This is a genomic window from Pseudomonas sp. Larv2_ips (assembly GCF_963879675.1).
Classification (GTDB): domain Bacteria; phylum Pseudomonadota; class Gammaproteobacteria; order Pseudomonadales; family Pseudomonadaceae; genus Aquipseudomonas.
The window spans coordinates 693,175-750,053 of sequence record NZ_CAWOAW010000014.1 but is presented as its reverse complement, the minus strand read 5'-3'; the positions used below and the strand labels follow the sequence as shown (position 1 = coordinate 750,053).

The 56,879-nt window shown below is 59.5% G+C and carries 53 protein-coding genes (2 of these 53 only partly in view); 20 read left to right on the top strand and 33 right to left on the bottom strand.

Features of this window, described 5'->3' with window-relative positions; genetic code table 11:
* From AACV02_RS09935 to mtnA, 14 genes are all read right to left on the bottom strand, one after another.
* Positions 1-321, bottom strand: partial view of a hypothetical protein gene (locus AACV02_RS09935; protein ID WP_119739287.1) — the start only. The gene continues 1,128 nt to the left of window position 1, outside the view; 321 of the gene's 1,449 nt are visible here — the first part of the coding sequence; it begins with the start codon at positions 319-321; its stop codon lies off the left edge, out of view.
* A 13-nt stretch (positions 322-334) separates the two neighbouring features.
* Positions 335-1,594 carry an O-antigen translocase gene (locus AACV02_RS09930; RefSeq protein ID WP_119739285.1) on the bottom strand — a complete coding sequence of 420 codons (1,260 nt, stop codon included), beginning with the start codon at positions 1,592-1,594 and terminating at the stop codon, positions 335-337.
* A gap of 2 nt (positions 1,595-1,596) precedes the next feature.
* On the bottom strand, positions 1,597-2,727 hold the full coding sequence (locus AACV02_RS09925; RefSeq protein ID WP_119739283.1) for a DegT/DnrJ/EryC1/StrS family aminotransferase: 1,131 nt from the start codon (positions 2,725-2,727) through the stop codon (positions 1,597-1,599).
* Between the two features lie 1,016 nt (positions 2,728-3,743).
* On the bottom strand, positions 3,744-3,989 hold the full coding sequence (locus tag AACV02_RS09920) for a lipopolysaccharide assembly protein LapA domain-containing protein (protein ID WP_119739281.1): 246 nt from the start codon (positions 3,987-3,989) through the stop codon (positions 3,744-3,746).
* A gap of 24 nt (positions 3,990-4,013) precedes the next feature.
* Entirely contained in the window at positions 4,014-4,310 is a 297-nt protein-coding gene (ihfB, locus tag AACV02_RS09915; protein ID WP_003218804.1) for an integration host factor subunit beta, read from the bottom strand.
* A 132-nt stretch (positions 4,311-4,442) separates the two neighbouring features.
* Positions 4,443-4,727 carry a hypothetical protein gene (locus tag AACV02_RS09910; RefSeq protein WP_106576869.1) on the bottom strand — a complete coding sequence of 95 codons (285 nt, stop codon included), beginning with the start codon at positions 4,725-4,727 and terminating at the stop codon, positions 4,443-4,445.
* 163 nt (positions 4,728-4,890) lie between these two features.
* A complete protein-coding gene (gene rpsA / locus AACV02_RS09905) occupies positions 4,891-6,585 on the bottom strand; it encodes a 30S ribosomal protein S1 (RefSeq protein ID WP_119739279.1) in 1,695 nt (564 codons plus the stop codon).
* 119 nt (positions 6,586-6,704) lie between these two features.
* Entirely contained in the window at positions 6,705-7,394 is a 690-nt protein-coding gene (cmk, locus tag AACV02_RS09900) for a (d)CMP kinase (RefSeq protein WP_016971485.1), read from the bottom strand.
* On the bottom strand, positions 7,391-9,601 hold the full coding sequence (locus tag AACV02_RS09895) for a bifunctional prephenate dehydrogenase/3-phosphoshikimate 1-carboxyvinyltransferase (RefSeq protein WP_234452488.1): 2,211 nt from the start codon (positions 9,599-9,601) through the stop codon (positions 7,391-7,393). Before AACV02_RS09895 ends, cmk begins: the two co-directional genes overlap by 4 nt.
* Before the next feature lie 28 nt (positions 9,602-9,629).
* On the bottom strand, positions 9,630-10,742 hold the full coding sequence (hisC, locus tag AACV02_RS09890) for a histidinol-phosphate transaminase (RefSeq protein ID WP_119739277.1): 1,113 nt from the start codon (positions 10,740-10,742) through the stop codon (positions 9,630-9,632).
* Positions 10,743-10,751: 9 nt separating this feature from the next.
* A complete protein-coding gene (gene pheA / locus AACV02_RS09885) occupies positions 10,752-11,846 on the bottom strand; it encodes a prephenate dehydratase (RefSeq protein WP_003172650.1) in 1,095 nt (364 codons plus the stop codon).
* Complete coding sequence (serC, locus tag AACV02_RS09880; RefSeq protein WP_106576872.1) at positions 11,846-12,931, bottom strand: 3-phosphoserine/phosphohydroxythreonine transaminase; 1,086 nt, start codon at positions 12,929-12,931, stop codon at positions 11,846-11,848. Before serC ends, pheA begins: the two co-directional genes overlap by 1 nt.
* Positions 12,932-13,162: 231 nt before the next feature.
* Entirely contained in the window at positions 13,163-15,820 is a 2,658-nt protein-coding gene (gyrA, locus tag AACV02_RS09875; RefSeq protein WP_106576873.1) for a DNA gyrase subunit A, read from the bottom strand.
* Between the two features lie 423 nt (positions 15,821-16,243).
* The gene (gene mtnA / locus AACV02_RS09870) at positions 16,244-17,314 is read right to left on the bottom strand and encodes an S-methyl-5-thioribose-1-phosphate isomerase (protein ID WP_119739274.1); all 1,071 of its coding nucleotides are present in this window, start codon (positions 17,312-17,314) and stop codon (positions 16,244-16,246) included.
* Between the two features lie 109 nt (positions 17,315-17,423).
* Between mtnA and AACV02_RS09865 the strand changes: the two genes are divergently transcribed.
* The 4 genes from AACV02_RS09865 (at position 17,424) to AACV02_RS09850 (ending at position 21,111) form a co-directional block, all read left to right on the top strand.
* Positions 17,424-18,755 (top strand): TRZ/ATZ family hydrolase, encoded by a 1,332-nt coding sequence (locus AACV02_RS09865; RefSeq protein WP_119739272.1) that lies wholly within the window; start codon positions 17,424-17,426, stop codon positions 18,753-18,755.
* Positions 18,756-18,818: 63 nt separating this feature from the next.
* Entirely contained in the window at positions 18,819-19,517 is a 699-nt protein-coding gene (ubiG, locus tag AACV02_RS09860; protein WP_003189760.1) for a bifunctional 2-polyprenyl-6-hydroxyphenol methylase/3-demethylubiquinol 3-O-methyltransferase UbiG, read from the top strand.
* A 4-nt stretch (positions 19,518-19,521) separates the two neighbouring features.
* On the top strand, positions 19,522-20,193 hold the full coding sequence (gene mupP, locus AACV02_RS09855; RefSeq protein WP_106576876.1) for an N-acetylmuramic acid 6-phosphate phosphatase MupP: 672 nt from the start codon (positions 19,522-19,524) through the stop codon (positions 20,191-20,193).
* Between the two features lie 177 nt (positions 20,194-20,370).
* Complete coding sequence (locus AACV02_RS09850; protein ID WP_119739270.1) at positions 20,371-21,111, top strand: YciK family oxidoreductase; 741 nt, start codon at positions 20,371-20,373, stop codon at positions 21,109-21,111.
* Between the two features lie 152 nt (positions 21,112-21,263).
* Here the strand turns inward: AACV02_RS09850 and AACV02_RS09845 are convergent, their stop codons facing one another.
* From AACV02_RS09845 to AACV02_RS09820, 6 genes are read right to left on the bottom strand one after another with little or no spacing between them, the layout of a single operon-like run.
* Positions 21,264-22,778 (bottom strand): ABC transporter substrate-binding protein, encoded by a 1,515-nt coding sequence (locus tag AACV02_RS09845; RefSeq protein ID WP_119739268.1) that lies wholly within the window; start codon positions 22,776-22,778, stop codon positions 21,264-21,266.
* On the bottom strand, positions 22,760-23,779 hold the full coding sequence (locus AACV02_RS09840) for an ABC transporter ATP-binding protein (protein ID WP_119739266.1): 1,020 nt from the start codon (positions 23,777-23,779) through the stop codon (positions 22,760-22,762). Before AACV02_RS09840 ends, AACV02_RS09845 begins: the two co-directional genes overlap by 19 nt.
* Complete coding sequence (locus AACV02_RS09835; RefSeq protein WP_119739264.1) at positions 23,776-24,732, bottom strand: ABC transporter ATP-binding protein; 957 nt, start codon at positions 24,730-24,732, stop codon at positions 23,776-23,778. The genes AACV02_RS09840 and AACV02_RS09835 overlap by 4 nt, the downstream gene beginning before the upstream one ends.
* On the bottom strand, positions 24,729-25,586 hold the full coding sequence (locus AACV02_RS09830) for an ABC transporter permease (RefSeq protein ID WP_119739262.1): 858 nt from the start codon (positions 25,584-25,586) through the stop codon (positions 24,729-24,731). Before AACV02_RS09830 ends, AACV02_RS09835 begins: the two co-directional genes overlap by 4 nt.
* Entirely contained in the window at positions 25,583-26,530 is a 948-nt protein-coding gene (locus tag AACV02_RS09825; RefSeq protein ID WP_119739260.1) for an ABC transporter permease, read from the bottom strand. Before AACV02_RS09825 ends, AACV02_RS09830 begins: the two co-directional genes overlap by 4 nt.
* 3 nt (positions 26,531-26,533) lie before the next feature.
* Complete coding sequence (locus AACV02_RS09820) at positions 26,534-27,421, bottom strand: proline iminopeptidase-family hydrolase (RefSeq protein WP_119739258.1); 888 nt, start codon at positions 27,419-27,421, stop codon at positions 26,534-26,536.
* Between the two features lie 183 nt (positions 27,422-27,604).
* On the opposite strand from AACV02_RS09820, the gene AACV02_RS09815 reads away from it, so the two are divergent.
* Together AACV02_RS09815 and AACV02_RS09810 are read left to right on the top strand one after the other, a co-directional pair.
* A complete protein-coding gene (locus AACV02_RS09815) occupies positions 27,605-28,369 on the top strand; it encodes a LuxR family transcriptional regulator (RefSeq protein WP_119739256.1) in 765 nt (254 codons plus the stop codon).
* 93 nt (positions 28,370-28,462) lie between these two features.
* Positions 28,463-29,395, top strand: a complete 933-nt coding sequence (locus AACV02_RS09810; RefSeq protein ID WP_106576885.1) for a proline iminopeptidase-family hydrolase — start codon at positions 28,463-28,465, stop codon at positions 29,393-29,395.
* Between the two features lie 100 nt (positions 29,396-29,495).
* On the opposite strand, the gene AACV02_RS09805 is transcribed toward AACV02_RS09810, so the two are convergent.
* Positions 29,496-30,998 (bottom strand): nucleobase:cation symporter-2 family protein, encoded by a 1,503-nt coding sequence (locus AACV02_RS09805; RefSeq protein WP_119739254.1) that lies wholly within the window; start codon positions 30,996-30,998, stop codon positions 29,496-29,498.
* Positions 30,999-31,156: 158 nt separating this feature from the next.
* Here AACV02_RS09805 and AACV02_RS09800 point away from each other — a divergent pair, with 158 nt between their 5' ends.
* Positions 31,157-31,990, top strand: coding sequence for a nucleoside-binding protein (locus AACV02_RS09800; RefSeq protein ID WP_119739252.1), 834 nt, complete (start codon positions 31,157-31,159; stop codon positions 31,988-31,990).
* A gap of 129 nt (positions 31,991-32,119) precedes the next feature.
* On the opposite strand, the gene punC is transcribed toward AACV02_RS09800, so the two are convergent.
* Positions 32,120-33,304, bottom strand: a complete 1,185-nt coding sequence (gene punC, locus AACV02_RS09795; protein ID WP_106576888.1) for a purine nucleoside transporter PunC — start codon at positions 33,302-33,304, stop codon at positions 32,120-32,122.
* A 122-nt stretch (positions 33,305-33,426) separates the two neighbouring features.
* Between punC and punR the strand changes: the two genes are divergently transcribed.
* Entirely contained in the window at positions 33,427-34,341 is a 915-nt protein-coding gene (punR, locus tag AACV02_RS09790) for a DNA-binding transcriptional activator PunR (RefSeq protein ID WP_119739250.1), read from the top strand.
* Positions 34,342-34,484: 143 nt separating this feature from the next.
* Here the strand turns inward: punR and AACV02_RS09785 are convergent, their stop codons facing one another.
* Positions 34,485-35,654: an aspartate aminotransferase family protein gene (locus AACV02_RS09785; RefSeq protein WP_119739248.1), complete on the bottom strand. Its 1,170-nt coding sequence runs from the start codon at positions 35,652-35,654 to the stop codon at positions 34,485-34,487.
* Positions 35,655-35,757: 103 nt separating this feature from the next.
* Between AACV02_RS09785 and AACV02_RS09780 the strand changes: the two genes are divergently transcribed.
* Positions 35,758-36,663, top strand: a complete 906-nt coding sequence (locus AACV02_RS09780) for a LysR family transcriptional regulator (protein WP_119739246.1) — start codon at positions 35,758-35,760, stop codon at positions 36,661-36,663.
* Here the strand turns inward: AACV02_RS09780 and AACV02_RS09775 are convergent.
* Together AACV02_RS09775 and fabV are read right to left on the bottom strand one after the other, a co-directional pair.
* Positions 36,660-37,283, bottom strand: a complete 624-nt coding sequence (locus AACV02_RS09775; RefSeq protein WP_106576893.1) for an HAD family hydrolase — start codon at positions 37,281-37,283, stop codon at positions 36,660-36,662. The genes AACV02_RS09780 and AACV02_RS09775 overlap by 4 nt on opposite strands.
* Before the next feature lie 209 nt (positions 37,284-37,492).
* Positions 37,493-38,686, bottom strand: a complete 1,194-nt coding sequence (fabV, locus tag AACV02_RS09770; protein WP_106576894.1) for an enoyl-ACP reductase FabV — start codon at positions 38,684-38,686, stop codon at positions 37,493-37,495.
* A 273-nt stretch (positions 38,687-38,959) separates the two neighbouring features.
* Between fabV and AACV02_RS09765 the strand changes: the two genes are divergently transcribed.
* Positions 38,960-39,784 (top strand): aspartyl/asparaginyl beta-hydroxylase domain-containing protein, encoded by an 825-nt coding sequence (locus AACV02_RS09765; RefSeq protein ID WP_106576895.1) that lies wholly within the window; start codon positions 38,960-38,962, stop codon positions 39,782-39,784.
* A 149-nt stretch (positions 39,785-39,933) separates the two neighbouring features.
* Positions 39,934-41,307, top strand: coding sequence for a nucleotide 5'-monophosphate nucleosidase PpnN (gene ppnN, locus AACV02_RS09760; protein WP_106576896.1), 1,374 nt, complete (start codon positions 39,934-39,936; stop codon positions 41,305-41,307).
* A 1-nt stretch (position 41,308) separates the two neighbouring features.
* Here ppnN and AACV02_RS09755 read toward each other — a convergent pair whose 3' ends face one another.
* A complete protein-coding gene (locus tag AACV02_RS09755; RefSeq protein ID WP_106576897.1) occupies positions 41,309-41,701 on the bottom strand; it encodes a RidA family protein in 393 nt (130 codons plus the stop codon).
* Between the two features lie 155 nt (positions 41,702-41,856).
* Here AACV02_RS09755 and AACV02_RS09750 point away from each other — a divergent pair, with 155 nt between their 5' ends.
* The 3 genes from AACV02_RS09750 to AACV02_RS09740 all read left to right on the top strand — a co-directional run bounded on the left by AACV02_RS09750 (position 41,857) and on the right by AACV02_RS09740 (position 42,949).
* Entirely contained in the window at positions 41,857-42,114 is a 258-nt protein-coding gene (locus AACV02_RS09750; RefSeq protein WP_119739244.1) for an AbrB/MazE/SpoVT family DNA-binding domain-containing protein, read from the top strand.
* Positions 42,111-42,506: a PIN domain-containing protein gene (locus tag AACV02_RS09745; RefSeq protein ID WP_119739242.1), complete on the top strand. Its 396-nt coding sequence runs from the start codon at positions 42,111-42,113 to the stop codon at positions 42,504-42,506. Before AACV02_RS09750 ends, AACV02_RS09745 begins: the two co-directional genes overlap by 4 nt.
* Positions 42,507-42,574: 68 nt before the next feature.
* On the top strand, positions 42,575-42,949 hold the full coding sequence (locus AACV02_RS09740) for a hypothetical protein (protein WP_106576900.1): 375 nt from the start codon (positions 42,575-42,577) through the stop codon (positions 42,947-42,949).
* A 43-nt stretch (positions 42,950-42,992) separates the two neighbouring features.
* Here the strand turns inward: AACV02_RS09740 and AACV02_RS09735 are convergent, their stop codons facing one another.
* Together AACV02_RS09735 and AACV02_RS09730 are read right to left on the bottom strand one after the other, a co-directional pair.
* Positions 42,993-43,322: a YXWGXW repeat-containing protein gene (locus AACV02_RS09735; protein ID WP_106576901.1), complete on the bottom strand. Its 330-nt coding sequence runs from the start codon at positions 43,320-43,322 to the stop codon at positions 42,993-42,995.
* Positions 43,323-43,453: 131 nt separating this feature from the next.
* A complete protein-coding gene (locus AACV02_RS09730; RefSeq protein ID WP_119739239.1) occupies positions 43,454-44,353 on the bottom strand; it encodes a DMT family transporter in 900 nt (299 codons plus the stop codon).
* Between the two features lie 98 nt (positions 44,354-44,451).
* Between AACV02_RS09730 and AACV02_RS09725 the strand changes: the two genes are divergently transcribed.
* On the top strand, positions 44,452-45,300 hold the full coding sequence (locus AACV02_RS09725; protein WP_119739237.1) for a LysR substrate-binding domain-containing protein: 849 nt from the start codon (positions 44,452-44,454) through the stop codon (positions 45,298-45,300).
* 4 nt (positions 45,301-45,304) lie between these two features.
* Here AACV02_RS09725 and AACV02_RS09720 read toward each other — a convergent pair whose 3' ends face one another.
* On the bottom strand, positions 45,305-46,201 hold the full coding sequence (locus AACV02_RS09720; protein ID WP_119739235.1) for a LysR family transcriptional regulator: 897 nt from the start codon (positions 46,199-46,201) through the stop codon (positions 45,305-45,307).
* Between the two features lie 99 nt (positions 46,202-46,300).
* On the opposite strand from AACV02_RS09720, the gene AACV02_RS09715 reads away from it, so the two are divergent.
* Entirely contained in the window at positions 46,301-46,966 is a 666-nt protein-coding gene (locus AACV02_RS09715; RefSeq protein ID WP_119739232.1) for an NADPH-dependent F420 reductase, read from the top strand.
* Between the two features lie 72 nt (positions 46,967-47,038).
* Here the strand turns inward: AACV02_RS09715 and mqo are convergent, their stop codons facing one another.
* The gene (gene mqo, locus AACV02_RS09710; RefSeq protein ID WP_119739230.1) at positions 47,039-48,694 is read right to left on the bottom strand and encodes a malate dehydrogenase (quinone); all 1,656 of its coding nucleotides are present in this window, start codon (positions 48,692-48,694) and stop codon (positions 47,039-47,041) included.
* 494 nt (positions 48,695-49,188) lie between these two features.
* Between mqo and AACV02_RS09705 the strand changes: the two genes are divergently transcribed.
* The gene (locus AACV02_RS09705) at positions 49,189-50,376 is read left to right on the top strand and encodes an MFS transporter (protein WP_119739228.1); all 1,188 of its coding nucleotides are present in this window, start codon (positions 49,189-49,191) and stop codon (positions 50,374-50,376) included.
* Positions 50,377-50,490: 114 nt separating this feature from the next.
* Here the strand turns inward: AACV02_RS09705 and AACV02_RS09700 are convergent, their stop codons facing one another.
* Positions 50,491-50,712, bottom strand: coding sequence for a hypothetical protein (locus tag AACV02_RS09700; protein WP_119739226.1), 222 nt, complete (start codon positions 50,710-50,712; stop codon positions 50,491-50,493).
* Between the two features lie 146 nt (positions 50,713-50,858).
* Positions 50,859-51,215: a DUF6124 family protein gene (locus AACV02_RS09695; protein ID WP_119739225.1), complete on the bottom strand. Its 357-nt coding sequence runs from the start codon at positions 51,213-51,215 to the stop codon at positions 50,859-50,861.
* Between the two features lie 345 nt (positions 51,216-51,560).
* Between AACV02_RS09695 and AACV02_RS09690 the strand changes: the two genes are divergently transcribed.
* The 3 genes from AACV02_RS09690 to tal all read left to right on the top strand — a co-directional run bounded on the left by AACV02_RS09690 (position 51,561) and on the right by tal (position 56,633).
* A complete protein-coding gene (locus AACV02_RS09690) occupies positions 51,561-54,176 on the top strand; it encodes an AAA family ATPase (protein WP_119739223.1) in 2,616 nt (871 codons plus the stop codon).
* Positions 54,177-54,386: 210 nt separating this feature from the next.
* Positions 54,387-55,373, top strand: a complete 987-nt coding sequence (gene dusA, locus AACV02_RS09685; RefSeq protein ID WP_119739221.1) for a tRNA dihydrouridine(20/20a) synthase DusA — start codon at positions 54,387-54,389, stop codon at positions 55,371-55,373.
* Positions 55,374-55,706: 333 nt separating this feature from the next.
* Positions 55,707-56,633: a transaldolase gene (tal, locus tag AACV02_RS09680; protein WP_106576911.1), complete on the top strand. Its 927-nt coding sequence runs from the start codon at positions 55,707-55,709 to the stop codon at positions 56,631-56,633.
* 201 nt (positions 56,634-56,834) lie between these two features.
* Here tal and rssC read toward each other — a convergent pair whose 3' ends face one another.
* Positions 56,835-56,879: the 3' portion of an anti-sigma factor antagonist RssC gene (gene rssC / locus AACV02_RS09675; RefSeq protein ID WP_003172602.1), read on the bottom strand. The gene runs 438 nt beyond the window's last position; the window shows 45 of its 483 coding nt (coding positions 439-483); the start codon falls outside the window, past its right edge — the gene reads right to left on this strand; it ends in the stop codon at positions 56,835-56,837.

Genomic DNA, 56,879 nt, shown 5'->3' with positions numbered 1-56,879 from the left:
CTGGGCACTTTTACGCGTTATCAGCAGAGCAGGCTTTTCCGCATGCATTATCGAAAGTTGCTCCATAAGCCGCGTGTGCCCGCCAATCAGATAGGGCTCCGAGATCAGATGAATACAATCCTTCAACGGCGAGTGAATTTCGTCCACTGACAGCCTACTCATGCATCGAGCAGTTAATATTTCTTCCAGTTCGGGGTCGTCATAAATACCTTTATCGGCCGCCCACAGTATCGCCCCATACACTTCCGCCAAATCGACGCTCTTGTCGACGTCTGTTTGCATTAGAATCAAATCGCGGATTGAAGATAGCAAGCGACTCATGGGCAACACATCCTTATCCTGCGTTATTTTTATTCAGCTTTCTATAAATAAGAAAGTACATGACTATCAAGTACATACCGTAATTAGCTGCGTGAGCCCAGGTCACACCCACCGGACCGCCCACCTTGGTCAGCAACACCGTAAGCACGTAAAAACTGAGTGCAAAAAATACCTCTGTAAGAATATACATTTTAACCATTGCCTTACCCAGCATCAGGTAAGCAAGAATCCAGCTGGCAATTTTAAGCGTGTCTCCCAGCATCTGCCATGCGAAAAAATCCCGCATCGGACTGAACGCCTGGGTAAACAGTAAGCCGATAATAAAATCCCTCAAACTGTAGATCACTACCCCGCACACCATCGCCACAGGAAGAATCAGTTTGTAACCTTGAAGAATCTCTCTCTTGATATCCAGCGGGTTGATCAGTTCTGACAACTTGGGTAAAAAATACAAGCCCAGCGTTGTTGTCACTAATAGAAGATAAGCGGTACTCAGACGCCACATGGCTTCCCAATACCCAGCGGTTTCCCAGCCAAACTCCGCGCCTAGATAATTACGCACCAGAATATGGCTAACGGGCACGCACGCAGCAGTCGTGAGCGCCATGGCGGTAAACTTTGTCAGGTTTATCGCAATTTGCCTGTCTAACTTTCCGAGCAGATTGGAAAATCGAAACCATTCGGTTCTGTAACACAGCAGGCATGTCACGAGGAAGGCGATAGACTGATACAGCACCAATGAAATCAACGCACCATATAGACCAAACTGTCTCACCATAATGATAATGACTAGTAAAGAAAGGAGGCTTCCACCGATATTGGCCAGTATGTATCGATTAATTTCCTTTTTACCATTAAGGATCGCAAGCAATAATGTATTAAATGAAAAGAATATGACGGTGGCCGCACACCAGATAAATACGCTGTACAAGGCCTCATCATTAAAACACCACACAGCCAACGGCTTGCTGAATATAACGATAAGCACTGATGTCAATACAGATCCCATACAGGCAATCGTACCCGCCGTGCGCCAAACCCGGCGCTGGGCATCTTCATCGTTTTGATATTCAGCCGTGTATTTCGTGACGCCAGTACTGATGGCCCCTGTCGAGAACGTCGTTACCATTTGCACGGCGTTCTGAAACTGCCCCAGGGCAGCGTAGCCCGACGGGCCCACATAGATGGCCAACATTTTATTGATGCCCAGCAAGGTGAGCATCTTGATAACGACCGCGATACCGTTGAGGAAGCTTGTTTTGAGCAGCGTCATATTCAGGCGTCTACAGAGAAAGCGTTGCAGGCCTCAACGACACTTTGGACTTCTGAATCGGTCATGATCGGGCTCATCGGCAAGCTCAATACTTCGCGATGAATGCGCTCTGTGGTAGGAAGCGATTTATTATAAAACTCGGCGCTTGCATAGGCCTGCTGCTGATGAGGCGGAATCGGATAGTGAATTAATGTTTGAATACCCGACGCGTTGAGATGATGTACCAGTTTTTCCCGCACCTCGGAGCGCACCACGAACAGGTGCCAGACGTGAGAAAAATGCTTCATTACATCGACGTCGCTGCCCAAGGGCAGTTTAATCAAGGGATTTTTAATGCCATTCATATAAAGGCTTGCCACACGCCGACGAGCCTCGGTCTGTGCCTGCAGGTACTTGAGCTTGACGCTCAACATTGCGGCTTGAATCTCATCCAGGCGGCTATTTACGCCTTGCACCAAATTCTTATATTTTTCGTGTGAACCGTAATTTCGCAGAGCCTGAATCATGCTGACTAACTCAGCATCGTTAGACGTGATGGCGCCTGCGTCACCCAACGCCCCCAGGTTTTTACCTGGGTAGAAACTGAAACCGGACGCGTCACCCCAGTTACCAGCACTTCTGCCGTCGATCTGCGCACCATGCGCCTGGGCACAGTCCTCGAGTACCAGTAGATTCTCACGCTCGGCAATCCTATTGATCGCGCGCATATCGGCCAGTTGCCCATAGAGATGGACCGGCAGGATCAATCGAGTTTTCGCCGTCAGCGCACGCTCGACCTTCTCAGGACAAAGATTGTATGTATTTTCGTCAGGCTCGACCAATACCGGTTTCAGGTTGTTTTCCGTCACGGCCAGCAGCGTTGCGATGTAGGTGTTGGCCGGAACGATGACTTCATCGCCGTCCTTGAGCTTGCCCAGCTCTTTCCAGGCACGAATGGTCAGTGTCAAAGCATCAAGGCCGTTGGCAACGCCGACGGTATGGCTGGCACCGGTATAAATGGAAAACTCTTCCTCGAAGCGCTTGAGAAACTCACCTTGAATGTACCAGCCCGAGTCGATGACACGCGTAGCCGCCTCAACGAGCTCTTCACGGAGAGCGTTGTTCAATGACTTTAGATCGAGAAATTGAATCATCAAAAATACCTGACGTAGGTGCTTCATTATTAGGTGCGTGAGGGCACAGAAGGCTTCTGCGCCACCGCAAATTCATGCCCTCTTTGATCCGACTAGGATCGGAAATCCGGGCTGCGACGCCTGATCGCTCCAAGCGTCACGCTTGATTGATCGGCTCCGCGAAACTTTCCATCTTTAACTGTGCGCGTATGTGTTATCGACGCTGGGGCGTTGATGATACAGCGCCTATTCTCTAATTCAACAAAACTGAATGATGAAAAAGCGACTAACGTTGAAAGGGCTGCCCAAAATGATGCTAATCTGCCACGCCCCATTAGTGCGCAACTATTAAATAGCTCGCTAACTTATTAGGTGTATAAGACCTTCAACAGCTTTCGCATAATGAGCCTACAGAAAATACGCACGCCAAACGGCGTCCTTACTGAGTCGTCGCACTAGCGTTTGCTGATTTGTTCGCTGCTCGATTCAAAGCGGAGGGTTAATCGTTCCAGAGCAATAATCCCTACTTGCGTTGTATTGGAGGGTAATCACAAGGAATACGGGCGACCGCGGACGCTGCCATCCGAGACACTAATGACAGAAATTTGCTTTGAGGTAAAACGAGTTGAAGCTGCGCAGAGGGCAGTTTTGCAAGATGGGTATACAGAAATTTTCAATTTTACACGTTGTTAATCTATCTACGAACCTCGCGCTGCAACCAAATAGGCGCATTACGCGCTATCTTTCAGCAGCATTTTCCCGCTTAGCCTGAATCTAAAATCTGACACCTAACACCTAACACGTCAGACATACGTATAGTACATATCCGAGCACTCAGAGTGCGGCACCTGAAGACTCAAACAAGAAACATTGGAACGGCTAACCTCTGGATATCCAACTGCGGCGCTAACAACGCTGGCCAACCCTATTACATCCATACGCCGCCATCAGACACCTTACAGTCGAAGCCCTACACGCTAGAGCTTTAGCTGTTAAACAACGTCCTCACCGCACGTCTTGGGTATCAGGATAGACTGTTAACCACGCGCTGCCGAGATCGACCTGTGGCGCCGGCTACGCGCCAACCCAACGCCTAGCAGTGGACCGATCAACATCCCGATGATTAACGCGACTACTACAAATATCGACACTGGCATCTGTACAGTCGTCCAGCCCAGGAATGAAAGGGCCACGCTCTGCTGGTTTTCCAGCACAAAGCCTAAAATCACTAGCGCAACAATCAACGCTACCAGCACAAAAACAACGCGCTTTGCTCCACGCATAAATTTCTCCTACCCCAAAAAGACTCAGACGCCTTCTTCTTCGTCTTCGTTCACCCGGTCCCGCAATTCCTTTCCTGGCTTGAAGTGAGGCACAAACTTGCCATCAAGGCTTACTGACTGCCCGGTTTTTGGGTTACGGCCGACGCGCGGTGCGCGGTAATGCAAGGAGAAGCTGCCAAAACCACGGATCTCAATCCGATCCCCAGTAGCCAAACATTGGGACATTTGCTCAAGCATAGTCTTGATAGCCAGCTCTACATCCTTGGATGAAAGCAGCCCTTGATGGGTGACAATTCGTTCGATCAACTCCGACTTCGTCATATTTTTCCCTTCTTTTTCAAGCAGCTAGGAAAAGCGCTTCAAAGGTTTTAGCATGACTTGATGAATTTGAACAGCCCACTCGACAACTTATCTGCTGCATAGGCAGACACCCGCAACATGCGCCTTTGAGCCTCAATTACAGATCACCAGCATAGTGCGAGTTACAGCGCCGGCGGGATTCCAGCCGAACAGGTAGTCGCCCTCTTCGTCCTTGGCATCGCTGGATCGGGTGATGACCTTATAGCCTTGCATCTTGCACTCGCGGGCAGCGCGCTTCTCGCACTTGCTCCAATTGCCACCAAGGCCCGAACAGTCGACCTCGATACCGCTGACACCACGCTTGACATGAGTTTTGGCGCTGGTGGTAGAGCAGCCGGCAAGCATGACTACGGCGAAGATTAAAATAAACTTGTTCATCCAAATCCTTATTGAAACAACATCACTGACAACCGTGCTTTTAATAAAACTATAGCCAGTTCTGACACTATGCAGCGCACCTTGGTTCTCAGTATTGATTCAACGAATTTCAGGCACAAAAAAGGGCGACCGAAGTCGCCCTTTTTCTATGGTCTGACAGAACTTAGTTCTGTTTTTCCATCTGTGCACGCAGCAGGTCGCCCAGAGTGGTAGGACCAGCAGAAGGCTCAGAAGAGGCTGGCTTGTCGCGCAGGCTCTGAATGGCTTCTTTCTCTTCGATCTCGTCTTTCGACTTGATGGAGAGCTGGATTACGCGGCTCTTGCGGTCAACGCTGATGATCTTGGCTTCTACTTCCTGGCCTTCTTTCAGAACGTTACGTGCGTCTTCAACGCGGTCACGGCTGATTTCGGAGGCTTTCAGAGTCGCTTCGATATCGTCGGCCAGAGTGATGATGGCGCCTTTAGCGTCAACTTCTTTCACAGCGCCTTTAACGATTGCGCCTTTGTCGTTCTCTTGAACGTACTCGGAGAACGGATCGCTTTCCAGTTGCTTGATACCCAGGGAGATGCGCTCGCGCTCTGGGTCAACCGACAGGATAACGGTGTCCAGCTCGTCGCCCTTCTTGAAACGACGAACAGCTTCTTCGCCAACTTCGTTCCAGGAGATGTCGGACAGGTGAACCAGGCCGTCGATGCCGCCGTCCAGACCAATGAAGATACCGAAATCGGTGATCGACTTGATGGTGCCGGAGATTTTATCGCCCTTGTTGAACTGGCCAGAGAAATCTTCCCATGGGTTAGATTTGCACTGCTTGATGCCCAGGGAGATACGACGACGCTCTTCGTCGATGTCCAGAACCATAACTTCCACTTCGTCGCCGACTTGTACGACTTTCGAAGGGTGGATGTTTTTGTTGGTCCAGTCCATTTCGGAAACGTGTACCAGGCCTTCCACGCCTTCTTCCAGCTCTGCGAAGCAGCCGTAGTCGGTCAGGTTGGTAACACGCGCGGTTACGCGGGTGCTTTCTGGGTAACGAGCTTTGATAGCAACCCATGGATCTTCGCCCAGCTGCTTCAAGCCCAGGGAAACGCGGTTACGCTCACGATCGTACTTCAGAACCTTGACATCGATCTCGTCGCCAACGTTGACGATTTCGGAAGGATGCTTGATACGCTTCCAAGCCATGTCGGTAATGTGCAGCAGGCCATCGACGCCACCCAGATCGACGAATGCGCCGTAATCGGTGAGGTTCTTGACGATACCTTTGACTTGTTGGCCTTCCTGCAGGGATTCCAGCAGAGCTTCACGCTCGGCGGAGTTCTCTGCTTCCAGGACGCTGCGACGGGAAACGACAACGTTGTTGCGCTTCTGGTCGAGTTTGATGACCTTGAATTCGAGTTCTTTGCCTTCCAGGTGCGTGGTGTCGCGCACTGGACGAACGTCGACCAAAGAACCTGGCAGGAACGCACGGATGCCGTTAACGTCGACAGTGAAGCCGCCTTTAACCTTACCGTTGATAACGCCCTTGACCACTTCTTCAGCTGCGAAGGCTGCTTCGAGAACAATCCAGCATTCAGCGCGCTTGGCTTTTTCACGGGACAGCTTGGTTTCACCGAAACCGTCTTCAACCGAGTCCAGAGCAACGTGAACTTCGTCACCGACATTGATAGTCAGGTCACCAGCATCGTTGTAGAACTGTTCCAGCGGGATCAGAGCTTCAGACTTCAGACCAGCGTGAACGGTTACCCAGCGAGCTTGGTAATCGATATCAACGATAACACCGGTGATGATGGAGCCTGCCTGAAGGTTCAGGGTTTTTAGGCTTTCTTCAAAGAGTTCCGCAAAGCTTTCGCTCATTTTAATTCCTGTTGATAAGGGCGAAGAATACGCCCATCTCCACACCCCAGACGGTGTGGGTCAGTTTCAATTAAAAGAAGCACCGCAGGACTATGACTGGTCCCCTGCAGCCTTCTTGGTCACCCGGCGATATCGCGAATGGCGATTTCACTCAAGATGCGTTCCAGCACCTGCTCGATGGATAACTCCGTGGAATCCAGCTGTATGGCGTCAGCCGCCGGCTTGAGCGGGGCTACCGCACGCTGGGTATCACGCTCATCGCGTGCACGGATCTCATCTAGCAGACTCGACAGACTAACACCATCGACTTTGCCCTTCAACTGCAAGTAACGGCGGCGCGCCCGCTCTTCGGCGCTGGCGGTCAGGAAAATCTTCAACGGCGCATCTGGAAACACCACGGTGCCCATGTCGCGACCATCCGCGACCAGGCCCGGCGGCTCCTGAAACGCCCGCTGGCGCTGCAGCAGCGCGTCCCGCACGGCCGGCAGCGCGGCAACCTGTGAGGCCCAGGAGCCAACTTGTTCGTTACGCAAATCATCGGTCACATCATCGCCTTCGAGGATGATGCGTTGCGGATGACCTTCCGTCGCGCCGACGAACTGCACATCAAGATGCGCCGCCAGCAGCTTCAGGGATTCTTCGTTGGTCAGGTCGACGCCATGGTTACGCGCGGCAAAGGCCAGCAAACGGTACAGCGCGCCGGAGTCCAGCAGGCACCAGCCCAGGCGCTTGGCCAGAATGCCGGCAATCGTGCCTTTGCCCGAGCCGCTTGGCCCGTCGATGGTAATCACCGGTGCTTTGATATTCACAATTGAGCCTCTTGGGCAACACGAATGCCGACATGGGCACACAGTGTAAGAAAGTTCGGAAAAGATGTAGCCACATTGGCACAGTCACGGATACGAATCGGCGCTGTCGCCCGCAGCGACGCCACACTGAAGGCCATGGCAATCCGGTGATCGCCATGGGAATGCACCTCGCCGCCGCCTATCAGGCCACCGTCAATGATAATCCCATCAGGTGTCGGTTCACACTTCACGCCCAATGCCAGCAGACCGTCGGCCATTACCTGGATACGGTCGGATTCCTTCACGCGCAATTCTGCAGCGCCGCGCAACACGGTACGGCCCTGAGCACAGGCCGCCGCGATGAACAACACCGGAAACTCATCAATCGCCAGCGGCACCAACGCCTCAGGAATCTCGATTCCGTTCAGCGCAGCAGCACGCACGCGCAGATCGGCGACCGGCTCACCGCCGACCTCACGCAGGTTTTCCAGCGTGATGTCCGCGCCCATCAGCCGCAGGATATCGATCACGCCGGTCCGTGTCGGATTGATCCCCACATGCTCCAGCAACAGCTCGGAGCCTTCGGCAATCGACGCCGCGACCAGAAAGAATGCAGAAGAAGAAATGTCCCCCGGCACCTCAATATGCGTGGCGGTCAACGCATGGCCTGACTCGACCGACACCGTAGCGCCCTGCACCTGCACCGGATAACCGAAGCCGCGCAGCATGCGCTCGGTGTGGTCACGGGTCGGCGCAGGCTCGGTCACCGACGTTTTACCCTCGGCATACAAGCCCGCCAGCAACAGGCAGGATTTGACCTGTGCACTGGCCATTGGCAGCGTATAGGTCAGACCTTTTAATGCCTGACCTCCACGAATAGTCAACGGCGGACGCCCTTCCGGCCCGGTTTCAATCACCGCGCCCATTTCGCGCAGCGGCTTGGCCACGCGGCTCATCGGGCGCTTGGACAGCGAGGCATCGCCGGTCAACACACTGTCAAAGCGCTGCGCCGCCAGCAAGCCGGACAACAGGCGCATCGATGTTCCGGAGTTGCCCAGGTAGATCGGCCCCGGCGCCGGCTTCAAGCCATGCAGGCCAACACCATGGATGATCACGCGCCCATGGTGCGGCCCCTCAATCACCACGCCCATGTCGCGAAACGCCTGCAAGGTCGCCAGGGCATCTTCGCCCTCAAGGAAACCCTCAACCTCGGTCACGCCATCGGCCAATGAGCCGAGCATGATCGAGCGATGAGAGATCGACTTGTCGCCCGGCACCCGAATCTGTCCGCTCAAGCGACCACCCGGGCTGGCGAGGAAGGTCTGCTCATCGGCGTTCACAGCAGTTTCCATATAGGCCCGGCGCGCCAGAATTTTGCTGAAATGTTCACGCGCCACCCGCGCACGGGTAAACACGCCCAATAATTGATGGCCATCCCCGGCATCGACCGCATCGCGCAAGGCGTCGAGGTCGCTGCGGAAAGTGTCCAGGGTGCGCAACACCGCCTCGCGATTGGCAAGGAAGATGTCATGCCACATCACCGGATCACTGCCGGCGATACGCGTGAAATCGCGGAACCCCCCGGCGGCGTAGCGGAAAATATCGAGATTTTCGTTACGTTTAGCCAGCGAGTCCACCAGACCAAAAGCCAGCAGATGCGGCAAATGACTGGTCGCCGCCAGCACTTCGTCGTGACGCTCGACCTGCATATGCTCGACATCGGCACCCAGCTCGCGCCATAAGCGATCGACCACAGCCAAGGCTGCCGGGTCGGTTTGCTCAAGCGGCGTCAGGATCACTTTATGACGACGGAACAACTGCGCATTGGACGCCTCGACACCACTCTGCTCGGAACCGGCAATCGGGTGGCCCGGTACAAACCGCGCCGGCATGCCGCCAAACGCCCGTTGCGCCGCGCGCACCACATTGCCTTTGGCACTGCCGACATCCGTGAGAATCGCCTGCCCCAAGTCCATGCCGGCCAGCAAGGCCAGCAGCTTCTCCATCGCCAGAATCGGCACCGCGAGCTGGATCACGTCCGCCCCCTGGCACGCCAGCGCCAGGTCTGCTTCACAGCGATCCACCACGCCCAACTCAACCGCCAACTTGCGCGATTGCGGGTCCAGGTCCACACCGACCACTTCACCGCACAGCCCGCTTTCGCGCAGGCCTTTGGCAAACGAGCCGCCGATCAATCCCAGACCCACCACCACCAGGCGACCGATCATAGGCACAGCAGGTTGCAATGCAGTGACATCAACCACGAGCCAGAACCTTGGCCAATGCCTCCAGGAAGCGGCTGTTTTCCGCCGGCAAACCGATGGTGATACGCAGGTGGTTCGGCATGCCGTAGTTGGCCACCGGACGCACGATCACGCCTTCGCGCAGCAGCCCCTGGAATACCGGGGCGGCGACTTGAGCGAGGTCGACGCAAATGAAGTTGCCCTTGGACGGAATCCAGCCCAGACCCAACTCACGGAAGCCTTCCTGCAGTTGCAGCATGCCGCTTTCGTTGATGCGACGACCCTCTTCCAGGTATTCCGCGTCCTTCACCGCCGCACACGCCGCCGCCAGGGCAAGGCTGTTGACGTTGAACGGTTGGCGCACGCGGTTCAGCACATCAGCCACCACCGCCGTCGACAAGCCGTAGCCAACCCGCAACGAGGCCAGGCCGTAGGCCTTGGAGAAGGTGCGTGACACCAGCAGGTTCGGGTACGCCGCGAGAAAATCCAGGCCATCCGGCAGGTCGCTGCCTTCGGCGTACTCGATGTAGGCCTCGTCCAGCACCACCAGCACATGTTCCGGCACGTCCTGCAGGAAGTCGTTCAACGCCTGGGCATCGAACCAGGTGCCAGTCGGGTTATTCGGGTTGGCGATAAACACCACGCGGGTCTGGGCGTCGATGGCCGCCAGCATGGCCGGCAGGTCGTGACCCCAGTCCTTGGCCGGAATAACCCGCGCGTCGGCGCCGACTGCCTGAGTGACGATCGGGTAGACGGCAAACGCGTGCTCGCTGAACACGGCATTCAGGCCAGGTGCCAGGTAGGCACGGCCGACCAATTCAAGGATGTCGTTGGAGCCGTTACCCAGGGTCACCTGGTTCAACTCGACCCGGCAGTTTTCCGCCAGCAGGGACTTGAGGGCAAAGCCATTACCGTCCGGGTAGCGGGTCAGCTCGGCCAACTCCTCACGAATCGCCGCCAGCACCTTGGGGCTCGGGCCCAGCGGGTTTTCGTTGCTGGCCAGCTTGACGATCTTCGACGGGTCCAGGTTCAACTCACGCGCCAGCTCGTCCACGGGCTTGCCGGGAACGTAAGGCGACAGTTGTTGCACGCCCGGCTGAGCCAGGGCGAGGAAGTTGCCACTCATGTTAAAGCCTCACAAAACCGCTTTCGGGTAAGAGCCCAGCACCTTGAGTGCCACGGCTTCCTGACTGATTTTCTCCAGCACACCTTTAACCAATGGGTCGCGGTGATGGCCGATGAAGTCGATAAAGAACACATAAGTCCATTTACCGCTGCGCGAAGGACGTGTCTCGATTCGCGTCAGGTCAATCCCGTTGTCGTGGAACGGCACCAGCAGCTCATGCAGCGCACCGGGCTTGTTGCTCATGGAGACAATGATAGAGGTCTTGTCGTCGCCGGTCGGCGGCACTTCCTGGCTGCCAATCATCAAGAAACGCGTGGAGTTGTCCGGGCGGTCCTCGATCTTCTCGGCCAGGCGCGTCAGGCCATACAGGCCTGCAGCCATGTCACCGGCGATCGCGGCCGAATTCCACTCGCCCTTGACCCGCTTTGCCGCTTCGGCGTTGCTGGACACCGCCACGCGCTCGACGTTCGGGTAATGCGCGTCCAGCCACTTGCGGCACTGGGCCAGTGACTGGGCGTGGGAATAGATGCGGCTGATGCTGTCGGTCTTGGTGTTCTCGCCCACCAACAAGTGGTGGTGAATACGCAGCTCGACCTCTCCGCAGATCACCATGTCGTGCTCAAGGAAGCTGTCCAGCGTGTGGTTGACCGCGCCTTCGGTGGAGTTTTCCACGGGCACCACGCCAAAGTTCACCGCACCCGCCGCCACTTCACGGAACACTTCGTCAATCGCTGCCATCGGCTTGCTGATCACCGCGTGGCCGAAATGCTTCATGGCCGCCGCTTGCGTGAAAGTGCCTTCCGGGCCGAGGTACGCGACTTTCAACGGCTGCTCGAGGGCCAGGCACGAGGACATGATTTCACGGAACAACCGCGCCATTTCTTCGTTGCCCAACGGCCCCTTGTTGCGCTCCATTACGCGCTTGAGCACCTGGGCTTCGCGCTCAGGCCGGTAGAAAACCGGCACTTCACCTTCAGCCAGGGATGCCATTTTTACCCGTGCCACTTCCTGGGCGCACCGCGCGCGCTCACTGATCAGCTCCAGGACTTTCTCGTCCAGGCTGTCAATGCGTACACGCAGGGCCTTGAGTTCTTGCTCAGACATTAGCCGTGTTCCTTTTCGAACTCTGCCATGTAGGCAACCAGCGCGTTGATCGCGTTGATGTCGACAGCGTTGTAGATGGAGGCGCGCATGCCACCGACCGAACGGTGGCCCTTGAGGTTCAGCAGGCCACGTGCGTCGGCACCGGCCAGGAACGGCTTGTCCAGGCGGTCATCAGCCAGACGGAACGGCACGTTCATCCACGAGCGGTCAGTGAGGTTGATTGGGTTGCTGTACAGGCCGCTGGCGTCAATGAAGTCGTACAGGGTGCGCTTCTTCTCTTCGTTGAGCTTGCCCATGGCGGCGACACCGCCCTGCTCCTTGAGCCACTCGAACACCAGGCCAGACAAATACCAGGCGAAGGCCGGCGGCGTGTTGTACATCGAGCCGTTGTCAGCCGCGACCTTGTAGTTGAGCATGGTCGGGCACACCGAACGGGCGCGACCCAGCAAGTCTTCACGGATGATGTTGACCAGGATGCCGCTCGGGCCGATGTTCTTCTGCGCCCCGGCGTAGATCATGCCGTACTTGGACACATCGATCGGGCGCGAGAGGATGTCCGAGGACATGTCGCACACCAACGGCACATCGCCCACTTCCGGCACCCAGTCAAACTCCAGGCCGCCGATGGTTTCGTTGGCGACGTAGTGAACGTAGGCCGCATCCGCAGACAGCTTCCACTCGTTCTGACCCGGAATGGCGAAGTAATCGTAAGGCTTGGCGGTGCCTGCAACATTGACGTGGCCGTAACGCGAGGCCTCTTCAATGGCCTTCTGGCCCCAGATACCGGTGTCGATATAGTCGGCCGTGCCGCCTTCGGGCAGCAGGTTCAGCGGCAGTTGAGCAAACTGCTGGCTCGCGCCGCCTTGCAGGAACAGCACTTTGTAGTTTGAGGGGATGTCCAGCAAGTCGCGCAGATCCTGCTCGGCCTTGGTGGCAATGGACACGAACTCATCGCTGCGATGGCTCATTTCCATCACGGAGAGGCCTTTTCCATGCCAGTCGAGGAGTTCACCCTGCGCGCGCTGCAGGACTGCTTCAGGAAGCGCCGCGGGGCCGGCACAGAAGTTATAGGCTCTCTTGCTCACATCCAATCTCACTCTGATCTGGTGGTAGTCACACAAACATATCAGCCGACACCCAATCCAATGTGGGAGCGGGCTTGCTCGCGAAAGCGATCCAACAGGCGACATCTCTTGTGAATGTCAGTCCGCTTTCGCGAGCAAGCCCGTTCCCACACTCGATCTCCACAGCTGTCGATATTTCCGTTCGGACAAACAACAAGGGGGCGAATCTTCATCCGCCCCCTGTGTGTCCGCTTATTCCTGCGGTTCTTCTTCGTCTGCGGCAGCATCGAGGGTTGGCTCGTCGACGTTGTCATCGCCAGCTGCGATCACCTCGCCGTCGAATTCCTCACCTTCTTCCAGCTCTTCGCCTTCAACTTCCGACGGTTCCTGCACACGCTCCAGGCCGACCAGTTTTTCATCCTTGGCCAGCTTGATCAGGGTCACACCCTGGGTGTTACGGCCCAGGCTCGACACTTCGGCCACACGGGTACGCACCAGGGTGCCCTGGTCGGAAATCAGCATGATTTCCTCGCCATCGAGCACCTGCACCGCGCCGACCAGACGGCCGTTGCGATCGTTGCTGACCATGGCGATAACGCCCTGGCCGCCACGCTTGTACTCCGGGAACTCGGTGATCGCGGTGCGCTTGCCATAACCACGCGCCGAAGCGGTGAGGATCTGGCTGCCTTCTTCCGGAATCAGCATCGAAATCAGCTTCTGCCCTTCTGGCAGACGCATGCCGCGCACACCGCGGGCGGTACGGCCCATGGCACGTACGTCGGATTCCTTGAAGCGCGTTACTTTGCCGCCGTCGGAGAACAGCATGACTTCACGCTCGCCGTCGGTGATGGCAGCGGAGATCAGCACGTCGCCTTCGTCCAGTTCCAGGGCGATCAGGCCCACGCTGCGCTGACGGCTGAAGGATTCCAGCGGGGTCTTCTTCACGGTGCCTTTGGCGGTGGCCATGAAGATGAAGTGACCTTCGGTGTACTCATCGACCGGCAGCATGGTGGTGATGTATTCGTCACTGTCCAGCGGCAGCAGGTTGACCAACGGGCGACCACGGGCGGCACGCGAGGCTTCCGGGATTTCGTAGGTTTTCAGCCAGTACACTTTGCCTTTGCTGGAGAACAGCAGCAGCGTGGTGTGGCTGTTGGCGACCAGCAGGTGAGCAATGTAGTCCTCATCCTTCACGCCGGTAGCCGATTTGCCTTTACCGCCACGACGCTGGGCCTGGTACGCAGCCAACGGCTGGGTCTTGGCATAGCCACCGTGGGAGATGGTCACCACGCGCTCTTCTTCCGGGATCATGTCACCCAGGGTCAGGTCGAGACGGGCGTCAAGGATTTCGGTGCGACGCACATCGCCGTATTCGGCGCGGATCACTTCCAGTTCTTCGCGGATCACTTCCATCAGGCGCACGGCGCTGCTGAGGATGCGGATCAACTCGCCGATCTGGTTGAGAATTTCCTGGTACTCAGCCAGCAGCTTCTCGTGCTCCAGACCGGTCAGGCGGTGCAGGCGCAGTTCCAGAATGGCCTGGGCCTGTTCCGGCGACAGGAAATACTTGCCGTCACGCAGACCGTATTGCGGGTCGAGGGTCTCAGGGCGGCACGAGTCGGCGCCGGCGCGCTCAACCATCGCCACAACGGCGCTGGATTCCCACGGCATCTTGATCAGCGCTTCTTTAGCTTCCGACGGCGTCGGCGAAGCCTTGATCAGGGCGATGACCGGGTCGATGTTCGACAGAGCAACGGCCTGGCCTTCGAGGATGTGACCACGTTCGCGCGCTTTACGCAGTTCGAACACGGTACGGCGGGTAACCACTTCGCGGCGGTGACGCACGAAGGCTTCCAGCAGATCCTTGAGGTTCAGGATGCGCGGACGGCCGTCGATCAGTGCAACCACGTTGATGCCAAACACGCTCTGCAGCTGGGTCTGGGCGTAGAGGTTGTTGAGGATCACCTCAGGCACTTCGCCACGACGCAGCTCGATCACCACGCGCATACCGTCTTTGTCGGACTCGTCGCGCAGCTCGGTGATGCCTTCCAGCTTCTTCTCTTTAACCAGCTCGGCGATCTTTTCGATCAGACGCGCCTTGTTCAACTGGTAAGGCAGCTCGGTGATGACGATCTGCTGACGGCCACCGACCTTGTCGATGTCTTCGATGATCGAGCGGGCGCGCATGTAAATGCGGCCGCGACCGGTGCGGTAGGCTTCGATGATGCCGGCGCGACCGTTGATGATCGCGGCGGTCGGGAAGTCCGGACCGGGGATGTATTGCATCAGCTCATCGACGGTCAGCTCGGGGTTGTCGATAAGTGCCAGGCAACCGTCGATGACTTCACCGAGGTTGTGGGGCGGGATGTTGGTCGCCATGCCCACGGCGATACCGCTGGAGCCGTTGACCAGCAGATTGGGGATCTTGGTCGGCATGACAGCCGGGATCATTTCAGTGCCGTCGTAGTTCGGCACCCAGTCCACGGTTTCTTTGTGCAGGTCGGCCAGCAGCTCGTGCGCCAGCTTGGTCATGCGCACTTCGGTGTATCGCATGGCCGCAGCGTTGTCGCCGTCGACCGAACCGAAGTTGCCCTGGCCGTCTACCAGCAGGTAGCGCAGGGAAAACGGCTGCGCCATCCGAACGATGGTGTCGTACACCGCAGTGTCGCCGTGAGGGTGATACTTACCGATCACGTCACCGACAACACGGGCAGATTTCTTGTACGGCTTGTTCCAGTCGTTACCCAGCTCGCTCATCGCGAACAGCACACGCCGGTGCACGGGCTTCAAGCCATCGCGCGCATCAGGCAGTGCCCGCCCGACAATTACGCTCATCGCGTAGTCGAGGTAGGACTGTTTCAGCTCGTCTTCGATATTGACCGGGAGGATTTCTTTGGCCAGTTCGCCCATGAGAAGCCTGATTCCTTTTTCGGGTGAAACCTCGTCACATCCTATGGGACGAACGAAGCTCGCCGCTGCCGGCAGAGTGCCTGACAACGACTTACGACAAATCAACGAGTTATGACACGGATCTGCACGTTATGGGCAGCCCCTTGAGGCAGCCCTGGAAACCGCCGGATGTTATCACAATCGCCGCCACGCACCTATCCCCCAGATGCGCATGGAGCATAGTAAGTTGACGGATGACGGGCCTGAGGGCGACGAGAGGGGCTCAGAGGTGGGGTGGTGCTGTTTTTTGAGGGCAGATCCAAGGGTTTTATTGACTTATAGGGCCAATCGGGGGCAAGCGCCCTCCCACACTCGACGTGTGAACACAGTCAAAATGTGGGAGGGGCTTGCCCCCGATAGCAGCCTGACAGTCACCAACCCCCCTCAATGCAGGCGCTTACGGCACATCAACTTGGCCAGCTTGGCGGTGTCCGGGCGCTCGACGATGCCTTTTTCGGTCACGATCACATCAATCAGATCAGCCGGGGTGACATCGAACACGGGATTCAAAGCTGCCACATCCAACTGTTGCCCCATGACGTCCAGCAACTCACCGGGATCACGCTCCTCCAGGGCGACGTCTTCGCCCGTGGCCATCATCAAATCGAGTGTCGAGCTGGGCGCCACCACCATAAAGCGCACGCCATGGTGCATCGCGCACACGGCCAACTGATACGTGCCGATCGTGCCGACCACATCACCGTTGGCGGCAATGCAGTCGGCGCCGACCACCACCCACGTCACGCCCTTGGTTTTGAGGATATGCGCGCCAGCCGAGTCAGCATTCACCGTGACCGCAATACCCTCGCCTGCCAGCTCCCACGCCGTCAGCCGCGAACCCTGCAGCCAGGGGCGCGTCTCGTTGACATAGACATGCTCGACCAACCCTTCCAGAAACGCGGCGCGTATCACCCCCAGGGCCGTGCCGACCCCGCCTGTGGCCAGTGCGCCGGCATTGCCGTGGGTCAGGATCGCCTGGGCGTTGCCCTGGTGCTTGCGAATCCGCTCGAGGCCCAGCTGGGCCATGACCACATTGGCCTCTCGATCACTTTCATGGATCGCAATCGCTTCCGCTTCCAGCGCCGCCAGCGGGTCGGCGTGCTTCTTGATGCGGTCCAGGCGATCGCGCATGCGCTTCAAGGCCCAGAACAGGTTCGCGGCTGTCGGACGGCTATCAGCCAACAGTGCGTAGTCTTCTTCCCACGCGGCCTGCCAGTCGCCGCCTTCAGCGATGCGTTCACGCGCGGCGAGCACCAGGCCATAGGCGGCGCTGATACCAATGGCCGGCGCGCCGCGCACCACCATCGTGCGTATGGCATCGGCCACTTCAACCACAGTGGTGCAGGCAACCCAGGACTCCCGAGACGGCAAGGCACGCTGATCGAGCAGGTGCAGCGCGCCATCACGCCATTCGATGGCCTTCACTTTCTCCGCTGCTAACAGTCGGTCGCGCATCCCTTACCCCGCACTCATGAACAAAAGCCGCCGATTATAGCGATCCGCCAGCCAGGACGCTCGGGTATACTTCGCCCTTCTTTTATAGCTGCCCGGGAAGAAGCCTGCGATGACCTCCACTGCCGCCCCGCTCGACTTATTGCTGCTGCCGACTTGGCTGGTACCTGTCGAACCTGCCGGCGTGGTGCTCAAGGAACATGGCCTGGGCATCCGCGATGGTCGCATCGCCTTTATCGGGCCACGGGCCGCGGCATTGAAGCTGGCCGCCACCGAGGTGCGCGAGCTGCCGGGCATGCTGCTCAGCCCGGGCTTGATCAACGCCCACGGCCATGCGGCGATGAGCCTGTTTCGCGGGCTGGCCGACGATCTGCCGCTGATGACCTGGTTGGAAAAACACATCTGGCCCGCCGAAGCCAAATGGGTCGATGAAGCCTTCGTGCGCGACGGCACCGACCTGGCCATCGCCGAGCAGCTCAAGGGCGGCATCACCTGCTTCTGCGACATGTACTTCTACCCCAAGGTCGCCAGCGACTGCGTGCACAACAGCGGCATGCGCGCGCAGATCGCGATTCCGATCCTCGACTTCCCGATTCCCGGCGCCAGCACGGCCGACGAGGCGATTCGCCAGGGCGTCGAGCTGTTCGGCGACCTCAAGCATCATCCGCGCATCCGGATCACCTTCGGTCCCCACGCGCCGTACACCGTGTGCGATGAAAACCTGGAAAAAATCCGGATAATTGCCGAAGAGCTGGACGCCTCGATCCACATGCACGTGCACGAAACCGCCTTCGAAGTGCAGCAAGCCGTCGAGCAGACCGGCGAACGCCCGCTGGCGCGCCTGGGCCGCCTCGGCCTGCTCGGTCCACGCTTCCAGGCCGTTCATATGACCCAAATCAGCGAGGACGACCTGGCTTTGCTGGTAGAAAGCAACACCAGCGTCATCCATTGCCCGGAATCGAACCTGAAACTGGCCAGCGGCTTTTGCCCGGTGGAGCGTCTGTGGCAGGCTGGCGTCAACGTGGCGATCGGCACCGACGGCGCCGCCAGCAACAATGACCTCGACCTGCTGGGCGAAACCCGCACCGCCGCCATGCTGGCCAAAGCCGTCGCCGGTTCGGCCACGGCCCTGGACGCCCACCGCGCCCTGCGCATGGCCACGCTCAACGGCGCGCGCGCCATGGGCCTGGAAAGCGAGATTGGCTCGCTGGAGGTCGGCAAGGCTGCCGACATCGTGGCCTTTGATCTTTCAGGGCTGGCGCAACAACCGATCTACGATCCGGTCTCACAGCTTATCTATGCCACCGGACGCGATTGCGTGAAACACCTTTGGGTCGCCGGCAAGCAGTTGCTCGACGACCGGCAATTGACCCGCATGGATGAACAACAGTTGACCGCCACGGCCATTGCCTGGGGCCATCGCATCAGCGGGCACAGCGAATAACGCAGGGTTTGCACCTACGCTTGAACACCTGCAAACCGATTTATCAGATTTAGAGGATTCACCATGAGCAACGTCGACCACGCCGAAATCGCCAAATTCGAAGCCCTGGCTCACCGCTGGTGGGACCGCGAAAGCGAGTTCAAACCCCTGCATGACATCAACCCGCTGCGGGTCAACTGGATTGACGAACGCGTCAACCTGGCCGGCAAAAAGGTACTCGACGTCGGTTGTGGCGGCGGCATCCTCAGCGAAGCGATGGCCCAGCGTGGCGCCACCGTGATGGGCATCGACATGGGCGAAGCCCCACTGGCCGTCGCGCAACTGCACCAGCTGGAATCCGGCGTGAGCGTGGAATACCGCCAGATCACCGCCGAAGCCCTGGCCGAGGAAATGCCCGAGCAGTTCGACGTGGTCACCTGCCTTGAGATGCTCGAGCACGTGCCAGACCCCTCCTCGGTGATCCGCGCCTGTTTCCGCATGGTCAAGCCAGGCGGCCAGGTGTTCTTCTCCACCATCAACCGCAACCCCAAGGCCTACCTGTTCGCGATCATCGGCGCCGAATACATCATGAAGTTGCTGCCGCGCGGCACCCACGACTTCAAGAAATTCATCCGCCCTTCCGAGCTGGGCGCCTGGAGCCGCCAGGCCGGGCTGACCGTCAAAGACATCATCGGCCTGACCTACAACCCGCTGACCAAGCACTACAAGCTGGCCAACGACGTTGACGTCAACTACATGATCCAGACCCTGCGCGAGGAGTAAGCCTGTGAAGTTGCGAGCGGTTCTCTTCGATATGGACGGTACGTTGCTGGACACCGCGCCGGACTTCATCGCGATCTGCCAGGCGATGCGCGCCGACCGCGGCCTGGCGCCGATCAACGACCAGCACATCCGCGATGAAATCTCCGGCGGCGCGCGGGCGATGGTTGCCGTGACGTTCTCGATGGACCCGGAATCCCCAGGCTTTGAAGCCCTGCGCCTGGAGTTTCTGGAGCGCTACCTCAAGGGCTGCGCGATCCACAGCAAGCTCTTCGACGGCATGGAAGAACTGCTGCAGGACATCGAAAAATCCAACCTGGTCTGGGGCGTGGTCACCAACAAGCCGCTGCGCTTTGCCGAACCGATCATGCAGCAACTGGGCCTGGCCGAGCGTTCGGCGCTGCTGATCTGCCCGGACCACGTGAAGAACAGCAAGCCAGACCCGGAACCGCTGATCCTGGCGTGCAAGATGCTCGACCTGGACCCTGCCAGCGTGCTGTTCGTGGGCGATGACCTGCGCGATATCGAGTCCGGCCGCGACGCCGGCACCCGCACCGCAGCGGTCACGTTCGGCTACATCCACCCGGACGACAACCCCCGCAACTGGGGCGCCGACGTGGTCGTGGACCACCCGTTGGAGCTGCGCAAGGTGCTGGATAACGCACTGTGCAGTTGCTGATTGTTAGACGATCTCGCCAACACTGAGATCAATGTGGGAGCTGGCCTGCCTGCGACAGCGGTCTGCCAGCCAGCCCATCTGGAGACAGGCACTGTGCTATCGCAGACAAGCCAGCTCCCACCTGAAATGGATTCCACTTCAAGAGCTGTAACATCTTGAATTCTGTCGAGGCTATTTATGTTTGATTACTGCGCACGTCCAGAATTGCTCAAAGGCCGGGTGATCCTGGTGACCGGCGCCGGTCGCGGGATTGGCGCGGCGGCGGCAAAAACCTACGCCGCCCATGGCGCTACCGTGCTGTTGCTGGGCAAAACCGAAGCCAACCTGGCTCAGGTGTATGACGAAATCGAAGCGGCAGGCCAACCGCAACCGGTGGTGATTCCGTTCAACCTCGAGACCGCCCTGCCCCATCAATACGATGAGCTGGCCGCGATGATCGAAAAGGAGTTCGGCCGCCTCGACGGCCTGCTGCACAACGCCTCGATCATCGGCCCACGCACGCCGATCGAGCAGCTGTCCGGTGAGAATTTCATGCGGGTGATGCACGTCAACGTCAACGCAATGTTCATGCTGACCAGCACGCTGCTGCCGCTGCTCAAGCTGTCCCAGGATGCGTCGGTGGTGTTCACCTCCAGCAGCGTCGGGCGCAAGGGCCGTGCCTACTGGGGCGCGTACGGCGTGTCGAAGTTCGCGACTGAAGGCTTGATGCAAACCCTGGCCGATGAGTTGGAGGATGTCGCGTCGGTGCGCTCCAACAGCATCAACCCAGGCGGCACCCGCACCAGCATGCGTGCACAGGCGTATCCAGGCGAAAACCCGATGGAAAGGCCGGCGCCGGAAGACATCATGCCGGTGTACCTGTACCTGATGGGGCCGGACAGCGCGGGCGTCAATGGGCAGGCGTTTGATGCGCAGTAAAACCTGACACAGCACAAATCAAACTGTGGAACCGGGTTTAAGTGGGAGCTGGCTTGCCTGCGATGGCCTCACCGCGGTGTATTTGATATACCGAGTGGATGCCATCGCAGGCAAGCCAGCTCCCACAATGGTTTGCGGTGTATCTGGGAGGGTTAGTTTTTCACTACTTCTTCCAGGGTGAAGCGCCCCAGCGGGTTCTGCAGGAAGTTGCTCACATTCTTGCGTGAGATGTTGATGTACGGGCTGTAGTACAGGTCGATCCAGTTCACATCCTGTTTCGCCAGTTTCTGCAACTCGATGTACATCTGCTCACGCTTGACCGGATCAGCCTCGATCCGCGCAGCCGCCACCAGCTCCTTGACCTTGTCGTTCTTGTAGCGGGTCATGTAGTTCTGGTTGGTGTCGTGGCCCAGCACGAAAGTGGTTTTCTGGTCCGGATCGAGGATGTCGTTGGTCCAGTACATCACCGAAATATCGTACTCACCGTCCACCAGCATCTGCCAGCTTTGAGTCGGGTCAACTTTCTGCAGGTTGGCGGTCACGCCGACCTTGGCCAATTGGTCCTTGATGATCACCGCGATCTGCTCGTCGGCTTCGTTGCCGGCGTTGACCACGTAGTTGAGCTTCAAGTCCTTGGCACCGGCCGCCTCCAGCAGCTTTTTGGCGGCGGTCGGGTCATACGGGCGTTGCAGGTTGTTGGCGTAGTGGTACAGCGAGCCTTTCGGGATGTAGGAATAGGCCACGGTGCCCTGACCGTAAGTGGCGGTCTTGACCAGCGATTGTTTGTCGATGGCCATGTCCAGCGCCTCGCGCACTTGCGGTTTGGCCAGCAAGCCGTGGGCGTGATTGATCAGCAAGTGGTCTTCGCGGGTCGACGGGTCGGAGTGGATCACCACGTTCTTGTCTTTTTTCAGCTCTTCCACGCGGGAGAACGGTACGAAGATCGCTGTGTCGAGCTCGTTGTTCTGCACCATGCGCATGCGTGTGTTGTCGTCGGTGACCGATACCCACTCAACGCCATCCAGGCTCACGTTGTTGGCCTGCCAGAAGTTCGGGTTCTTTTTCAGAATCACCCGGTCGCCCTTGCGCCACTCGTCCACGGTAAATGCGCCGGACGTCACCGGGTTTTCCGAGTAAGCGTCTTCGCCCATCTTGGTCATGGCTTTTTCCGACAGGATCGACACCGTCGGCGACGCCAATTGCGAGAGGAAGGCTACAGCCGGAGTTTTCAGGGTGACGACCAGGGTGTGCGGGTCCGACGCCTTGGCCGTGTTGATCAGGCTGAACGGGTCGCTCCACAACGAGGCCTTGTTGTCGCGGATACGCAGCAGGCTGAACGCTGCGTCGTCGGCGGTGATCGGCGAGCCGTCGGAGAACTTCGCGTCGCGCAGTTTGAAGGTGTAGGTCAGGCCGTCCTTGGAAATGTCCCAGCTTTCTGCCAGGCCCGGCTCCATCTTGGTGCCCAGGTTGTCCACGCGCACCAGCGTGTCGTAGACGTTGGCGAACACCCAGGTGTCGCGGTTTTGCGCGCTTTTGATCGGGTCAAACGTGGTGCTGTCTTCACGGCAGCCGATGGTCAGCACACCGGCGGCCTGGGCCAGGCCGGCAGTGAGGGACCACGCGGTCAACGTAGCGGCGGCGAGCAACTTCAAGTGGCGCGATTGCATGTCATAACTCCTTGTTCATGAATGGCAGAAGGGGTGAGTGGCGCTTCAAGCACGCAACTGTATCGATGCTCGTGCAGGAAATGCGTCGGCGGTAACACCACGGAACACATCGTTCGGGCGTACCGGCAACGCGGGTGAAAGGCGCAGCCTGTGGGCAAATTCAGCGGGCTCGGTGGCTCACCGGGCAAAGGTTCTGCAGGCAACGGCCGATGCGGATCGATCTCGGGGATCGCCTCGATCAGCGCCGCCGTGTACGGATGGCGCGGTGCGGTAAACACCGCTTCCACCGGGCCTTCCTCGACGATTTTGCCCAGGTACATGACCGCCACGCGGTCGCACAGGCGCCGCACGATGGCCAGGTCATGGGCGATAAACAGGATCGCCAGGTTCATGCGCTGCTGCAGTTCCAGCAACAGGTTGATGATCTGGCCCTGGATCGACACATCCAGCGCCGCCACGCATTCATCGGCGATGATCAAGCGCGGTTCCACCGCCAGCGCCCGCGCGATACCGACACGCTGGCACTGGCCGCCGCTTAAAGAGCCGGGTTTGCGGCTGGCCAATTCGGGGCGCAGACCGACCAGATCGAGCAGTTCATTCACGCGGGCCGGTATCTGCTGCGGCGCCACTTTGCGCTGTACGCGCAACACTTCGGCAAGGGTTTCGCCGATGGTGTGGCGCGGGTTCAGCGCGGCGTACGGGTCCTGGAAAATCATCGCGGTTTCATGGCGCAGGCGGGCGATATCGATAGCGCTGCCATGGGCCATGTCGACGCCATCGAACAGCACCTGGCCGGCGCTGATCGGGTTGAGGTGCAGGATCGCCCGGCCGAGCGTGCTCTTGCCGCTGCCGGACTCGCCAACCAGCCCCAGGGTTTCCCCGGCGGCCAGGTTCAGCGAGACACCATTGACCGCCCTCACCCACTGTTTATGCAGGCCAAACAGGCCCGTACCGGACGCCGCGAAACGCACCTCAAGGTCCTTGATCTGCAACAGGCTCATGATCGGTCTCCCAAGGGATAGTGGCACGCCACCCGCGCGCCTTGGGGCAACAACTGCGTGCACAAGGCGCCCGCCTGCGCACAGCGCGGGTTGAAGCGACACCCTTGCGGCAATGCGTCCAGCAACGGCGGCTGGCCGGGAATCGTGCGCAGCAACGCGTGCCCACTGCTGTGGGCAGGCTGACAATCAATCAGGCCGGCGGTGTACGGGTGCTGCGGGTTGGCCAGCAACTCGTATTTGCTGCCGTGCTCGCACAGGCGCCCGGCGTACATCACCGCGATGGAATCACAGGTTTGCGCCACCACACCGAGGTCGTGGGTGATCATGATGATCGACAGGCCGCGCTGATCGCGCAGCTCCAGTAACAGGCGCAGGATTTGCGCCTGTACGGTGACATCGAGGGCGGTGGTCGGCTCGTCGGCAATCAGCACTTCAGGATTACAGCCCAACGCCACAGCGATCATCGCGCGCTGGCGCATGCCGCCGGAAAACTCGTGGGGGTAGTTGTCGACCCGTGCCTTGGGATCGGGAATGCCGACCTGGCGCAGCACGTCGATGGCTTGCAGGCGCGCATCTTTTTTCGACGCGCCCTGGTGCAGGCGAATGCCCTCGGCGATCTGCTCGCCGATGCGCATCAACGGGTCCAGATGGCTGCTGGGGTTCTGGAAAATCATGCCCAGTTGCCCGCCACGCACGGCGCGCATGCCAGCCTCGTCCAGCGTCAACAGGTCCTGCCCGGCCAGGCGCACAGCAGCGCCTTGCACGCGCAAGTTGGGCGACGACAGCAGGCGCATCAACCCGCGACAGGCCAGGGTCTTGCCCGAGCCGCTCTCGCCCACCAGGCCAAGGATTTCACCCTCGGCCAAATCAAAGGACACGCGGTCGACCAAGGTGACATCGCGCCCGGCATTGTTGGCGATCACGCTGAGGTCACGCACTTGCAGCAGGCTCATGCGCGATCCCCCAACACTTGCGCCACGCCATCGGCGAGCAGGCTGAAGCCCATGGCCAGCGTGACGATGGCCAGGCCCGGAAAGGTGCAAATCCACCAGGCCGTGGTGATAAACGCCTGCCCTTCGGCCACCATCGTGCCCCACTCGGCGGTCGGCGGTTGCACGCCCAGGCCCAGGTAACTCACGGCGGCGCCATTGAGCAGCACCAGCACGGCGTCAGACATGGAAAACACAATCGAACCGAACATGGCGTTGGGCAGCAAATGCCGGAACAGAATGCGCCCATGGCCAAAGCCCAGGCTTTTGGCGGCCAGCGCAAACTCGCTTTCCTTGAGCACCAGGATCTGCGAGCGGATCAGCCGCGCATATGACACCCAGCCCACCAGCGCCATGGCGATATAAAAGCTTTTCAAACCTGGGCCGAGAATCGCCATGATCGCCAGCATCAGCACAAGAAACGGGAATGCCAGGATCACGTCGATCACGCGCATGCAGAAGCTGTCGAAGCGCCCGCCGATGTAGCCCGAAACCGCGCCGACAAAGGTGCCGATCATGAACGGGAAAATCACCCCGACAATCGCCAGTTGCAGGTCGATGCGCGCGCCCCAGATCACGCGTGAAAGGATGTCCCGGCCGTAGTTATCCGTGCCGAACGGGTGCGCCAGGCCAGGCCCGAGCAAACTGATGTCAGTGTTCTGCGCAATCGGGTCAAAGGGTGCGAGCCACGGTGCAAACAGCGCCAGGGCCAACCACACCAGCAGGATCAGCAGGCCCCACGCCGCCGTCAGCCGGCCATTGCGAAAACCAAAACGCAGGCGCAAACGCCACGGAGCAATCAGTGGGCGGCCGCTCATTGCATCTTCACCCGTGGATCGAGGGCCACCGTCACCACGTCGGCAACGAAGTTGACCACCACCGTCGCACAGGCCAGCACCATGGCCACGCCCTGCACCACCATGTAGTCACGGGTGAAAATGCCGCGCACCAGCAATTGGCCGATACCGGGAATCGCGAACAGGCTTTCGATCACCACCGTGCCGCTGATCAGCCAGCCGATGTTCACCGCCAGCAGGTTGACCGCCGGCACCAGCGAATTGGGCAACACATGCCGACGGAACACAGCAGCTTCCGACAGCCCACGCGCCCGCGCGGCGGTGACGTGATCGGCCTGCAATTCCATCAACATGCTCGCGCGCAGGTTGCGCACCAGCACCGCCGACAGCGCCAGGGCGATGGTCAGGCACGGCAGCAGCATATGGTGGGCCTTGTCCAGCCAGGTTCGGCCGTAGCCAGACACCGGGAACAGGCCCCACTTCACACTCAGCAACAGAATCAACATCAAGCCCAGCCAGAACGCCGGCATGCCCAGGCCGACAGTGGTGAACACACGAATCAGGTTGTCCGCCCATCCGCCCTTATTACGCGCCGCCCACGTCGCCAACGGCAGCGCAATCACCAGCGCCAGCAGCACGCTGCCAAGCACCAGCACCAGGGTCGGCTCGATGCGGGTGACGATCAGCTTCAAGGCATCGACTTTGTACAGCAGCGATTGGCCGAGGTCGCCCTTGAGCAGGTTCTTGAGGAAGTAGAAGTATTGCAGCCACAACGGCTGATCCAGGCCGTATTGGGCGCGGATTTTCAGCAAGGCATCCGGCGTACTGCGCGAGCCGAGCAAGGCCCGGGCCGGGTCGCCCGGGATCGAGCGCACCAGCACAAAGGTGATCAGGCTGATGCCAAACAGCACCGGCAGCAATTGCAGCGGCCGGGACAGCACAAAACGGTAGCGCGCCAGGTTCATCCGTCAGCCCCGGTGACGCGCGAGGAAGTCCAGCAGCACCGGGAAGTACGCGTGGGGCTCCTCATAAAAAGGCATGTGGCTGCTGTTGGGGAACACGTGCAACTCGGCATGCCTGGCGGCCCGCTTCATGCGATGCGCGCAGGCGGGCGTGAGCTCATCGTGCTGGCCGGTGGTGATCAGGATCGGCATCTTGAACTCGGCCATCTCGGGGATGCGGTTCCAGTCCTTGAGGTTGCCGATGTAGAGGAATTCGTTGGGGCCTTGCATGGTTTCGTACGGGCCCATGTTCCAGTCGCCGAGCGAGCGCTTGACCGGCTCCGGCCATTCATCCAGGCGGCAGACGTGGCGGTAGTTGAGCAAGGTGATGGCGGCCTGGTACTGCGGGTGGTCCAGGGTGCCCATGGCTTCATGACGCTGCATCATGGCCACGGTTTCGCTGCCGAGGGCACCGCGCAGGCGTTCGAGTTCCTGGGACAGGTGCGGGATGTCGCCGACAGTGTTTTCGAGGATCAGGCTTTTCAGCGCATCGGGGTAATGGATGGCGAATTCGATGCCCAGCCAGCCGCCCCAGGAATGCCCGAGCAGGTGCACGCGGCCCAGGCCGAGGGCCTGGCGCACGGTTTCGACTTCTTCGACATAACGGCTGATTTCCCACAAGGAAACATCAGTCGGTCTGGCTGATGCGCCGGTGCCAAGCTGGTCGAATGCAACCACTCGCAGGTTATGCGCTTTGAGCCAGCCATGGGCGTCGCGCAAGTAGTCACACGGCAGGCCCGGGCCGCCATTGAGGCACAAGAGCACCTCATCGCCAGCGCCAAAGCTGTAGACCACGAGGTTATGGCCGTCGACTTGCACGTTGTACTGCTGGTCGGGGGCAATTTCACGCCACATGCATACATTCCTTGTGTTGTATCGGCCTGGCGGGTAGCGGCCGTTTATCAGGCCAACACTACCGAGGATGCCGTGCGTCCATAACCTAGTATTTCTTATAGGTTTGGCCTGGCAGTCCTTCGCCGGGGCGTGGCATTCTACTTGCCGCAAGTCGAGATTCAAATGAATTCGGGAGCAGAACGGATGCTGACCAGGCTGACTGCCTTCAATAATCGTCTGATGCCGGGCAGGAGCCTGGATGAACAGATGGACAATACCTTTATCCTGGCCCAGCAGCTGGGCTTCGACGCGCTGGTGTACGACTACACGCCGGTGCCCATCGACCAGGACGGCTCGCTGATCACGCCTTCGGTGCTGGAGCTGCGCAACACGCCGCCCGACTGGCATGCGTTGTGGTGCAGCGAAGGGTTTTACCAGATCGACCCGGTGCAACACCTGGCCCTGAGCACGGTGTCCCCGTTCGTATGGTCCTACGAGGCAAAAGCCCAGACCGCGCTGCAAAAAATCATCGACCCCTGCCACGCCCCCGTGTCTTCTTACCTGCATGAGCGCCAACTGACCTGCGGCGTCAGCGTGCCGATTCACCTGCCTCGCGGTGGTTTCGCGTCACTCACCGGCTTGCGCACCGGCAAGGCCAGCACGGTGTTGAAGGATGCGCAGCAGACCCTGGCGGACTTCAGCCTGATCACCCATGCCCTGCAGGAAGCGGCCTACCCGCTGTTCAGCAAAGAGCTGCGCACTTACCCGCATATTCACCTGACCAAACGCGAGCGTGAATGCCTGAAATGGGCTGCCGATGGCCTGACCGCTGCCGAAATCGCCACCCAGTTGAGCCGCTCGCTGGCGGTGGTCACCCTGCACCTGGCGTCGGCGATGCATAAATTGGGGGCCAAGAACCGCGTGCAGGCGGTGGTTCGCGCCACGCATTACCGCTTGCTGGAAGACTGAACCTTCGGCAAAACCTAGCTGTTTTGCTAGTTACTTAAACCTTGCGTGCGGACTATCGTATCCCTGATCCTTTTTTTCAGAGCAGGGTACGAAATGGAATTCATCGAGAAAGTCCGCGAAGGTTATGCGGCATTCGGCGCCTACCAGACCTGGTACCGCGTCACTGGCGACCTGACCACCGGCCGTACACCGTTGGTGATCATCCACGGCGGCCCCGGCTGCACCCATGACTATGTCGACGCCTTCAAAGACGTGGCCGCCAGCGGCCATGCGGTGATTCACTACGACCAGTTGGGCAATGGCCGCTCCACCCATTTGCCGGACAAAGACCCGTCGTTCTGGACCATCGGCCTGTTCCTTGAAGAGCTGAACAACCTGCTGGACCACCTGCAGATCAGCGATAACTACGCGATCCTCGGGCAATCCTGGGGCGGCATGCTCGGCAGCGAGCACGCGATTCTGCAGCCGAAGGGCTTGCGCGCGTTTATCCCGGCCAACTCGCCCACCTGCATGCGCACGTGGGTCAGCGAAGCCAACCGCCTGCGCCAACTGCTGCCTGAAGGCGTGCACGAAACCCTGCTCAAACACGAACAGGCCGGCACCTACCAGGACCCGGAATACCTCGCCGCCTCGCGGATTTTTTATGACCAGCACGTGTGCCGTGTCATACCGTGGCCGGAAGAAGTGGCCCGCACCTTCGCAGCGGTGGACGCCGACCCGACGGTGTACCACGCCATGAGCGGCCCGACCGAGTTTCACGTGATTGGCAGCCTCAAGGACTGGAATGTGATTGGCCGCCTGTCGGCGATCAATGTGCCGACCCTGGTGATTTCCGGCCGACACGACGAGGCGACGCCACTGGTGGTCAAGCCGTTTCTGGATGAGATCGCGGACGTGCGCTGGGCGCTGTTTGAAGATTCCAGCCACATGCCCCACGTGGAAGAGCGCCAGGCGTGCATGGGGACCGTGGTGAAGTTTCTGGATGAGGTGTGCTCAGTGCCGCACAACGTCCTCAAGGCGGGCTAAGTTCCACTGTGGAAACGGGCTTGCTCGCGAATGCTGGGTGTCAGTCAATGAAGGTTTCGACTGTTCCAGCGCATTCGCGAGCATGCCCGCTCCCACATTTTTAGACTTCGGTGGTTTCAGGTTTTACGGCCTTCCTTGGCACGTCAGCCACCACCGGAATTTCTTTCCCTTCAGCATCAAACAACTTGCCGCCGCTGAAGTAATCCCCATCGCGCAATGCCGCCACATCGTGGAAGCACAAACTGCGCTCAGTGCCCGCCACGAACACCGACTGCTGGTCCGAGTTACCCGCGGTGAAGTGGTTGAACGCCAGGTTCAACAGGATCGCCATGATCGCCGACGAACTGATGCCCGAGTGGAAAATGGTCGCGAACCAGGTAGGGAAGTGGTCGTAGAAGTTCGGCGCCGCGATGGGGATCATGCCGAAGCCGATAGACGTGGCCACGATGATCAGGTTCATGTTGTTGCGGTAATCCACCTTGGACAGCGTGCGAATACCACTGGCCGCCACGGTGCCGAACAGCACGATCCCGGCGCCGCCGAGCACCGATGTCGGCACGGCCGCGATCACCCGGCCCATAAACGGCAACAGCCCCAGCACCACCAGAAACACCCCGCCCGTGGCCACCACAAAGCGGCTCTTTACCCCGGTCACTGCCACCAGGCCGACGTTCTGGGCGAACGCGCTTTGGGTGAATGAACCGAAGATCGGCGCGAACATGCTCGACAGCATGTCGGCGCGCAAACCATTACCCAGGCGTTTGGAATCGACCTTGGTGTCGATGATCTCGCCCACCGCGAGGATGTCCGCCGAGGTTTCCACCAGGGTGACCATCACCACGATGCACATGGAAATGATTGCCGCCACATGAAAGGTCGGCATACCGAAATGGAACGGTGTGGGGAAGCCGAACATGGGCCCCTGGGCCACACCGGAGAAATCCGCCATGCCCAGAAACACCGCGATCACAGTGCCGATCACCATCGCCAACAGAATCGACAGCCGCGAAATGGCCGCGCTGCCGATCTTGCTCAGCAGCAACACCAGCACCAGGGTCAACGCGGCGAGGCCGATATTGGCCATGCTGCCGAAATCCGCCGCGCGGCTGTTGCCGCCCATGGCCCAGCGTGCCGCCACGGGCATCAGTGTGAGGCCAATGGTGGTGATCACAATGCCGGTGACCAACGGCGGAAAAAACTTGGTGATCCGTGAGAACACCGGCGTGATCAGCAAGCCGATAAACGACGCGGCCATCACCGCGCCGAGAATCGCCGGTAGTCCGCCGGCGCCATCACTGCCGACTATCGCCACCATGGTCGCCACACCGGCAAAGGACACGCCCTGCACCAGCGGCAGCTGGCAGCCAAAAAATGGCAGGCCCAGGGTCTGCAACAGCGTGGCCAGGCCACCGGCAAACAGCGACGCGGCGATCAACAGGCCGATATCCGCCGGCGACAAACCGGCCGCCTGGCCGACGATCAACGGCACGGCAACGATGCCGCCGTACATGGTGAGCACATGCTGCAGGCCGTAAGCCATGTTGGCGGCGGTGCCAAGATTCTCATCTTCTGGCCGCTGCGGTGACGCCTTCGGGATAGTCATGGTGAGGGGTTCTCTGTTTTTGTTGTGCGAACACTGTATGCAATGTTTGGACTGTATGTCCATAGAGTTGTATACAATCAATCGAACAAGATACCCTCCATCGGCGTTACAAAAACAATCCGGCCGTCATGAGCCAGAACGCCAAAGGACCTAAAACAATGAAAAAGGCATTACAGGGCGCAACCGTTGCATTGACCCTTCTCGGCGGTGGGGAGGCTGTCGCGGTGGAATGGATGAACAACAGCGTAGGATTTCGCTACGGCCAACACTTCACCAATCCGAACAACCCCGATGACTTCAGCAAACGCATCTACAGCTTTACCCACGCCAGTGGCTACCAATACGGCAGCAACTACCTGAACCTGGATGTGTTCCTGTCCGACAGCCACGACCCGCGCAAGGGCACCGACCATGGCGGCAGTGAGGTCTACGCCGTTTACCGGCATCAACTGTATGCATCGCGGGTGTTTGATGTGCCGCTCGGCACTGGGTTGATCAAGGATTACGCGCTGACGCTGGGCTTTGATGCCAACCGCAACAACAACGTCGCCTCAGCCAAAAAGCGCGCACTGGTGATCGGCCCGACGCTGAAGTTCAACACGGTCGGTGTGTTGGACCTGAGCCTGATGTACTACAAGGAAAAGAACCACACCGGCATCCCCGGCGCGCAGGAGTCAAACCATACGTTTGACGACACCTTCATGCTCAACCTGACGTGGATGCGCCCGTTCGACATCGCCAACCATGCGGCGAAATTCCAGGGTTTTATCAATTACGTTGGGGAAAAAGGCGAGGACTACCATGGCCGCGACACCGCGCCAGAAACGCTGATGCGCACCGCGCTGATGGTGGCGGTAAGGCCGGGTAAAAGTGTGAAGCCGAACCTGTATCTCGGGGTGGGCTATGAGTACTGGCACAACAAGTTCGGCGTGGACGGCGGCCGGGGAACTCGGACTTCCACGCCAACGCTGAACATGGAAGTCACGTTCTAACCCCTGAAGAAACCCAATCAACTGTGGGAGCTGGCTTGCCTGCGATGCAGGCACCTGGGTACTTCGGAATCACCGACTCGATGCTATCGCAGGCAAGCCAGCTCCCACATTTTTGATCGCAGTGCAGATTTAAGCGTTTGCGAGTTCCGAGTTATCCGTCTTCGGCCGCGCCAGCCAATACCCCAGCACCGCCAACGGCGCCGTTGCGAGCATCACGATCACGGTGATCAGCAACGGCTGGTCAATCATCGACGACACCAGCAGGCTGCTGAGAAAGCACAGCCCCAGCTGCAAGGTGTTTTGCAGTGCCGCTGCCTTGCCGGAATTTTCCGCAAACGGCATCAGCGCATTCGCCACCACGATCGGGTAACTGGCACCGTTGACCAGCGCCATCAGGCAGAACGGGATCAGCAAGGTGGTCAGGGTGGGCACGGTCAACGTGGCGACCAGGTACAACGCCACCATGCTGATGCAGTACGCCACCAGTAACCAGGGCAGCAGGGTTTTGCCCTGATAGCGCTGCAATGCGCTGCGGCAGCTGTAACCACCGATCAGAAACGCCAACGTCGGCAGCACGTAGCTCAGGCCAATGTCATTCGGGCTGTAACCCATGTCGCCCAGGATGAAGGGCGAGGCCGTCAACCAGGCAAAGAAACTGGCCGAGCAGGCTGCGAAGATCATCACGTTGCCGGTGAACACGCGGGAGGTCAGCAACTGCCCATAACCGAGGCGCGAAGGTTCGCCCTCCTCTGCCCGACGTTTGGGCATTTTGCGCAGCAACAAAGTCGGCAGCAGCAACAGCAGCGACACGCCCAGCAGTACACCGAAGATCGCCTGCCAGCCGAAGTGATTCAACACCATGGCGCCCAGCAACGGCGCCAGGGCCGGTGACAGCGACATCAGCGGCATGATGCTGGCGAACACGCGATGCGCCTTATCGGCCGGGTATCGGTCGATCACCAGTGCCTGCCAGCTCACCGCCGCAGAACACACGCCAATCGCTTGCATAAAACGCAACGCCAGCAGTTGCGGCGCGGTTTCGACCCAGAACATGCCCAGGCAACCCACTACAAACAGGCTCAGGCCCGCCAGCAGTATCGGCTTGCGCCCGAGGCGGTCGGACAACGGCCCCCACAACAACTGCCCCACCGCAAAACCGGCGAGGAAAATACTCAAGCTGGCGCCCACGGCGCCCGCACTGATCTGCAACTGCTCGCCCATGGCGCCGAACGCCGGCAAGTACATATCCATGGCGAGATAACCGAGCATGCTCAGCCCCGCCAGGTACCACGTGAAACCAAAAGAATTTTTCATTGAAGCCTTGCTGACCTTGCCATCAAACTATTTGCTGACTGGCGCCCATTATGAAGCTGACAGTGTGGGTGTGAAGCGATAATAATTGGACACCTCTATCAAATATTTTGAAGGCAACCATCATGTGGTCCGAGTACTCGCTGGATGTGGTGGATGCCGTGGCGCGCCACGGCAGCTTCAGCGCGGCCGCCCAGGAACTGCACCGCGTGCCTTCGGCCATCAGCTATACGGTGCGTCAGCTCGAGGAATGGCTGGCGGTGCCGCTGTTTGTGCGGCGCCATCGTGACGTGGAGCTGACCCCGGCCGGCCGTCTATTTATAGACGAAGCCCGCGGCGTGATGAAAAAAATGCTCGGTACACGGCGTTTGTGCCAGCAGGTGGCGAATGGCTGGAGCGGCCAATTGAAGGTTGCGGTGGATTCCATCGTCAAACCCCAGCGCTGTCGGCAACTGGTGCTGGACTTCTATCGGCAGTTTCCCGAGGTGGAATTGCTGTTGGAATACGAGGTGTACAACGGCGTATGGGATGCGCTGGCCGATGAACGCACCGACATTGTGATCGGCGCCACCAGCGCGGTGCCGGTGGCCAGCCACTTCACCTTTCGCGACATGGGCCTGCTGAACTGGCTGTGTGTGGTCAGCGCCAGGCATCCGCTGGCGACGCTGGACGGCTTGCTCAGTGACGATCAACTGCGGCCGTTCGCGTCGCTGTGCATGACCGACACCTCGCGCAACCTGCCCAAGCGCGACACCTGGACCCTGGATAACCAACGCCGGCTGGTGGTACCCAACTGGTCCTCGGCGCTTGATTGCCTGCGCGATGGCCTGTGCGTGGGCATGGCGCCGGCGCATCAGGTGTTGCCGTGGATCGAACGTGGCGCGCTGGTCGCGCTGCAATTGCGCCGGCCGTTCCCGGCCAGCCCGTCGTGCGTGGCCTGGGCGCAGAGCAAATTGTCGCCGGCGATGAGTTGGTTACTGGAGTACCTGGGCGATACCGACACCATGAATCAGGAGTGGCTCAACGGCCCAGATCTGTGAAAGTCACACGGATTCAATGTGTGCATGTGTGGGAGGTGGCTTGCCTGCGATGCAAGCGCCTCGGTCTTAATGTCAGACCGAGGTGATGCTATCGCAGGCAAGCCAGCTCCCACACAAGCCAGCTCCCACACTTTTACCGGGTTTCAGTCCAATAAGCGGGCAATGGCCCTTACGATCATCTCTACCTCCTTGGCCTCCAGCGTCAGCGGCGGCAGCAGGCGGATGATCTTGCCGCGCGTCACGTTGATCAAAAGCCCATGTTCGTGCGCTGCGCGATAAGCCAGATCGCGATAAGGCTGTGCCAGTTCGATCCCGACCATCAGGCCTTGCCCGCGAATCGCCAGCACCTGCGGGTGCTCGCTTAACTCCACACGCAGGCGCGCCAACAGCCGTTCGCCCTGTTGCGCGGCGTTCTGCAGCAGGCCTTGCTCTTCAATAATGTCCAGCACCGTGCAGCCCACGCGGCAGGCCAGCGGGTTGCCGCCGAATGTGCTGCCGTGGCTGCCGGGTGTGAACAGCTGGGCCACAGCGGCCCGGGCCAGGCAGGCGCCGATGGGCACGCCATTGCCAAGGCCTTTGGCCAGCGTCATCACGTCCGGCACGATACCTTCATGCTGGAACGCAAACCATGCGCCGGTGCGGCCGATGCCGGTCTGGATTTCATCGAGCATCATCAGCCAGCCGTGGCGCGTGCAATGCTCGCGCAGGGCTTTGAGGTAGCCGGGCGGCGCTGGCAGCACGCCACTCTCGCCCTGGATCGGTTCCAGCAGCACCGCGGCAATGCGCGGGCCGAATGGTTGCGTGATGGCTTCCAGCGCCGCCAGGTCGCCAAACCCGACCTTGAGAAAATCCCCCGGCAAGCGCTGAAACCCCAGGCGCACCGACGGCCCGTCGCTGGCCGCCATGGTGCCAAGGGTGCGCCCGTGAAACGCATTTTCCATCACGACCACCAGCGGCTCTTCGATGCCCTTTTTCCAGCCATGCAGCCGAGCGAGTTTCAGCGCTGTTTCGTTGGCTTCGGCGCCGGAGTTGTTGAAGAACGCACGGTCAAGGCCAGACAACTGTGCCAGGCGCTGGGCCAGCCGTTGCTGCCAATCAATGTTGTAGAGGTTGGAGGTGTGCAGCAACAGGCCCGCCTGTTCACTGATCGCCGTCACCAGCCGAGGGTGGGAATGCCCGACATTGGTCACCGCCACGCCGGCGACCGCGTCGAGGTATTCACGGCCCTGCTGGTCCCACAGGCGCGTGCCCAGGCCGCGGGTGAAGCTCAGGGCCAAGGGTTGATACGTGGTCATCAGGCAGGCGGCGGTCATGGTGGCAAGCTCCAGTGCATCATAGTGATGGCATCAGTATCGTTAGCCACCCGAGCTGGATAAACTGCGCATTCCTGTAATGACTTTAAACCAAGGCTTGATAATGGATCTGTTCCAGGCAATGTCGGTGTACGTCAAGGTGGTGGAGAGCGGCAGCATGACGGCCGCCGCGCAGGAATGCGGGATGTCGACCACCATGGTCGGCAATCACCTCCGCGCCCTGGAGCAGCGCCTGGGCGTCAGCCTGCTCAAGCGCACCACGCGCAAGCAAAGCCTCACCGAGTTTGGTGGGCAGTATTACCAGCGCTGCCTGGAGGTACTGGGGCTGGTTGCCGACTCTGAAGTGTTGGCGGAGCAGGCCCACAGCGAAACGCCCAAGGGCAACCTGCGCATTACCGCGCCACCGGTATTCGGCACCGAACGCCTGACGCCCGCCCTGAGCGAATTTTCTCAACGCTACCCGCTGATCAACCTCTACGTGGTGCTCAGCAACGAGCGGATGGACCTGGTCGACAGCGGCTTCGACGTAGCCATCCGCCTTGGCGAGCTGGAAACCTCCAGCCTGATCGCCCGGCCCATGCAGGCCTACACCCTCACCCTCTGCGCTTCACCGGATTACCTGGCACGCCGCGGCACGCCGCAGACACCCAGTGACCTGCAGCACCATGACTGCCTGGCGTTCGCCTACCCCGCGACCGACAACTGGCGCGACTCCGACAAACTCTGGCGCCTGACTGGCGAGGAAGGCGAGGTGGAGGTGCCGGTGTCCGGGTCATTGACCATCAACAGCTCGCAAGGCCTGCGCCAGGCGGCCCTGAACGGCATGGGCATCATCATGCTGGCCGATGCCCTGGTGCAACCGGACCTGGAGAGCGGCAAGCTGGTAGCCTTGTTAACGTCCTACACGCTACCCCGCCGCCCCATGCACCTGCTTTACAGACAGGACCGCTACCGCCTGCCCAAGCTGCGCGCCTTTGTGGATTTCGCCATGGAAAAATGGGCGCACTAGAAGTCCACGCCCAACGCCCGCAGGCGCGCCGCAGTACGCTCGGCCGACACGTGATGAATACCTTGCCAACCGAGGGCGACGGCGGCCTCGACATTGCCCGCCACGTCGTCGATAAACACCACCTCGCCCGGCTGGATATCCGGCAGATGGGCGCGCACCTGGCCGAGGCTCGCGTGATAGATCGCCGCGTCCGGCTTGATTTGCTTCAACTCGCCGGAGACCACAATGTCGCGCAAATACTGCAGGAACGGGTAGTTGGCCCGCGCATAGGGAAAGGTTTCAGCCGACCAGTTGGTCAGCCCGAACAGCGGCATATCGGCTTGATGCAACGCCTCGAGAATCGCCACACCTTCGGGCAACGCGCCGCGCAGCATTTCGTGCCAACGGTCGTAATAGGCCTGGATCAAGGGTGCGTGTTCCGGGTACTGCTCGATCAGGTGGCGCGTGCCTTCGGCCAGGCTGCGACCGGCGTCCTGCTCGGTGTTCCAGGCTTGGGTGCAAATGGTGTCGAGAAAGTGTTGCCGCTCGTGATCGTCGGCAATCAGCTGGCGGTACAGGTGGTGCGGGTTCCAGTCGAACAGGACACCGCCGAAATCAAAAACTACTGCACGAATCGTCATCAGATCCTCCGTTAGCGTGGCTTGATAGCCGCAGGAGTCTGGCAGATTAAGGGCAGTGGCGGGAGCGCGATGGCGTGTAGGAGGGTTTTGAGTTCACACAAAGCAAATGTGGGAGCGCTCTTGCTCGCGAAAGCGGTGTGTCAGCCCCTGTATCTGATACTGACATACCGCATTCGCGAGCAAGCCCGCTCCCACATTTTGGAGCGTGTTTAGGCTTGGATCAGGCCTTTGATCTTCACGGTCGGGTTCACATCAGCTTCGTAATCAACGCCGTCGATTTCAAAACCGAACAAACGCAGGAACTCAGCCTTGTAACCGGCAAAGTCGCTGATTTCGTTAACGTTATCGTCAGTCACCTGGTTCCACAGCGCCGCCACGGCGTCCTGGACTTTGGGCTCCAGCTCAGCCAGGTCGGCACGCAGGCGGCCGTCGGCATCCAGCTTCGGCTCTTTGCCGTACAGGCTGTCCTTGAACAGGCCGTAGACCTGCTCGATGCAGCCTTCGTGGGTGCCCTGCTCTTTCATCACTTTGAACAGCAGCGACAGGTACAGCGGCATGATCGGGATCGCCGAACTGGCCTGGGTGACCACCGCCTTGAGCACCGACACACGGGCGTCGCCCTTGAGTGCAGCAAGGTTGTCGCGCAGGGTCAGGACTTTCTTGTCGAGGTCTTTCTTGGCTTCGCCGATGGAGCCGTTCCAGTAAATGTCCTGGGTCAGCTTTTCACCGAGGTAGGTGAAGGCGGTGGTCTTGGCGCCTTCAGCCAGCACGTCGGCGTCACGCAGCGCGTCGATCCACAGCTGCCAGTCTTCGCCGCCCATGACTTTCACGGTGCCGTCGATTTCTTCCTGGGTCGCAGGCTCAAGCGTGGTATCGACCACAACGCCTTTGTCGGTATTGATACCGCGCAGGGTCACGGCCTTGCCGATCGGCTTGAGGGTGGAGGTGTGCACCACGCCTTGCGGGTCGGTACGGCGTGGCGCGGCCAGGCTGTACACCACCAGATCGATTTTGCCGAGGTCTTTCTTGATGGTTTCGATGGTCAGGCGCTTGATCTCGTCGGAGAACGCGTCGCCGTTGATGCTCTTGGCGTACAGGCCTTTTTCAACGGCAAACTTCTCGAACGCTGCGCTGTTGTACCAGCCGGCGGAGCTCAGCTTGCCTTCTTCGCCTTCTTTCTCAAAAAACACACCCAGGGTATCGGCGCCGCAGCCAAACGCAGCACTGATGCGCGCGGCCAGGCCGTAACCGGTGGAGGCGCCGAGGACCAGCACCTTCTTTGGGCCGCCTTCGATGACGCCATGCTGGGTGACGTAGTCGATCTGCTCTTTGACGTTCGCTTCACAGCCAACAGGGTGAGCGGTCACACAGATAAAGCCACGAACCCGCGGTTTGATGATCATAAAATTTCTGCCTCTTCCAAGGTGCCGAAGGCCAATGGTGGCCATTCAACTTAATCGTACCGGTCTATGACGTCCAAAAAACCGAAGCGTCACGATAGTCGCAAATCTTCTGTTTACAAAATCCAATCAACAAAAGGCCGGATACGCCACCGCGCGGGTTAAAAACTGTGCCAGGCCTTCACAATTTCGCAATATTTAAAACGCCCAGCGCCGCCGGAACCCACTATCATGGCAACATTGTTTCGCTTTGTTTCAGGTTCGGAGCCACGCTTCATGAGTAAAAGTGCTGTTCAAAAAAAGCTGGTCTCAGCCGCCTGGGTGCTGGGCGTTCTGTTGTTCATGTACTGCTTCCCGCGCACCACCCTGGTATTTCTGTTGCTGGTGCTGTTCTGCGGCATTTATGACTTCCTGCGCAACGGCCTGTACGACCGCGACACGATCAAGAAATACTTCGTCGGCAACGGCCGCAACACGTGGATATTGGCGCCGTTCAATACCCTGTTCGACCTGTTCAGCCTGCGCAACCGCCACGTCTACACCATGAACGACCTGCCGCCCGCCTGGCGTGAAGACCTGCAACAGGTAATCGACGACGCCATGGCCCACAAGGACGAAATCATCGGTTACCTGGACGAACGCATGGCCGAGAAAAAGCGCGGCATGTTGTTTTTCCAATGGTACGGCCGCCCGATCGAAACCACGCTGGACATCCCGCAGCTGCGCAAAAAACTGCCGTTCGTGAAGACCATCGGGGTGTCGGTGTTCAACGAAAACCGCTCGACGTCGTTCCACTTCGGCCCGCTGCGCATGATGTTCCGGGTGCTCTACAACATGGCGCCGGCGCCGCACCACGAGGGTGTTTACATCCAGGTGGGCAAACACAAGCATTACTGGCACGACGACCCACTGTTTATCTTCGATGACACGCTGATGCACGCGTCCTTCAACAAGAACGACGCCAAGCGTTACTGCCTGTTCATCGATATTGTGCGGCCGACCTTGCTGCCCTCCGTGCTCAACGCCGTGATCTCGGGCTTTGCCGGGCTGGTGTTCACCCTGCGTCGGGTTTTCTACAAAAACTGGAAGCTGATTCAGTAAGTTCTGCGGCATGATGGTGCTGGACGGAGTTTGCGCACGGCCTCATGCCTGCCAAACTGTGCGTCTCGTGCGACCGAGTTCGGCGCTCACCATTCTCCAGCCATCGCCACCCCTGGCGGGTGCGGTGGCTGTGCTTTCAAGGAATCAGAATGCCCCAACGTCAAGTCATCAATGCCTCCGTCAGCCCCAAGGGCAGCCTCGAAACCCTGTCCCAGCGTGAAGTCCAGCAACTGAGCGAAGCCGGCACCGGCAGCATCTACACGTTGTTCCGCCAGTGCGCTCTGGCCATCCTTAACACCGGCGCGCACATCGACAACGCCAAGACCATCCTCGACGCCTACAAAGACTTTGAAGTGCGTATCCATCAACAGGATCGCGGCGTACGCCTGGAACTGTTGAATGCGCCGGCCGACGCCTTCGTCGACGGCGAAATGATCGCCAGCACGCGTGAAATGCTGTTCAGCGCCCTGCGCGACATCGTCTACACCGAGAACGAGCTGGACAGCCAGCGCATCGACCTGAGCAATTCCCAGGGCATCACCGACTACGTGTTCCACCTGCTGCGCAACGCCCGTACGTTGCGCCCGGGTGTCGAGCCGAAAATCGTGGTGTGTTGGGGCGGCCACTCGATCAATACCGAAGAATACAAATACACCAAGAAAGTCGGCCACGAACTGGGCCTGCGCAGCCTCGACGTGTGCACCGGCTGCGGCCCTGGCGTGATGAAAGGTCCGATGAAAGGCGCGACCATTTCCCACGCCAAACAGCGCATCACCGGCGGCCGCTACCTGGGCCTGACCGAGCCGGGCATCATCGCCGCCGAAGCGCCAAACCCGATCGTTAACGAGCTGGTGATTTTGCCGGACATCGAAAAACGCCTGGAAGCCTTCGTGCGCGTCGGCCACGGCATCATCATCTTCCCGGGCGGCGCCGGCACGGCTGAAGAGTTCCTGTACCTGCTGGGCATCCTGATGCACCCGGACAACCGCGACGTGCCGTTCCCGGTCATCCTCACCGGGCCGAAACATGCGGCGCCGTACCTGCAACAACTGCATGCCTTCGTCGGTGCCACCCTCGGCGAAGCGGCGCAGGCGCACTACCAGATCATCATCGACGACCCAGCCGAAGTCGCGCGCCAGATGACGGCCGGGCTCAAGGCCGTGAAGCAGTTCCGCCGCGAGCGCAACGACGCCTTCCACTTCAACTGGCTGCTGAAGATCGACGAAGGCTTCCAGCGCCCATTCGACCCGACCCACGAAAACATGGCCAGCCTGCAACTGAGCCACGCCCTGGCGCCCCACGAACTGGCCGCCAACCTGCGCCGTGCGTTCTCGGGGATCGTGGCCGGTAACGTCAAGGACAAGGGCATTCGCCTGATCGAGCAGCACGGCCCGTACGAAATCCACGGCGACCCGGCCATCATGAAACCGCTGGACGAGCTGCTACAGGCGTTTGTCGCCCAGCACCGCATGAAGCTGCCGGGCGGTGCCGCGTATGTGCCGTGCTATCGCGTGGTGCAGTGAATTAGCGCTGTACCGCCACACATTTGATTTCCACCAGTAACCCGGGATGCGCCAGTTCTGACACGCCGATGGTCGTCCAGGCGCAATGCCCGCGTGGGAACAGGCGGTTTTTCACCTCGCGAAAAACCGCCATGTGCTGGCTCATATCAACGTGATACGTGGTCATGTCGACCACGTCTTCAAAACGGCAGCCGCCCTCCTCCAATACTTGCCGCAGGTTCTCCCAGGCGGCGATGAATTGCGCCTCGGGGTCCTCTATCACGGCCAATTCCGGCGTGCGACCGACCTGGCCTGCGCAATACAAAGTGTTGCCAACTTTTACGGCAGGCACGTAGCCCGCGCGCTCTACGATGGGTTGCATGGCGGGCGGGATGATGCGGTGGCGGTCGGTCATAGCTTGTATCTCTTGGGGGCTCTAAAAAGCGTGTGGACGTGAAAACTTCGAACTAGGGTTTTACCTGTTCCCACCCACGCCTACCAGCAGAGCGACCTATGGACCAACGGATCTTGTCCTTCATCGATCCTTACCTTAGGGTAAGGAACATTACGATGGAGATCTTCACTATGGCGACCGCCACACTTACTTCAAAAGGGCAAATCACCATCCCTGTCCAAGTCAGGACCGCACTCGGCCTGGAAACCGGCGACCGGGTTGAATTTGTCGAAACGGAAGACGGCAAGTTTTCCATCATCGCCGCGAGCAAAACCGTTCAGGACCTCAAGGGGTTGATCCGCAAGCCCGCCCAGGCCGTGTCGATTGACGACATGAACCGCGCCATCGCTGCGCAGGTAGCAAAAGCGCAATGATCGGCCTGGATACCAATGTGCTGGTGCGGTATGTCACCCAGGATGATCCCGTTCAATCCCCGAAGGCGTCCGAGCTGATCGAATCGCTCACCACGCTTTCGCCGGGTTTTGTCAGCCTGGTGTGCGTGGTGGAACTGGTATGGGTGTTACAAAGCTGCTACCAATCGGCCAAGAGTGATGTGGTGACGGTTCTGGAAACGCTGCTGCGTACGCGTGAATTGACCGTCGAACATGCCGAGATCATCTGGCAGGCGCTGCGACGATTCACGGCAGGCAAAGCCGAGTTTTCCGACTACCTGATAGAGCGCTGTGCCCATGCGGCAGGCTGTGAATACACCGCCACCTTTGACCTCAACGCGGCCAAGGCCACCGGGATGAAACGCCTGACCTGAGGCAGCGTTGCAGCGAATTGCGGGCTTTGGTAAAAACCGCCTTTACCCTTGATCGAGAGAAACCCAACGTGCGCACGCTTTTGCTCGCAGCCTTGGCCTTGACGCCGACCTTTACCCTGGCCGACACCATCGCCTGGCCCGACCTGCCGCAAACCTGCTTCGTCAGCGGCCGCCCCGCCACCAGTGTGGATGTCGACACTGGCTGCGCGGCGTTCCTGATCAATGTGCAAGGCAAGGCAGCGGGCACGCCGATCAAGCTGGATATACCCCAGTACGCCCTGCATGTGGACGAAGCCACCGGCAAGGAAACGCCGGTGATCATCATCCAGGCCGAAGAAAACGGCGAGATCAAGGCGGTGGGCTACAAGGAATTGGGCACCGATCAGCTCGGTGCCGCGTTACTGCGGGAGGTTCGGCTGCTGGGTACCCAAAAGCCGACCTAGTGTTTTTTGCAGGCGCCAACCAGCTCACGCCTGCGGCCAGGGTTCAGCGAACCCAGCCACCGCCCTGCCAGTGGTAACCGTCATTGCGCTGCACCCAATGCGGATGCACATAACGATAGCCTTCGCGCACTTGCTCCCAATGGCCGTGCACCGCGACGTATCGCCCGCCGGCCCAGCGCCAGTAGCCGCGTGACCAGACATAACCGTAGCGCGGAGCCGGTTCGACCTCGATCACTTGAACCGGCGGCGGTTGCGGCGCGACCACTTCGACATACTCACGCTGTACCGGCCCGCGCTCATGCACCACACGCTCTTGCACACACCCGGACGCTGCGACGACAACTGCCGCCAATGCCGCATAACGTAGCAACATACAAAATCCTCGGGCGCGTACGCCCAGCACCTGCACCAGTAAAAAATGCCCCCATGTTTCAGCCGCGCTCCTGCTTGGCTATGGGTTCTTTTTAACAGGTGATGTCTGTCAGCTTGCTGAACCTGCGGACCTCAGGAAGCACAGGCGACGGTCGGTTGTTTCAGACGCACCAGCACCAGCCCCGCCACCACCACTGCAATGCCGGCGTAGGTTGAGCCCTGGATGGCATCGCCAAACATCAACGCCGCCCACACCAGGGTGACCGGTGGCTCCAGATAGACCAGCGCTGCCACGTGGGTCGCTGTCATTACCCGCAAGAACATCCACAAGCTCAAATACGCGACGAATGTGGAAAACACCGTCAGCCAGGCGATAGAGATCAACACGTCCGACTCATGAGGAACACTGAAGGTGCCGGTATAGAGCACGGCGCCGGAAAAGCCGATCAGCGTGAGCAACGACTGGATGAACAGCGGCAACACCAACCCCGCGTCCTGGCGCTGCGCGGCCCGGCGCTCGTACAAGGTCGCCAGCGTCAGCCCCAGCGCTGCGGCCAGTGGCAACAAATACATGACAAAGCCGACGCTCTGCCCGCCACTGCTGTACTGCCCGGCGATTACGATGGAGACCCCGGCAAAGCTGATCATCAACCCGACCCACTGCCAGCCACCGCTGCGCTCGGCAGCGCTGCCGGTCGACAATGCCGCCGTCATCAACGGCTGCAGCGCCGCGATGATGGCCGCAATGCCGGGCGGCAATCCGTTTTGGATCGCCACATACAGGCAGCTCAGGTAGAGGAACTGCGAGAGAAAGCCGATCACGGCGTAATGGCGAATCTGAGCCCAGGTCACCTTCAACAGCTTCACGTTCAAAAACAGCCCCAGGCACACCGACACCAGCAGGAAGCGCCAGAACAACAGGTTGAATGCCCCGCTGCCTTGCGTACCCAACTTGGCGCCGATGTAGCCGGAGCTCCAGGACAGCACAAACGCCACCTGCAACTGCAGCCGTTTCAAGGTTGATCGCGTCATGAGGCCTCCCGTCAGTGCACGTTGACTCAAAGGCTAAGGGCCGCGCATGCTTCTGTATATTTGAATTACCCGCACCATAAATTCGTAATAGTGGAATCATGGCCAAACAACTGAACATCGATTTGTTACGCACTTTTCACGCCGTGGCGCGCTTTCGGCGCTTCAACGAGGCGGCCGAACATGTGCACCGCAGCGCGTCGACCGTGACCACGCAAATTCAGAAGCTTGAGGAGCAAATCGGCCAGCGCCTGTTCAGCCGCAGCAACCAGGGCGTGGAGCTGACCCTGTATGGCCAGAAACTGCTCGGCGAAACCACCGAGTTTCTCAAGAGCCATGACCGCCTGCTGATCGCGCTGATGCCACAGCGCATGCAGGGCAAGATTCGTCTGGGCATTCCCGATACCTATGCGCCGGCGTTCATGCAGGCGTTTTTACCGCGCTTGATCGCCGACAACCCCTTGCTGGAGCTGGAAGTCGAAGCGCGCACCAGCGGTGAACTGCTGAATATGTTTATGGCCAATCAGCTCGACCTGGCCATCACCGTCAGCGCACAACCGCTGGCTCAGGGCGAACGCCTGGGGCCAGTGCAGCCGTTGTGGGTGGCGGCCGAGGGCTTCAGTTGCGCGCCGAATGCGGCGCTGCCTATCACCGTGCCCGTTGCCGGCTGCCCGTACCGTGCGGCGGCGTTGCAGGCGCTGAAGGATCACGGGATTTACCACCGGGTATTGCTGGAGAGCCCCAATTCCACGGCGGTCGAGGCCTGTATCCGCAGCGGCGTGGCGGTGGGGTTGATCGAAGAAAGCCGCATGGGCAGCGGGCTGACGCAAAAGATTGCAGGGTTCGAGTTACCCCCACTGCCGGTGCATCATCTGTACCTGCTGTGCGATAGCAGCAATGCACTGGCCCTGCATCTGTATGCGCAGGTAAAACAGGGCTTCCACATTTGAGCCCTCACGCCTGGCCGAAGCGTGCCAGCACCGCCTCGACAAACCGCCGCAACTTGGCGGTGCGCTGTCGGTTGGCGGTGTAAACCAAGTGCATGGGGCGGCTGGGCGCCTCAAATGCCGGCAGTACCCGCACCAACTCGCCCCGGGCCAAGGCCGGACGCAGGAAGTCTTCGGCGCCCAGCACGATGCCGAAGCCATCCAGTGCCGCCGACATCAATGCCCGGCTTTCGTTGATTTGAAGGCGGCTGGCGACCTGCACCGTGTAGGGCGTCGCGCCCTGGTGGAAGACCCATTCACGGTCCGCCGGGCGTGACCAAAAGGCGTAGCCCAGGCATTCATGTTGCGCCAGGTCCGCCGGGCACTGGGGCGTCCCTCGCACCGCCAGATACGCTGGCGCCGCGCACACCACCAAGCGATAAGGTGCCAAGGGCCGGGCCGTTAAACCGGTGGTGGCCAAAGGGCCGATACGGAACGCCGCTTCATAGCCTTCCTCTACCAGGTCGACGAAACGATCCGTCAGGTGCAGGTCAATTTCTACGTCGGAGTTGTCACGCAAAAACGCGGTAATCAGCGGCATCAGGCTGTAGGAACCGAAGGTGACCGGGGCAGTGACTCTCAGCTTGCCGCGCGGCGTGTCGTTCATGATCTGGGCGAGCGAATCGGCAGCCTCGGCCTCCGTCAGGATATGTTTGCAACGCTCGTAGTAAGCGTGCCCCAGCTCCGTAAGGCTTTGCCGACGCGTGGTGCGGTTGAGCAAGCGCGCGCCGAGGCGTTGCTCCAGGGCGGTAACATGCTTGGCAACCATTTGCGCGGACATGTTCAAGCGCTCGGCGGCGCGGGCGTAGGAGCCCAACTCGGCGGCCATCACAAAGGCATGCATGCTTGAAAGACGGTCCATCATTCCCTACTCCCAGTAACAACACCCACGCCAAAACGCTTATTTATCGCCAGCCAGTTGCTAATCATCATAGCTGCTCGATGACTTACGAGGAGCAAGACCATGAAGATCGGCGTGATTGGAGCAGGTTTCATCGGGCGGGCCGTGGCACAGCTGGCGCTGGCCGCCGGGCATGAGGTGATGCTGAGTAATTCTCGTGGCCCGCAGACCATGAGCAGCGTGCTCAGCGGCCTGCTCGGCGTTGAGGTGGGCAGTGCCGAGGACGCTGCCCGGTTTGGCGACGTCGTGCTGGTGGCCATTCCGTTTGAACACTACCGCAGCGTGCCCGCGCAATGGCTGGAAGGCAAAACGGTGCTGGACGCCAACAATTACTACCCCAACCGCGACGGGCATATCGCCGTGCTGGACCGCTTTGAAACCACCACCAGTCGGCTGCTCGCCGAACATCTACCGCATTCCCACGTGGTGAAGGTGTTCAATGCGATTTTTGCCCCCGACCTGACGCAAGACGCCCGCCCCCACGGCGCGCCCGACCGCCGTGCACTGCCGGTGGCTGCCGATGACGCCGCAGCGAAGGCGCAGGTCATCAAGCTGCTCGACAAGCTCGGTTTCGACGCCGTAGACGCAGGAGGGCTGGATGAAAGCTGGCGTTTTGAGCGGGCAAAACCTGCGTATTGCGTGCCGCTGGACCAAGCGGGTTTAACTGCGGCGCTAGCAGCTGCCGAACGCACGGTGGAACTGCCGCCGGTCGAACGCGTGCGCGCCTGAACACTCGCGCACAAAAAAGCCCGCTGACCGTGACCGGTTCAGCGGGCTTCTTACAGCGGTTTAACCTTTGGCTTACAGCGCCAGGTCAGACGCCGGCTTGCTCGGCTCAGCCGAAGGCTTGGCAGCCTCGGTGGCTTCGGTTGCCTTTGGCGCGTTCAACTGCGGAATCGCAGGCGGTGGGGTCAGTTGCAGGATGCCGGCAGTGTAAGCCCACTCCTTCGCAACAGCCTCAGGGCTGTCATTCAGCTTGGTGCCGTAGCTCGGTACGATCTGGTGCAGTTTTGCCTGCCACTCAGGGGTCGCGACCTTGTCCTTGAACACTTTCTGCAGCACGGTGAGCATGATCGGGGCCGCGGTGGACGCGCCTGGCGATGCACCCAACAGGCCGGCGATGGTGTTGTCGGCGGAGCTGACCACTTCGGTGCCGAGTTTCAGGACGCCGCCCTGCTCTTCGTCACGCTTGATGATCTGCACGCGCTGACCGGCTTGCCACAGGCGCCAGTCTTCTTTCTTGGCGTTCGGGAAGTACTCTTTCAGGGCGTTGTAGCGGTCGTCATCCGACAGCATCAGTTGGCCGGCAAGGTACTCGACCAGTGGGTATTCACGAATACCGACTTTGGTCATTGGCCAGATGTTGTGGGTAGTGGTGCTGGTCAGCAGGTCCAGGTACGAGCCTTCTTTCAGGAACTTGGTCGAGAAGGTCGCGAATGGGCCAAACAGAATCACACGCTTGCCATCCAGCACGCGGGTGTCCAGGTGCGGAACCGACATCGGTGGCGCGCCAACCGAAGCCTTACCGTAGGCCTTGGCCAGGTGCTGCTCGGCAATCGTTGGGTTATCGGTCACCAGGAACGAACCGCCCACCGGGAAGCCCGCGTATTCCTTGGCTTCAGGAATGCCCGACTTCTGCAGCAGGTGCAGTGCACCGCCGCCGGCGCCGATGAACACGAACTTGGCGTCGGTTTCAGTCTTGGTGCCGTCTTTCAGGTTTTTGTAGCTCACACGCCACGAACCGTCGGCGTTCTTGGTGATGTCCTGCACTTCGCTCGACAGTTTCAGATCAAACTTCGGCGTGGTTTGCAGGTGGGCAACGAACTGGCGGGTGATCTCGCCGAAGTTCACGTCGGTGCCGATCGGGGTCCAGGTGGCCGCGATTTTCTGGTTCGGGTCACGCCCTTCCATCATCAGCGGAACCCACTTGGCGATCTGCGCCGGGTCTTCGGAGTACTGCATGCCAGCGAACAGCGGGCTTGCTTGCAGGGCTTCGTAGCGTTTTTTCAGGAACTTGATGTTGTCATCGCCCCACACGAAGCTCATGTGCGGTGTGGAGTTGATGAACGAACGTGGGTTCTTCAGCACGCCCTGCTGGACCTGCCAGGACCAGAACTGACGGGAGATCTGGAACGCTTCGTTGATCTCGACCGCTTTCGGGATCTCAACGGTGCCGTCCTTGTTTTCCGGGGTGTAGTTCAGCTCAGCCAGGGCCGAGTGACCGGTACCGGCGTTGTTCCAGCCGTTGGAGCTTTCTTCGGCCACGCCATCCAGGCGCTCGACCATCTCCATCGACCAGTCCGGCTGCAGCTCGTTGAGCCAAACACCCAGGGTCGCACTCATGATGCCGCCGCCGATCAGCAGCACATCGACTTTCTTTGCCTCTTCCGCGTGAACGGAGGTGATCCCCATCGACAAAGCCAGCCCCAGCAGGGCAGTGTTTACTTTTTTAAACATCAGTAGCACCTATGATAAAACGCCATCCGCCCTACCGCCCCTGAGCATGGGCAACCCTCTATCACGCCGCGCCAGGCAGCGCGCCGCGGGGTTTGCACATTTACGAGAGAGCCGCAGGGTGGGCACACAAGGCCGACGTATCGACCTCACTGTTTATGTCCCTTCTGCGCTGACTTTTTATCATTATTGGCTTCAGCTACCTGGACGACAGCCAACCGCCGGGACGTATACGGGTGTACGTGCCGGGGAAAGACCAGACCAAGACGGCGCGCAGAATATCACGCCACAGGGCGTTTATGCGCCGTTTGGCCAATTGACAGCTCTAAATCGCGGCTTTTAACCCGTCAGTGTCAAGCCTGGCAGGCGCGACGTGGCGTCACAGGTGGCCAGATGAAACTGAACTCTGCTGCAAACGGCTGTTCTAGACACCTCCGCCGTTGCTTGCGTAGCATCGGCGGCAGTCCTTCGTGCAATCCTTCCAAACAGAGTTACCCATGACTATCCAGCAAACACCCGGGCACGTACTGCCCGCGCGCAGCGCCGCCAAAATGGAAGCTGCCATGGCCGTGGGCGCCTTCGCGATCGGCACCGGCGAATTCGCCATCATGGGCCTGATGCCCGACATCGCCCACAACTTGAATTTGAGCGAACCCCAAGTCGGCCACGCCATCAGCGCCTACGCCCTCGGCGTCATGGTCGGCGCGCCACTGCTGGCCATCCTCGGCGCCAAGCTGCTGCGCAAACACATGCTTTTATTGCTGATGGGCCTGTACGCGCTGGGCAACCTCGCCACCGCCTTCACCCCAACCTTCGGCTCGCTGGTGGCCTTCCGCTTTATCAGCGGCCTGCCCCACGGCGCCTACTTCGGCATCGCCGCCGTCGTCGCCTCCAGCATGGTGCCCAACGACAAACGCGCCGGCGCCGTGGCCCGGGTGATGATGGGCCTCACCCTCGCCATGCTGCTCGGCAACCCCATCGCCACGTTCCTGGGCCAACACCTGGGCTGGCGCTCGGCGTTCGCCCTGGTCAGCGCCATCGCCGTGTGCACCATCGCCCTCGTCTGGCAATTCGTGCCGGACCGCCGCGACGAACCACGCAGCGACCCGCGCAAAGAGTTGCGCGCCTTCACCAAACCGCAAGTGTGGATGGCCCTGTCCATCGGCGCGATTGGCTTTGCCGGCATGTTCTGCGTCTTCAGCTACCTCGCCCCGACCATGCTCGAAGTGACCAAAGTCTCGCCACAATGGATCCCCTTCGGCCTCGCCGCGTTTGGCGTCGGCGGCATCATCGGCAACATCGCCGGCGGCAAACTGTTTGACCGCATGCAATTTCGCGCCGTGGGCTGGATTATGGTGTGGTCGATGGCCGTGCTGATCTTCTTCACCTTCGCCGCCAGTGCGCTGTGGAGCGTGCTACTCGGCATCGGCCTGGTCGGCACCATGATTGCCATGGCCGCGCCGCTGCAAATTCGCCTGATGGACATCGCCCACGAAGCACCGAGTTTGGCGGCAGCGTCCAACCACGCGGCGTTTAATCTGGCAAATGCGCTGGGCCCGTGGTTTGGCGGGATGGCGATTACCGCAGGGTATGGCTGGACGAGCACCGGCTACATCGGCGCCGCCACAGCACTCGTCGGCCTGGGCATCTACCTCATCGCCCGCCGCATGAAAGGCGGCCACTGACACATCTCAGGCCACCCTTGTACGAATGTGGGAGCCCTGCACCAATGTGGGAGCGGGCTTGCCCGCGATAGCGGTGGGCCAGTCAACAAATCAATGACTGCCCACCCAACCCCATCAATCATCATGCAACAACCCCGACCCATACTCTCCATAACTACTGCCCAACCCACTGCCGCCAAAACTCATCTTGGCCGCCTTGCTCGGGCTATGGTCCCCAAACGCCTGGCATCCGCCAGAGAAACAAGGGTCACCACTCCCGCCCGACGACCCCGTCGAACAAGCGCCCAACAGCAACGTGACAGCAATCAGCGCGACTTTAACCAGGTTCGAGATCATGTTTTCAGTTCCCTATGGGCTGGAGGTGCGGGGGGCCTCTCTTAAGTGGGAGCGTAGTCCTCAACGGTGCGGGGAATTATGAAACTTTGCTGGGTGACAGCATGGGTTCAGGTTGCCGCCTTGGGGTGAGGCGGCGAGGTTGGGGGTCAGGCTGTGGCGGCAGGAGCGACTTGCTCTTGGGCTCGGGCGATGAGTAGGGCGCTTAGGTCGATGAGTTGCTGGATGCCCAGGATGATGGCGCGGTGCGGGTCTTCGAGGTCGAAGGCCAGGGTGGCGGCCATTTGGTTGGCGGAGTCGAGGTTTTCGGCGGCGTTGGCTAGGAGGGTTTCGGTGTCGATGTTGGGGCTGACTAGGAAGATGTTGCTGGTTGGGTTTTCGACAGGGGCGGTGTAGTCGGATCGTGGCAGGTAATGGTGAATTGCTCGTTGGGTAGCCGTTTGTAGCTTGGCATCGACGGGCGTGGTGTTTTGATCGACATACGGATTGTGTGATTTGCTAGGCATGGGCGAAGCTCCAAATATTTTCGGGAGTTAAAACGCCTTAGCAATACGGACTTCCACCTCCGGCCGCTGGGTTTGCAGCAGCTGGATGAGGTTAGTGATGGATGGTCTGACGGGCAAGCTGAGAAAAGTGTGGGAAGGTTCCTAGGTATATCGTGGTCTGACCCCGATTACCTTTGCCGTGTTGTCCATGCCCTGGAAGGTAGTCCTTAGTCTGGCGCCGTCAAAAATCAAAGGATGAATTCTGAGCTCTACACTAACGGTAGATAAATCGTCGTACGGCCTCAGTCGCCTGATGGCACAATGATAATTCTTTGGCGCCCTCCCTTGCCGATATGGAGTATCGAAATGGCTATTTACGAGGAAGTATTGGCATGGGCGGACAGGTTGCCACCCTGGAGGCAGGATGCCTTGCGTCGACTATGTGTTCAGGGGGGATGGAGCGATGATGACCTACGAGAAATTCTTGATCTTGCCAAACAGCATCACGGAATCCGAAGCGCAATAGAGCCCCCGCCACAACCAATCAGGTTTGCCGCTGACCATTTCCCCGCTGAGGCAAATCGAGGCAGGGCTGTCGTCCTCTCATCGCTAAGCACGATGACCAATGTCGGGAAAATACCGAGCGACCAAACTTTAGATTTTCAGTCGAAAGGCCTCACCATCGCGTACGGTGGCAATGGAACCGGAAAGTCTGGCTATGCGCGCGTGCTGAAGCAGGCGTGTCGTGCCAGAATTCCGGGTACCGTTTATCCCGACGCTTATGCTCCAAACTTCCGAGATCTCATACCAAGCGCCACGATCGACTTTAAATTGGATGAGGCACCAGATAAGACGGTCTGGAGCGGTCAACCCGGTGCTGTTCCTCGGGCAGAACTCAGAGGCATCTCCGTCTTCGACGGCGACTGCGCCCGGCACTACCTGCAGTCAACAGAGGCATGCGCCTTTCAGCCGTCCGCCCTTACATACCTTCAACAGTTGGCAAATGGTCTTAGTCAGGCCCTACGGCCAGGGATTCAAGCAGAAATCGCAGGGCTCGCCACCGACGTTACGCCTTTCAATGTTATCCCTGCAGAAACCGAGGCCGGCCAATCAGTCCACCCGATAGGATTGGGTTCGGATTTGGTACGAGCGCGTGTTTTGTCAACGTTCACCCAGAATGAGCAAGCAGAACACGCACGCCTCCCTAGGGAGATTGGCGAGGCTGACCCTAGCGCCAAAGCAATCAACCTCGACCATGCTGCGACGCGGATTGAGGAGCTATGCGACACCATCACTTCTACCGCCAATGCAGTTTCTGATGATGCAATCGAAGCCGCGCAGCTGGCCCATCGAATGTTGGTTGACGCGGAAGCGGCTGAACTTGCAGCATCCGTACTGCTGCAAGCGGAGGACGCCACGGTCCTGCTTCCCGGAACGGGACAAGGAGCATGGTCGTTCTTATTCAATGCCGCGCGCGAGTACTCGACCACCGCTGCTTACCCGGGACAATCCTTCCCGGTGACCGTTGAAGGTGCAGCATGCGTGCTTTGTCAGCAGGAACTAACTCCAGCGGCGAAGGATCGCTTGCAACGCTTCGATCACTATATTCGGGACAGAGCGGCCGAGGCAGCTCAGGTCGCTCGTAACGCTTGGCAGGAATGCGTACGCGATATCGGCAAGGCCGTAGTCATTTTCATTGTCCCCCCGGTGATGCTTGAGAGTTTGGGGGCTCGCGTAGCAACACTACCTGATGAAATTCGAACCTTCCAAGAAGACCTGGTCATTCGACTTCAGTGGCTCAGAAATAGCGTCGCCAAAGGAGAATGGTTGGATCCACCTGTGTATCGGGTAGCAAATCCGACTACATCGCTCCGCCAAGTATCAGAGAGCCTGCGCGCTGAAGCTGTCGGTTTACGCGCAAACCTCGATGCAGAAGCGTTAGCGATTAAGATCTTTCGCTTAAGGGAGCTGGAAGCGCGGCGGGTACTTTCCGAGAATATCGAAGGCATCGCCCTGATAATCGAAAATCTTATACATAGGGATAGGCTTCAGAACTGCCTCAATGACATCAGCAACACACGTTCAATCAGCATTTTTGCAGGTCAGCTCGCCAAGACTTACGTAACAGAGGCATTGGCCGCGCGGATGACTGATGAACTCAGTAGCTTAGATCTCTACCACATAAAGGCAAAGGTCAGCTCAGTCGGTGACGCAGGGTCAGTTCGCCTCGGAGTGCAGCTTCACGAATGCCGGCTAGATCCACATCTTGTTCTAAGTGAAGCTGAACAGCGTATGTGTGCCCTAGCCTATTTCTTCGCGGAACTTCACCAGTCAGGCTCCACATCCGGAATCGTTTTCGACGATCCTGTTTCAAGCCTTGACCACAGTCATCGGACGGCAGTAGCGCGCAGAATCGTTGAGGAGTCTGCAAACCGGCAAGTCATTGTCTTCACGCACGATGCCGTGTTTTTCGGCGAGTTGATTACATTGAGCCAAGATGCCCAGCTGGTTCCTGAAGTGAGATCAATCACCTACCGTGCAGAAGGGCCAGGCTACATCAATGCCGGACTTCCTTATGACATGCGAAAACAAAATGAACGCCTTGTAGAGCATCGTGCAGATCAAAAACGGATTGCAGCAACTTTCAATAACCCTCCAGGGGATGACGAAAGAATCGCAATCCGCAATGCGTACGATGACCTTCGCGTGACGCTGGAAGTTGGGATTGAAGACATAGTACTTAATGGGACCGTTGTACGGTTTCGAGACGGTATCTCGGTCGGCCGGCTTAATGGGGTAATGGTTGTTCAGGAAGCTGAATTCGAGGAGGTACAGCGTTTGCATGATAAGTGCTGCCGCAATGTGCGTGCACATTCACATGCAGCCGGACAGCAGCGCGCTGTTACGCAGCCGGATGAGTTGCTGAGAGATATCGAGGCGGTCAACACGTTGTTCCAAGGCATCCGCAAACGCAGAGGTTAAGACAGGACAGTTGAGCCAATTACTGTTAACCAGAATATCGGGGTCAGACCACGATATCTAACATACTGGTCTGCCTCAGATTCTCGACACGCTCAACACGAAGCAATGTGCAATGCGGGGTGGTTAGGAGCGCAGCACACGCCCCTCCCACACCCAAGACCCATCCCTGATAAACTGCGCCCCATTCGCCTCGCTGACTCAGATCCCCCAATGTCCCTACAATCCGCCCCACTCTCCCGCCGCTTCTCCGTCGCCCCGATGATGGACTGGACCGACCGCCACTGCCGGTACTTCCTGCGCCTGCTCTCCAAGCACGCCCTGCTCTACACCGAGATGGTCACCACCGGCGCGATCCTGCACGGCGACCACGACCGCTTCCTGCGTCACAACGAAGCCGAGCATCCGCTTGCACTGCAGCTGGGCGGCAGCGTCCCCGCGGACCTGGCCGCCTGCGCGCGTATGGCTGAGGCTGCCGGTTACGATGAAGTGAACTTGAACGTCGGCTGCCCGAGTGATCGGGTGCAGAACAATATGATCGGCGCGATCCTGATGGCGCACCCGGCGTTGGTGGCGGATTGCGTGAAGGCGATGCGGGATGCGGTGTCGATTCCGGTGACGGTTAAGCATCGGATCGGGATCAATGGGCGCGACAGTTATGCCGAGTTGTGTGATTTCGTCGGGACGGTGAGGGATGCGGGGTGCACCAGTTTTACGGTGCATGCGCGGATTGCGATTCTGGAGGGGTTGTCGCCTAAGGAGAATCGCGACATTCCGCCGTTGCGCTATGACGTGGCGGCGCAGTTGAAGCAGGATTTCCCGGAGCTGGAGATTGTGCTGAACGGTGGGATTAAGACGCTGGAGCAGTGCCAGGCGCATTTGCAGGTGTTTGATGGGGTGATGTTGGGGCGGGAGGCTTATCACAATCCTTACTTGCTGGCGGAGGTGGATCAGCAGTTGTTTGGGAGTGCGGCGCCGGTGGTTGGTCGGGCGGAGGCGTTGGCGCTGTTGCGGCCTTATATTGCGGAGCATTTGGCCAGTGGCGGGGTGATGCATCACATTACTCGGCATGTGTTGGGGTTGGGGACTGGGTTTCCGGGGGCTCGGAAATTTCGGCAGATGTTGTCGGTGGATATTCATAAGGCGAGTGATCCGCTGGCGTTGTTGGATCAGGCGGGGGAGTTGTTGGAGGGGCGATGATGGTTTTTGGGTGTCAGTGGGTTATTTGGGGCTGACAGGCCGCTTTCGCGAGCAAGCCCGCTCCCACAGTTTGGGTGATGGGTGTCAGGGGGTGTTTGGTGGCTGGGCGGGCGTTATCGCAGGCAAGCCAGCTCCTACCTTTTGACCGGGGTGGTCATCGGGCAGTTGGGTTGAACCTGTCGGCGGTATTGGTCTCCTAGTTAGCAGTACGGCCGGTGATTCAAACGGCTGTTTTCAGGTTGTTGCCCTCGCAAACGATCGAACGCATTTGCGCCCTTGAGCGCCTGCCGGCGCTCGGGTAATGTCATCAGACCCACAGGACAGAGCACGCCCATGACTTCCAAGCTGGAACAACTCAAGCAATTCACCACCGTTGTAGCCGATACCGGCGACTTTTCCACCCTCGCCAAGCTCAAGCCGCAAGACGCCACTACCAACCCTTCCCTGCTGCTCAAGGCCGCTTCGATCCCAGGCTATGCCAAGCTGCTGGATGAGTGCGTGAAGGACTGCAACGGCGACGTGGGCCTGGCCAGCGACCGTTTTGCGGTGGCGGTAGGTCAAGAGATTCTGAAAGTCGTGCCGGGCCGTATTTCCACTGAGGTGGATGCGCGCCTGTCGTTCGACGAAGCCGCCATTCTCAAGCGTGCGCACCGTCTGATCGACCTGTACGACAAAGCCGGCGTCAGCCGTGACCGTGTGCTGATCAAGATCGCTTCCACCTGGGAAGGCATCCGCGCGGCGGAGAAGCTGGAAAAAGAAGGCATTCAAACCAACCTGACGCTGCTGTTCTCGTTTGCCCAGGCCGTCGCCTGTGCCGAGGCTGGCGTGTTCCTGATTTCGCCGTTCGTGGGCCGTATCTACGACTGGTACAAGAAGGCTAACGGTAACGACTACACCGGTTCCGATGATCCGGGCGTGCAGTCGGTGACGCGCATCTACAACTACTACAAGGCCAATGGCTACAAAACCGTGGTGATGGGTGCGAGCTTCCGTAACCTGAGCCAGATTGAAGAACTGGCCGGCTGTGATCGCCTGACCATCAGCCCGGACCTGCTGGAGAAGCTGGCAGCCGATGAAGGCAAGCTGGAGCGCAAGTTGGCACCAGGCCATGCCGGTGAAGCGCGGGTGCATTTGACTGAAGCGCAGTTCCGTTGGGAGTCCAACGAGGATGCCATGGCGACGGAGAAGCTGGCGGAGGGGATTCGTCAGTTTGCTCGGGATCAGGAGAAGCTTGAGGCGCTGTTGACTGCCAAGCTGTAAACGCGGCGGTAGCAAAAAGGGCGGCACCCTCGCGGGTGCCGCCCTTTTTTGTGCCTTTCGCTGGTCTCAAGCCGGTCACAGTTCAAACTGTGGGAGCTGGCTTGCCTGCGATAGCGGTGGGTCAGTAATGAATAGGTGGCTGACACACCGCTATCGCAGGCAAGCCAGCTCCCACCTTGGAATTGGGTTTCAACTGGGAGCCTAGTGGCGTTCCAGGGCGTTCACGAGGTCATGGAAGGCTTCGCG

Bases quoted from the DNA above. Each gene is read 5' to 3' on its own strand.
- AACV02_RS09930 (WP_119739285.1), bottom strand. From the start codon at position 1,594: ATGACGCTGCTCAAAACAAGCTTCCTCAACGGTATCGCGGTCGTTATC.
- AACV02_RS09925 (WP_119739283.1), bottom strand. From the start codon at position 2,727: ATGATTCAATTTCTCGATCTAAAGTCATTGAACAACGCTCTCCGTGAA.
- AACV02_RS09920 (WP_119739281.1), bottom strand. From the start codon at position 3,989: ATGCGTGGAGCAAAGCGCGTTGTTTTTGTGCTGGTAGCGTTGATTGTT.
- ihfB (WP_003218804.1), bottom strand. From the start codon at position 4,310: ATGACGAAGTCGGAGTTGATCGAACGAATTGTCACCCATCAAGGGCTG.
- AACV02_RS09910 (WP_106576869.1), bottom strand. From the start codon at position 4,727: ATGAACAAGTTTATTTTAATCTTCGCCGTAGTCATGCTTGCCGGCTGC.
- rpsA (WP_119739279.1), bottom strand. From the start codon at position 6,585: ATGAGCGAAAGCTTTGCGGAACTCTTTGAAGAAAGCCTAAAAACCCTG.
- AACV02_RS09895 (WP_234452488.1), bottom strand. From the start codon at position 9,601: ATGATCGGTCGCCTGGTGGTGGTGGGTCTGGGATTGATCGGCGGCTCG.
- hisC (WP_119739277.1), bottom strand. From the start codon at position 10,742: ATGAGTGGCAACTTCCTCGCCCTGGCTCAGCCGGGCGTGCAACAACTG.
- pheA (WP_003172650.1), bottom strand. From the start codon at position 11,846: ATGTCTGAGCAAGAACTCAAGGCCCTGCGTGTACGCATTGACAGCCTG.
- gyrA (WP_106576873.1), bottom strand. From the start codon at position 15,820: ATGGGCGAACTGGCCAAAGAAATCCTCCCGGTCAATATCGAAGACGAG.
- mtnA (WP_119739274.1), bottom strand. From the start codon at position 17,314: ATGCGCGACCGACTGTTAGCAGCGGAGAAAGTGAAGGCCATCGAATGG.
- AACV02_RS09865 (WP_119739272.1), top strand. From the start codon at position 17,424: ATGACCTCCACTGCCGCCCCGCTCGACTTATTGCTGCTGCCGACTTGG.
- ubiG (WP_003189760.1), top strand. From the start codon at position 18,819: ATGAGCAACGTCGACCACGCCGAAATCGCCAAATTCGAAGCCCTGGCT.
- AACV02_RS09850 (WP_119739270.1), top strand. From the start codon at position 20,371: ATGTTTGATTACTGCGCACGTCCAGAATTGCTCAAAGGCCGGGTGATC.
- AACV02_RS09845 (WP_119739268.1), bottom strand. From the start codon at position 22,778: ATGCAATCGCGCCACTTGAAGTTGCTCGCCGCCGCTACGTTGACCGCG.
- AACV02_RS09840 (WP_119739266.1), bottom strand. From the start codon at position 23,779: ATGAGCCTGTTGCAGATCAAGGACCTTGAGGTGCGTTTCGCGGCGTCC.
- AACV02_RS09835 (WP_119739264.1), bottom strand. From the start codon at position 24,732: ATGAGCCTGCTGCAAGTGCGTGACCTCAGCGTGATCGCCAACAATGCC.
- AACV02_RS09830 (WP_119739262.1), bottom strand. From the start codon at position 25,586: ATGAGCGGCCGCCCACTGATTGCTCCGTGGCGTTTGCGCCTGCGTTTT.
- AACV02_RS09825 (WP_119739260.1), bottom strand. From the start codon at position 26,530: ATGAACCTGGCGCGCTACCGTTTTGTGCTGTCCCGGCCGCTGCAATTG.
- AACV02_RS09820 (WP_119739258.1), bottom strand. From the start codon at position 27,421: ATGTGGCGTGAAATTGCCCCCGACCAGCAGTACAACGTGCAAGTCGAC.
- AACV02_RS09815 (WP_119739256.1), top strand. From the start codon at position 27,605: ATGCTGACCAGGCTGACTGCCTTCAATAATCGTCTGATGCCGGGCAGG.
- AACV02_RS09810 (WP_106576885.1), top strand. From the start codon at position 28,463: ATGGAATTCATCGAGAAAGTCCGCGAAGGTTATGCGGCATTCGGCGCC.
- AACV02_RS09805 (WP_119739254.1), bottom strand. From the start codon at position 30,998: ATGACTATCCCGAAGGCGTCACCGCAGCGGCCAGAAGATGAGAATCTT.
- AACV02_RS09800 (WP_119739252.1), top strand. From the start codon at position 31,157: ATGAAAAAGGCATTACAGGGCGCAACCGTTGCATTGACCCTTCTCGGC.
- punC (WP_106576888.1), bottom strand. From the start codon at position 33,304: ATGAAAAATTCTTTTGGTTTCACGTGGTACCTGGCGGGGCTGAGCATG.
- punR (WP_119739250.1), top strand. From the start codon at position 33,427: ATGTGGTCCGAGTACTCGCTGGATGTGGTGGATGCCGTGGCGCGCCAC.
- AACV02_RS09785 (WP_119739248.1), bottom strand. From the start codon at position 35,654: ATGACCGCCGCCTGCCTGATGACCACGTATCAACCCTTGGCCCTGAGC.
- AACV02_RS09780 (WP_119739246.1), top strand. From the start codon at position 35,758: ATGGATCTGTTCCAGGCAATGTCGGTGTACGTCAAGGTGGTGGAGAGC.
- AACV02_RS09775 (WP_106576893.1), bottom strand. From the start codon at position 37,283: ATGACGATTCGTGCAGTAGTTTTTGATTTCGGCGGTGTCCTGTTCGAC.
- fabV (WP_106576894.1), bottom strand. From the start codon at position 38,686: ATGATCATCAAACCGCGGGTTCGTGGCTTTATCTGTGTGACCGCTCAC.
- AACV02_RS09765 (WP_106576895.1), top strand. From the start codon at position 38,960: ATGAGTAAAAGTGCTGTTCAAAAAAAGCTGGTCTCAGCCGCCTGGGTG.
- ppnN (WP_106576896.1), top strand. From the start codon at position 39,934: ATGCCCCAACGTCAAGTCATCAATGCCTCCGTCAGCCCCAAGGGCAGC.
- AACV02_RS09755 (WP_106576897.1), bottom strand. From the start codon at position 41,701: ATGACCGACCGCCACCGCATCATCCCGCCCGCCATGCAACCCATCGTA.
- AACV02_RS09750 (WP_119739244.1), top strand. From the start codon at position 41,857: ATGGAGATCTTCACTATGGCGACCGCCACACTTACTTCAAAAGGGCAA.
- AACV02_RS09745 (WP_119739242.1), top strand. From the start codon at position 42,111: ATGATCGGCCTGGATACCAATGTGCTGGTGCGGTATGTCACCCAGGAT.
- AACV02_RS09735 (WP_106576901.1), bottom strand. From the start codon at position 43,322: ATGTTGCTACGTTATGCGGCATTGGCGGCAGTTGTCGTCGCAGCGTCC.
- AACV02_RS09730 (WP_119739239.1), bottom strand. From the start codon at position 44,353: ATGACGCGATCAACCTTGAAACGGCTGCAGTTGCAGGTGGCGTTTGTG.
- AACV02_RS09725 (WP_119739237.1), top strand. From the start codon at position 44,452: ATGGCCAAACAACTGAACATCGATTTGTTACGCACTTTTCACGCCGTG.
- AACV02_RS09720 (WP_119739235.1), bottom strand. From the start codon at position 46,201: ATGATGGACCGTCTTTCAAGCATGCATGCCTTTGTGATGGCCGCCGAG.
- AACV02_RS09715 (WP_119739232.1), top strand. From the start codon at position 46,301: ATGAAGATCGGCGTGATTGGAGCAGGTTTCATCGGGCGGGCCGTGGCA.
- mqo (WP_119739230.1), bottom strand. From the start codon at position 48,694: ATGTTTAAAAAAGTAAACACTGCCCTGCTGGGGCTGGCTTTGTCGATG.
- AACV02_RS09705 (WP_119739228.1), top strand. From the start codon at position 49,189: ATGACTATCCAGCAAACACCCGGGCACGTACTGCCCGCGCGCAGCGCC.
- AACV02_RS09700 (WP_119739226.1), bottom strand. From the start codon at position 50,712: ATGATCTCGAACCTGGTTAAAGTCGCGCTGATTGCTGTCACGTTGCTG.
- AACV02_RS09695 (WP_119739225.1), bottom strand. From the start codon at position 51,215: ATGCCTAGCAAATCACACAATCCGTATGTCGATCAAAACACCACGCCC.
- AACV02_RS09690 (WP_119739223.1), top strand. From the start codon at position 51,561: ATGGCTATTTACGAGGAAGTATTGGCATGGGCGGACAGGTTGCCACCC.
- dusA (WP_119739221.1), top strand. From the start codon at position 54,387: ATGTCCCTACAATCCGCCCCACTCTCCCGCCGCTTCTCCGTCGCCCCG.
- tal (WP_106576911.1), top strand. From the start codon at position 55,707: ATGACTTCCAAGCTGGAACAACTCAAGCAATTCACCACCGTTGTAGCC.